A 57,671-nucleotide genomic window follows, 5' to 3' on the forward strand; every position below is an offset into this window, starting at 1 on the left:
AATTCTGCTGGATCTTAAGCATCCCACCCGCGGCGGGCTGTGGCTGTTTGACTGCGGTGAAGGGACGCAGCATCAGCTGCTACACACCGCTTATCACCCCGGCAAGCTGGATAAAATTTTTATCACCCATCTGCATGGCGATCATCTGTTTGGCCTTCCCGGCCTGCTGTGCAGCCGCTCGATGGCCGGTAACGCCAACCCGCTGACGATTTACGGGCCTGCGGGTATTCGTGAATTTGTTGAAACCACGCTGCGCCTGAGCGGGTCGTGGACCGATTATCCGCTGGAGGTGGTTGAGATTAGCGAAGGCCTGGTTTTCGATGACGGCGATTATAAGGTAAGCGTTCAGCCGCTCAATCATCCTGTGGAATGCTATGGCTACCGTGTTGAAGCGCATGACAAACCCGGCGCGCTGGATGCCGCCGCGCTAATGGCCGATGGCGTAAAACCCGGGCCGCTGTTCCAGCGCCTGAAGCACGGCGAGACCGTCACGCTGGAGGACGGGCGCGTCATCAATGGGCAGGATTATCTCGCCGCACCGCAGCCCGGCAAGAAGCTGGCGATCTTTGGCGACACGGCCCCGTGCCGGGCGGCGCTCACGCTTGCCCAGGGCGTGGACGTGATGGTGCATGAAGCGACGCTTGAAACGGCGATGGAAGAGAAAGCCAACGGCCGGGGCCATAGCTCCACGCGTCAGGCGGCGCAGCTAGCCCGTGACGCGGGCGTCGGGAGGCTCATCATCACCCACGTCAGCTCGCGCTACGACGCGCGGGGCTGTGAAAAGCTGCTGGCAGAGTGCCGCGCGCTGTTCCCGGAATGTGAGCTGGCCGAAGATTTCGCTCAGGTCAGCGTTTAGTCCTTCATTTTTCCCTCAGGATGCCGATAACGATTAAAAGGTCAGCATTTCTCTCGAGGGTAGAATGGATAATTTCCAGAAAGATATTGATGACAGGGCGAATCTGACCCTGTCGAACCGTTTTGAACTGTTGCTGTTCCGTCTTGGCACCTCTCTTAACGAAAATAAATCTGAGCTGTTTGGCATTAACGTCTTTAAGCTGCGTGAAATTGTGCCGATGCCGGAGTTCACGAAACCCGCCGGGATGAAATCACCGCTGATGGGAATGGTGAATATCCGCGATCAGGTGATCCCGGTGATTGACCTGGCCGCCGTGGCGGGCTGTAAGCCCACCACCGGGCTGAATATCCTGCTGATCACCGAATATGCACGCAGCGTGCAGGCGTTTGCCGTGGAGTCGGTTGAGAACATCATGCGTCTGGACTGGAAGCAGGTGCACGCGGCGGAAACCGCCGTCAGCGGTCGCTATATCACCAGCATTGCCTGCCTGGATGAGAAAACGGATACCAACGATCTGGCGATGGTGCTGGACGTTGAGCAGATCCTGTATGACATCACCCCGGCCAACCACGATCTGCACGCCACCAATCTGAAGACCACCAAATTCCATATCAAGCCGGGCGCGGTCGCGATTGTGGCGGAAGATTCCAAAGTGGCGCGTTCGATGCTGGAGAAAGGTCTGCAGGCGATGGAGATCCCAGCGCAGCTGCACATCACCGGCAAAGACGCGTGGGAAAAAATTGGCGTGCTGGCCGCACAGGCACAGGCTGAGGGCGTGCCGATCACCGATAAGATCGCGCTGGTGCTGACCGACCTCGAAATGCCGGAGATGGACGGTTTTACGCTGACGCGCAAAATCAAAACCGATCCGGTATTGAAGGATATTCCGGTGGTGATCCACTCTTCCCTTTCCGGCAACGCCAACGAAGACCATATTCGCAAGGTGAAGGCCGACGGGTACGTCGCGAAGTTTGAGCTGAACGAGCTGTCGTCGGTGATTGAGGAAGTGCTGGACCGCTCGATGAAGAAGATTGACGGGCCGTTGATTAGCCGTAAACAGCTGGCTTAGTCGGGTGGCGCTACGCTTACCCGACCTACAAAACCCGTAGGCCCTGCAAGCGTAGCGACGCTGGGCAATAAAAAAACCCGCCGAGGCGGGTTTTTTGTTTTTACATCAGCGGCATCGCGCGCTGCACGATATCAATCAGCGGTTGCGGATAGATACCGAAGATCAGCACCAGCAGCGCGGAGATGAGTACCACGATACCACCAGCGCTGTACTGCCAGTTGCCTGGAGCATCACGATTGAGCTGCTGAGGTGCGCTCAGGTACAGGCTCACGGCCACGCGCAGGTAGTAGTAGAGACCAATCGCGGAGCCGATCACCACGCCCGCGGTCAGCCACCACAGGTGCGCCTGCACACCGACGGCCAGCACGTAGAACTTACCGATAAAGCCGAGCGTCATCGGAATACCGGCCAGAGAGAGCATCATCACGGTCATTACGGCGGACAGGATCGGACGGTGCCAGAACAGACCACGGTAAGAGAACAGTGAATCGGCATCCGGACCACGGTACGGGCTGGACATCAGGCTCACCACGCCGAAGGCGCCGAGGCTGCTGAACAGGTAGCCGGCCAGATAGACGCCCACGGCTTCCATCGACATCTCACCGCTCTGCAGCGCAATCAGCGCCACCATCAGGTAGCCCAGATGAGAGATAGACGAGTAGCCCAGCAGACGCTTGATATTGGTCTGGCTCAGCGCCATCAGGTTACCGAAGATGATGGAGACGAACGCGATGATGCCCAGCACCACGCGAACCGCTTCGCTGTCACCCACCGGCGCGTACAGGAACAGACGCATCACCACCCCGAAGATGGCGATTTTGCTCGCCGTCGCCAGGAAGGTCGACACCGGAGCCGGTGCACCCTGGTAGACGTCTGGCGTCCACAGGTGGAACGGGACCAGCGAGAGCTTGAAGCCAAGGCCAACAATCATCATGCCCAGACCCGCCAGCAGCAGCGGCTCATGCAGCATGCCGTCACCGAGGCTCTTGCCGAGCGCCATAAAGGAGAGGTTACCGGACTGTGCGTACACCAGCGCAATACCAAACAGCAGGAACGAGGACGCCGCCGCAGACAGGATGGTGTACTTGATGCTTGCTTCCAGCGAGCGCTTCTGGCGGAAGGCGTAACCAATCAGACCGAACAGCGGCAGAGAGATCAGCTCAATGCCGAGGAACAGCGCGGCCAGGTGGTTCGCATTCGCCAGCAGAATGCCGCCCAGCGCGGCAATCAGAACCAGCAGGTAAAACTCTTCTTTGTTGTCGTTGTAGCCTTCGAGCCACGGGTACGCAAAGGTACAGGTTGCCAGGCTCGCCAGCAGCACCAGACCGGTATACAGCATGGCGTAACCGTCAACGCGCATCAGCGGGGTGACGTCCATCGCCCCACCCTGGCCAACAAACCAGAGTGAGACTAACGCGGCGTTCAGGCCGATGACCGACAGCGTGGCATTCAGGAAGTGATTGCGTCGCCACGCAATGGAGAGCATCACAACCACCACCGTCAATCCGACGATCAGCAGCGGTAGCAGCGCGATCAGTTGTTGTGGAGTTATTGTCATGGCGAATTACGGCCTTGTAGTAGAAACAGAATTAACAAACCACTGCTGGATATTGCCCATCGCGCTGTGCGAGGTATCCAGAATCGGCTGCGGGAAGAAGCCCAGCAGCACCAGCAGTACGACCAGCAGCAGGATGATGAACAGCTCACGCAGCGACATCCCCGGCAGTTCTTGTGCAGCAATTTCGCTCTTCGCTTTACCGAAGTAAGCGCGGTGCAGCATCGCCAGCGAGTAGACGGAAGCGAACACCAGACCAAAGGTGGAGATCACGGTAATCACCGGTACCACTTTGAAGCTGCCGAACAGAATCATAAATTCGCCGACGAAGTTACCGGTGCCCGGCATCCCCAGAGTCGCCACCGCGAAGAACATGGAGAGCGCTGGCAGCCACTTAATTTTGCTCCACAGACCGCCCATCATACGCATGTCGCGGGTGTGCAGACGTTCGTACAGCTGGCCGCACAGGATGAAGAGACCGGCTGCGGACAGACCGTGCGCAATCATCTGGATCACCGCACCCTGGTACGCCAGCTGGCTGCCGGTGTAGATAGCAATCAGCACGAAGCCCATGTGGGAAACGGAGGTGTAGGCAATCAGACGCTTGATGTCGTACTGGGTGAAGGCCATCCAGGCACCGTAGAAGATACCGATCACACCCAGCCACATGGCAATCGGTGCGAACTCTGCGGAGGCGTTCGGGAACAGCGGCAGTGCAAAGCGCAGCAGACCGTAGGCCGCGGTTTTCAGCAAGATGCCCGCCAGGTCAACAGAACCCGCCGTTGGCGCCTGAGAGTGCGCGTCTGGCAGCCAGCCGTGCAGCGGAACCACCGGCATTTTCACCGCGAAGGCGATGAAGAAGCCCAGCATCAGCAGGTATTCTACGCCGTGCGACATTGGGGTCTTCAGCAGGTCTTCGTAGTTGAAGGTCCAGGTGCCGGTCGCGTTGTGGTGAACAAACACCAGCGCCAGAATGGCAATCAACATCACCAGACCACTCGCCTGGGTATAGATGAAGAACTTGGTTGCCGCCGTGATACGCGTTTTACCGTCGGACGCCTTGTGGCCCCACAGCGCGATCAGGAAGTACATCGGCACCAGCATCATCTCCCAGAAGAAGAAGAACAGGAACATGTCGATGGCAAGGAACACGCCGATCACGCCGCCCAGGATCCACATCAGGTTCAGGTGGAAGAAGCCCTGGTATTTTTCGATTTCTCGCCAGGAGCAAAGTACCGCCAGAACGCCGAGCAGGCCGGTCAGCACCACCATCAGCAGTGAGAGACCGTCAATCGCCAGGTGGATCGTAATGCCGAAACGTGGGATCCACGGCAGGATGAACTCAGACTGCCACTGCGGAATGCCCGCAGACTGGGTCAGTGAGTAACCGCCCTGCAACCACAGTTGCAGGCCAAGCGCGAGCGTCAATCCCATGGTGATCAGCGCGATCCAGCGCGGCATCTTCACGCCAAAGCGTTCAGTCTGCCAGCACAGGAAGCCGCCGATGAAGGGAATTAATATTAGCCAGGGTAGTAACATGGCGATTTACATTCCTTTTTAAGGCCCCCAGCAGGGGCCTGATTTTCAACGAATTCGAATAAAATTCACTTAACGATCAACGCAACACCATCAGCAGCGCCAGCACGACAACCGCACCGATGCTCATGGACGCCACATACCAGCGCAGGTAACCGTTCTCGCTGTACAGCAGGCCTTTGCCTGCAAAGCGGGAAAGGATCGCCGGGATGTTCATCAGGCTGTTCAGCGGGTCGCGCTTCAGCAGCCACGCGATGCCCAGGAACGGCTTAACGAAGATCATGTCGTACAGCCAGTCGAAGCCCCACGCGTTGTACCACCAGGTGCCCAGCAGACGGCCCGGCGCACTGTTGGCCACGGCAGTGACCAGCGTACGTTTGCCCAGCCACAGCCATGCTGCGATCAGGATGCCCGCGATAGCGACCACACCGGAGGTGATTTCAAGCGTCAGAACGCGACCGTGCTCAAGCTCGGTGGTGTCTGGCAGTACGCCCTGCAGCGGAGGCACAATCATCGCGCCAACGAAGGTGGACAGTACCAGCAGCACAATCAGCGGCAGGTGATGGGTAATCCCCTTCCCTGCGTGAGCGTGAATTTGTTCTTTACCGTGGAATACGATGAAAATCATACGGAAGGTATACAGGGAGGTCATGAACGCACCGACCAGACCCGCAACCATCAGATTGATATGACCATTCGCCATGGCACCCGCAAGGATTTCGTCCTTACTGAAGAAGCCCGCGGTGATCAGCGGCAGTGCCGCCAGCGCCGCGCCGCCCACCAGGAAGCAGACATACACCAGCGGGATGGACTTACGCAGTCCGCCCATTTTGAAGATGTTCTGCTCGTGATGGCAGGCCAGAATCACCGAACCGGATGAGAGGAACAGCAGCGCTTTAAAGAACGCGTGCGTCATCAGGTGGAAAATGGCCGCGTCCCAGGCCTGAACGCCCAGCGCGAGGAACATGTAACCAATCTGACTCATGGTGGAGTACGCAAGTACGCGCTTGATGTCGGTCTGCACCAGCGCGGCAAAGCCTGCCAGCACCAGCGTGACCGCACCGACGATACCCACCAGGTGCAGAATTTCCGGAGTCATCAGGAACAGGCCATGGGTACGCGCAATCAGGTACACACCGGCGGTAACCATGGTCGCAGCGTGGATCAGCGCGGAGACAGGGGTTGGACCCGCCATCGCGTCGGCCAGCCATGTCTGCAACGGCAGCTGCGCGGATTTACCCACGGCACCACCCAGCAGCATCAGCGTTGCCCACCACAGCATGTTGTTGCCTGCGGCGAAGTGCGCTGGCGCCAGTTCAACCATTTCGCGGAAGTTCAGCGTGCCCAGTTCGTTGTAAAGAATGAACAGCGCGAAAGCGAGGAAGACGTCACCCACGCGGGTCACGACGAACGCTTTCATGGCCGCTGCGCCATTCTTCGGATCGGTATAGTAGAAACCGATCAGCAGGTAAGAGCACAGGCCCACGCCTTCCCAGCCCAGATACATCAGCAGCAGATTATCAGCCAGCACCAGAACGACCATGCTGGCGATAAACAGGTTGGTGTAGGCGAAGAAGCGGGAGTACCCCTCTTCACCGCGCATATACCAGGAGGCGAACATGTGGATCAGGAAGCCAACGCCGGTGACCACGGAAAGCATGGTCAGCGAGAGGCCATCCAGCACCAGGTTGAAGCCGATGTTGAAATCACCGACCGACATCCAGGTCCACAGCGGCACGCTGAAAGGCTGACGCCCGTTGTTAAAGAAGTCGATACCCGCATACGCTGTCACCAGCGCGGCCAGGCCAACAGAGCCCATGCCGACGGTTGCAGACAGATTCTCAGACCAGCGGCCGCGAGAAAACGCCAGCAGCACGAAGCCAATCAGCGGAAAAATAATGGTTAAGGCAAGCATGTTCATCCACGCAACTCACTTACTGAATCGATGTTCAGATTCTGGCGGCGACGATGGAGCTGCAGCAACAGCGCCAGGCCAATACTCGCTTCGGCAGCCGCAAGGCTGATGGCGAGAATGTACATCACCTGACCATCGGTCTGGCCCCAGTAGCTTCCGGCGACCACGAAGGCCAGCGCGGAGGCGTTAATCATGATTTCCAGCCCGATCAGCATAAACAGCAGATTGCGGCGGATAACCAGACCGGTCAGACCCAGAACGAATAAAATCGCAGCGAGGATCAGTCCATGTGTTAAGGGGATCATGCGCGCTCCTCCGTTTTTCTTTTCGCGCGGTCGTCAGTGCGGTTGCTCAGCACCTCGCCAGCACGCTCTTCGCGGCCAACGTGGAAGGCCACAACCAGACCTGCCAGCAGCAGCATGGAGGCCAGTTCAACCGCCAGAACGTATGGGCCAAAGAGCGTAATACCGACCTCTTTAGCGCCGATCGGCGTGCCGTCGATGCCCTGATCGTTAACACCCAGAATGGCGTACACGATCACCACCAGCATGATGGCCGACAAAATTGCCGGGCCGATCCACACCTGCGGTTTTAACCACTGACGTTCCTGCTCGATTTCAGAGCCGCCCAGGTTCAGCATCATCACGACGAACACGAACAGCACCATGATGGCCCCGGCGTAGACGATGATTTCCAGCGCACCGGCGAAGTGCGCGCCCAGTGCGAAGAACACCCCGGAAATAGCCAGCAGCGAGATGATTAAGTACAGCAGCGCATGCACCGGGTTGGTGTGCGTGATCACTCGCAGCGTAGCCAGGATGGCGATAAGGCCACAGATATAAAAAGCGAATTCCATTGCCCTCTCCTTACGGTAACAGGCTCTTGACGTCGATAGGCTTGGCTTCGTTCTCTGCTTCGCCCTTATCTTTGCCGTCGATTGCCATACCCGCCATCCGGTAGAAGTTATATTCCGGGTATTTGCCCGGACCGGAAATCAGCAGATCCTCTTTCTCGTACACCAGGTCCTGACGCTTGTACTCACCCAGCTCGAAGTCTGGAGTCAGCTGAATCGCCGTGGTTGGGCACGCTTCTTCACACAGACCGCAGAAAATGCAGCGTGAGAAGTTGATGCGGAAGAACTCAGGGTACCAGCGGCCGTCTACCGTCTCGGCTTTCTGCAGAGAGATACAGCCAACCGGACACGCAACCGCACACAGGTTACAGGCAACGCAGCGCTCGGAACCGTCCGGGTCGCGCGTCAGCACGATACGACCACGGTAGCGCGGCGGCAGATATACCGGCTCTTCCGGGTACATCCGGGTTTCGCGTTTGGCAAACGCGTGCAGGCCGATCATCCAGATACTGCGTACCTGGGTCCCGAAGCCTACCAGTAATTCTTTTAAGGTCATGGTCTATTGCCCCTTATGGCTGCTGCCAGAGAATGACAGCGGCCGTTACCAACAAGTTGACGAGCGTCAGCGGCAGGCACACTTTCCAGCCGAAGGACATTACCTGGTCATAACGCGGACGCGGTAACGCTGCGCGAATCAAAATGAACATCATCATGAAGAACGCGGTTTTCAGCGCGAACCAGATGAACGGCGGTAAGAACGGGCCATGCCAGCCACCGAAGAACAGCGTTACCATCAACGCGGAAATGGTGACGATACCGATGTACTCGCCCACGAAGAACAGACCGAATTTCATACCGGAATATTCGATGTGGTAACCGTCGGCCAGTTCCTGTTCGGCTTCTGGCTGGTCAAACGGGTGACGGTGACACACCGCCACGCCCGCGATGGCAAAGGTAATAAACCCAAAGAACTGCGGAATCACGTTCCAGATGTCGGCCTGGTTGTTGACGATGTCGGTCATGTTAAATGAACCGGCCTGCGCCACCACGCCCATCAAGGAGAGACCCAGGAACACTTCGTAGCTCAGCGTCTGCGCAGACGCACGCATCGCACCCAGCAGCGAGTATTTGTTGTTACTGGACCAGCCTGCGAACAGGACCGCGTAAACCGCGAGACCTGCCATCATCAGGAAGAACAGAATGCCGATGTTCAGGTCAGCGACCACCCAGGTCGGGCTGACCGGAACGATAGCAAACGCCAGCAGCAGCGAGGTGAAGGCGATCATCGGTGCCAGAGTAAAGATCACGCGATCCGAGAAGCGCGGGATCCAGTCCTCTTTAAAGAACATCTTGATCATGTCCGCGACCAGCTGGAGTGAACCACCCCAGCCCACGCGGTTCGGTCCGTAACGGTTCTGGAACAGACCGAGCAGACGACGTTCACCAAAGCTCATGAACGCGCCGCAGGTGACCACCACCAGCAGGATAACAATCGCTTTCAGAATGCTCAGCAGGATGTCGATAAGATCCGGCGTTAACCAATTCATGCTTTTGCCTCCTGCAGATTATCAAGACGCGCACCCGCCAGAACCGGCGCGATGCCAGGCATACCCATCGGCAGACCGACCTGCCCTGCTGTCAGGCTTTCAGAAATAATCAGCGGCAGGCTGATGGTCTGGCCGTCATAGCTAAAGGCAATGTTCGCGCCCGCGTTAACGCCAAGCTTCGCAGCGTCCGCCGGGTTGAGCTTGATGTACGGCTGTGGCATGCGGGTCTGGAAGACCGGTGAACGCTGGGACAGCTCGTCGCTACCGAACAGGTGGTAGTACGGGGCAATACGCCAGCTACCGTCCTGCGCCTGGAAACTCGCCGGTACGGTGGTGAAGAAGTCCAGACCGGTTTCGGAGGCTTCAATCAGACGCACGCCCGGATCGCCGTGGCGCAGGGAGCCGCCCACTTCAGCCTGGAACTTGTTCCATGCCTGCGGGGAGTTCCAGCCCGGTGCCCATGCGAACGGGATTTGCGAACGCGGCGCAGACGGCTGGTTGTTCCCTTCCATGGAGAAGGCGAACATGGTGTCTTTATCCTGCGGCTGGCGCGGTTCGTGCACGCTGATATTGGCGCGCATTGCGGTACGGCCGCTGTAACGGTGCGGTTCACGCGCCAGTTTCTGGCCGCGAATGCGGAAGCTTGCTTCAGGCGCGGCATCTTTAATGCCTGCCAGCTGAGGCAGTTTTTCCACCACCGCGTCGATAACGTGGTCGAGCTGCGTCCAGTCGACTTCACGGCTCTGCACGGTGCTGTGCAGGGAGTGCAGCCAGCGCCAGCTTTCCAGCATCACGGTGTTGCTGTCGTAGTAAGACGGGTCATAAACCTGGAAGAAACGCTGCGCGCGGCCTTCGTTGTTGATAACGGTACCGTCGCTTTCTGCGAAGCTTGCCGCAGAGAGCACCAGGTGCGCTTTGTCCATAATCGCGGTGCGCTGATGGTCAATCACCATCACCAGCGGGGCTTTGGAGAGCGCGGCGTCTACGCGAGCGGCAGACGCATGACGATGCAGGTCGTTTTCCAGCACCACCACGGCGTCAGCGGCACCGGATTCCAGTTCGCTTAACGCAGCTTCCAGCGAGCCGCCGCCAATCATGCCCAGACCGATGCTGTTCACCGCACGGGCAATCATGGTCACGCCAACGTCAGCACCGCGGCCTTTCAGAGCTTTAGCCACGTTGGCTGCTGCCTGAATGATCTCTGCGCTACCGGCGTTGGTACCGGAAATAATCAGCGGTTTCTTCGCACCGGCCAGGGCCTGAACAATCACGTCAACCTTGTTTTGCAGGTCGCGATCCAGCTCAACGGCCGGTGAGTTGTTGTCCAGCGCATGGGCAATGGCAAAGCCAAGACGCGCCTGATCTTCAACCGGCGCGCAGTAGGTCCACGCGGCGATATCGTCCAGACGGGTATTGTCGACGTTGGTCACAAACAGAGGATGCTTCGCGCGCTGGCCGATGTTCAGGATTGCCGCAATCTGCCAGTCAGCCACTTTCTGCGCCGCTGCCATTTCACGTGCTTTCCCCTTCACCGCCTGACGAACCGCCAGAGCCGCGCGGGCGCCGGTCTGCGTCAGATCTTCGCCCAGCACCAGAACCGCATCATACGATTCGATTTCGCGCAGCGCAGGGGTATGAATACCGCCTTCGCGCAGCACTTTCAGTACCAGCTGCAGACGTTCCTGCTCGCCCTGAGCGATACCGGTGTAGAAGTTTTCCGCCCCCACCAGCTCACGCAGCGCGAAGTTGCTTTCGATGCTGGCGCGCGGGGAACCGATACCGATCACTTTCTTCGACTGACGCAGAATATCTGCCGCACCCTGCATCGCCTGTTCAGCGTTCAGGGTGATGAAGTCGTCGCCACGGCGCTGAACCGGCTGACGCGGACGGTCTTTCAGGTTCACATAGCCATAGCCGAAACGACCGCGGTCGCACAGGAAGTAGTGGTTAACGGTACCGTTGTAGCGGTTTTCGATACGACGCAGTTCGCCGTAGCGCTCACCCGGGCTGGTGTTACAGCCGAGAGAACATTGCTGGCAGATGCTTGGCGCAAACTGCATGTCCCATTTACGGTTGTAACGCTCGGAGTGGGTTTTATCCGTGAAGACGCCGGTCGGGCAGATTTCTACCAGGTTACCGGAGAATTCGCTTTCCAGTACGCCGTCTTCCGGACGACCGAAGTAGACGTTGTCATGTGCGCCATACACGCCCAGATCCTGACCGTCTGCATAGTCTTTGTAGTAACGCACGCAGCGGTAGCAGGCAATGCAGCGGTTCATTTCGTGAGAGATGAACGGCCCCAGATCCTGATTACGGTGGGTACGCTTGGTAAAGCGATAGCGACGGAAGCTGTGACCGGTCATCACGGTCATATCCTGAAGGTGGCAGTTACCGCCCTCTTCACAGACCGGACAGTCGTGCGGGTGGTTGGTCATCAACCATTCCACAACGCTTTCACGGAACTGTTTCGCTTCTTCGTCATCAATCGAAATAAAGGTGCCTTCGGTGGCTGGCGTCATACAGGACATCACCAGGCGACCACGCGTGTCTTCCGCGTTTTGATATTGCTTCACCGCACACTGGCGGCAAGCACCGACGCTGCCCAGCGCCGGATGCCAGCAAAAGTACGGAATATCAAGGCCAAGAGACAGACAAGCTTCCAGCAGGTTGTCCGCCCCGTTGACTTCGTATTCTTTGCCGTCTACATGAATCGTAGCCATTAGCATGCTTCCAGTTGGCTCGGTCGAAACCGAGCGTTAATCAAAATTCTTGTCGTTACCAGCGCGCTTTAAGCAGGTTCGGCTGAATCCCATTAATCGCATGGGTATTGCTGAACGGCTGCTTGATGCCTGCTTCGAACTCGTCGCGGAAATATTTGATCGCGCTCTGCAGAGGTTCGACGGCACCCGGTGCGTGGGCACAGAAGGTTTTACCCGGGCCTAAGAATCGACACAGTTGCTCAAGCGTTTCGATATCGCCAGGCTGGCCTTCGCCACGTTCGATTGCACGCAGGATCTTCACGCTCCACGGCAGACCATCACGGCACGGTGTACACCAGCCGCAGGACTCACGGGCGAAGAACTCTTCCAGGTTACGCACCAGCGAGACCATGCCGATCTCGTGGTCGACGGCCATCGCCAGCGCCGTACCCAGACGGCTGCCTGCTTTACCAATGCTTTCGAATTCCATCGGCAGGTCAAGGTGGGCTTCGGTCAGAAAGTCTGTCCCTGCCCCACCCGGCTGCCAGGCTTTGAATTTCAGGCCATCGCGCATGCCGCCCGCGTAGTCTTCAAGAATTTCACGTGCGGTGGTACCGAACGGCAGTTCCCAGACGCCAGGATTTTTCACGCGACCGGAGAAGCCCATCAGCTTGGTACCGGCATCTTTGCTTGAGGAGATGCCCTGATACCACTCCACGCCGTTCGCGAGGATAGCCGGAACGTTGCACAGGGTCTCGACGTTGTTGACGCAGGTCGGTTTACCCCACACGCCGGAGCTTGCCGGGAACGGCGGCTTGGAACGCGGGTTCGCACGGCGGCCTTCCAGGGAGTTAATCAGCGCGGTCTCTTCACCGCAGATATAACGCCCGGCACCGGTGTGCACGAACAGTTCGAAGTCAAACCCGGTGCCGAGAATGTTTTTGCCCAGCAGTCCCGCTTCGGTGGCTTCGGCAATCGCGCGACGCAGGTTTTCTGCCGCTTCGATGTACTCACCGCGCAGGAAGATGTAGCCACGGTACGCTTTCAGCGCGAACGCGGAGATCAGCATGCCTTCCACCAGCAGGTGCGGCAGCTGCTCCATCAGCAGGCGGTCTTTATAGGTACCCGGCTCCATTTCATCGGCGTTACACAGCAGGTAACGGATGTTCATGGATTCGTCTTTTGGCATCAGGCTCCACTTCAGACCGGTGGAGAAGCCCGCGCCGCCGCGGCCTTTCAGGCCAGACTCTTTTACCGCGTTAACGATGTCGTCCGGCGCCATGCCGCCAAGGGCTTTACGCGCACCGGCATAGCCGTTTTTGCTCTGATATTCGTCGAGCCATACCGGCTGTTTGTCATCACGCAGACGCCAGGTCAGTGGATGCGTCTCAGCAGTACGAATTACAGTTTTCATTTGTACTGCTCCAGCAGGTCAGGAATCGCTTCCGGCGTCAGATGGCTGTGAGTGTCCTCATCAATCATCATGGTCGGCCCCTTGTCGCAGTTACCCAGGCAGCAGGTTGGCAGCAGAGTAAAGCGCCCATCGAACGTGGTCTGGCCCGGCTTGATATTGAGCTTCTTCTCAATCGCAGCCTGAATGCCCTGATAACCGGTAATGTGGCAGACCACGCTGTCACAGTAGCGGATCACATGGCGGCCTACAGGCTGACGGAAGATCTGGCTGTAGAACGTGGCTACGCCTTCTACGTCACTTGCCGGAATACCCAGCACTTTCGCGATCGCATAGATCGCCCCGTCCGGCACCCAACCACGCTGTTTCTGTACGATTTTCAGCGCTTCAATGGACGCCGCACGCGGGTCTTCGTAGTGGTGCATCTCGTGCTCAATGGCGGCACGTTCTGCTTCACTCAGCTCAAAAGCCTCGGTTTGTGGTTGTTGATTCTCGTGCATAATTAGCGGTCCACATCTGACATAACAAAATCGATACTACCCAGATACACAATCAGGTCGGAGACCAGACTGCCGCGGATGGCGGACGGGATCTGCTGCAGGTGCGCAAAGCTCGGCGTACGCACGCGGGTACGGTAGCTCATGGTGCTGCCGTCACTGGTCAGGTAGTAACTGTTAATACCCTTGGTCGCTTCAATCATCTGGAAGGATTCTTGCGCCGGCATGACCGGACCCCAGGAAACCTGCAGGAAGTGGGTGATCAGGGTTTCGATATGTTGCAGCGTGCGCTCTTTCGGTGGCGGCGTGGTCAGCGGGTGATCCGCCTTGAACGGGCCTTCCGGCATGTTGTTGAGGCACTGCTCAAGGATGCGCAGACTCTGACGCAGCTCTTCCACTTTCAGCATCACGCGGGTGTAGCAGTCGGAAACGCCGCCGCCCACCGGGACTTCAAAGTCGAAGTTCTCGTAGCCAGAGTAAGGACGGGCTTTACGCACGTCGAAATTAATACCGGTCGCACGCAGACCTGCACCTGTTGTCCCCCACTCCAGCGCTTCTTTCGCGCCATAGGCAGCAACGCCCTGGGAACGGCCTTTCAGGATGGTGTTACGCAGCGCGGCTTTCTCGTAAGAGGCCAGACGTTTCGGCATCCAGTCGAGGAATTCACGCAGCAGACGGTCCCAGCCGCGCGGCAGATCGTGTGCCACACCGCCGATACGGAACCAGGCCGGGTGCATACGGAAACCGGTAATGGCTTCTACCAGATCGTAAATTTTCTGACGATCGGTAAAGGCGAAGAAGACCGGGGTCATTGCGCCGACGTCCTGAATGAACGTGGAGATGTACAGCAGGTGGCTGTTGATACGGAACAGTTCTGACAGCATGACGCGAATCACGTTAACGCGATCCGGCACGGTAATGCCTGCCAGTTTCTCAACGGCCAGCACGTATGGCATTTCGTTGACGCAGCCGCCGAGGTACTCGATACGGTCGGTATACGGAATGTAGCTGTGCCAGGACTGACGCTCGCCCATCTTTTCAGCACCACGGTGGTGGTAGCCGATGTCTGGTACGCAGTCGACAATCTCTTCGCCGTCGAGCTGAAGAATAATACGGAAAGCACCGTGCGCAGACGGGTGGTTTGGACCGAGGTTGAGGAACATGAAGTCCTCGTTGTCGGTACCGCGCTTCATGCCCCAGTCTTCCGGTTTGAATGTCAGCGCTTCCATCTCCAGATCCTGCTTGGCTTTGGTCAGCTCAAACGGATCGAATTCGGTAGCACGTGCCGGGTAGTCTTTACGCAGCGGGTGGCCGGTCCAGGTCTGCGGCATCATGATGCGCGTCAGGTGTGGGTGGCCGTCGAAGGTCATCCCGAACATTTCCCATGTCTCACGCTCGTACCAGTTGGCGTTCGGGAAAAGTTTGGTGATCGTCGGCAGATGCATGTCGTTTTCAGACAATGCCACCTTGAGCATGATATCCGTATTACGGTCTATTGAGATCAGGTGGTAGAAAACGGAAAAATCCGCAGCAGGGAGACCCTGGCGGTGCGTTCTGAGACGTTCATCCATGCCGTGTAAGTCAAACAGCATGACGTATGGTTTTGGCAATTTCTTGAGGAAATCGACAACTTCCAGCAATTGTTCACGCTTCACCCAAACAACGGGTACCCCGGTGCGGGTAGCCTGAACAGTAAAGGCATCCGGCCCAAAACGGTTGCGCAGTTCGCCAATGACTGGGTCATCCAGATGATCCCGGGTCTGCCAGGCGGCTTCTTGCGCGGTTAAGTCGGTCATATTGTTCACCATTGCAAATGGTCCGTGGTGACTGTTGAGCCTGGCTTCGCGCTATTTGAGTAGTGATATGCGAAGGTGTTCTCCAGGCCTACAGGCGCAAATTAAATTTCGTCAGGCGTACGCAGATTGGTGACGGCAATACGTTCACCACGTTTACGCTCGCGCTCAGACTGCATGTTCGCGCGATACACACCCTGATCGCCAACGACCCACGACAGTGGGCGACGTTCTTTACCGATGGACTCCTGCAGCAGCATCAGCGCCTGCATGTAGGCTTCCGGACGAGGCGGACAACCCGGGATGTACACATCCACTGGGATAAATTTATCTACGCCCTGTACGACGGAATAGATGTCGTACATACCGCCAGAGTTAGCACATGCGCCCATGGAGATAACCCATTTTGGCTCCAGCATCTGGTCATAAAGACGCTGAATAACAGGTGCCATCTTGGTAAAGCAGGTACCGGCCACCACCATCAGGTCAGCCTGACGTGGGGAAGCACGCAGTACCTCTGCCCCAAAACGCGCAACGTCATGCACCGCAGTGAATGACGTCACCATTTCAACGTAGCAGCAAGAAAGGCCAAAGTTGTAAGGCCAGATGGAGTTCTTACGACCCCAGTTGACCATATCGTGCATGGCATGTTCGAGTTTGCCCATGTACACGCTTTTATTGACTTCTTGCTCCAGGGGGTCGGTTACGATCTCCTGTTTTTGCAGGGGGTAACGGTCATTCTCACCGTTAGGATCTATGCGGGTGAGCGTATAATCCATCTTATTGCCTCGCTGTTACTGCTGACGATTAGAGATACTGTTTTCCGGGTTGATGTGTTCACGACGTGAACGCGCAGGCGTCCAGTCAAGCGCGCCAATACGCACCAGATAAACCAGACCGGCCAGTAGCACTAAAATGAAAATTGCGGCCTCGACAAAGCCCACCCAACCACTTTCGCGAATGGAGGTAGACCATGCGAAGAGGTAAAGCGCTTCCACGTCGAAGATGACGAAGAACATGGCTACCAGGTAAAACTTGGCAGACAGGCGTAAGCGAGCGGTACCTACTGAATCAATACCTGATTCGAAAGGTGTGTTTTTGTGCCTTGCACGGGCGCGACCGCCCAGGAACCAGCCGCCGACTAACATCAGGCAGCACAGGCCAATGGCTACAATAAGAAAGATTGCGAATGCCCAGTGATGAGCGATGACTTCTGTGGATGTTGACATACTCATTGCTTACTCATCAAAAGTGATACCAACGACACTGCTCTTGCTGGCAGATGGGCATCACATCGATTCATGGGGAGGAACAAATAACCTTACACTAACTGTCAGAAATGAGACGTAGACAGCAAAATGATGGGGTTTTTTACTCCTTTCTATAACCTATTGTCAACTTTAACAAAGGTTTCTTCACATTAAATTACATCGAGCGATTCTCATTAACATTTGGTGCCCTTTAACCCTGGTGGGTACATGACTTTTCGTCAAATGTATGTTGTTGAATCGTGTCCGTTTCGGAAGTAAAAAAAATAACCCTCCTATTTTGACAGGATTTGCCAACGATTCCTCCCCCCAAATAGGAGTATTTTCTTGATCTGCGACACGCTTTTGTTAATTCAACCTGGAAAACGGCAACATATTTCCTGTTTTTTTAACATAGGGGGGATATGGATGAAGTTAGAACGGAAAACGGATGAGTTTTAATCAAAAGCATTTAGCTTATTGATAAATAGAGGGTATCCCGGAAATCCACTCGGCATACGCGGGTATTATTGCTAAAAAAAAGCCACTGCATGTGAAAATCACACGAGTGGCTTTTTTTTACACTTACATTTTGTTACCAGAATTTTGAGCTGGCGATCACTCAAAATCCCCTTCAACGATCAGGGAATCATCCCCCCCTTCGGAGGTAACGCGCTCGAACTGCCACGGGTTATGGTAGTTTTCCATCGCCTCGAACACCACCTTTGCCAGCTCGTTATGACTGGACGAATTGTGGCAAAGCAGATATTCCGTATCCGGCAGCGCAGGCAGGCCATCAGATTTTCCCAGAACGCGCAGATCGGGGCTCATCATTTCTACCGGGCGGGCGGTGACACCCAGACCGGCTTTCACGGCGGCACGCACCGCTGGCAGCGTGGACGCCACATACGCCAGACGCCACGGAATATTGGCCTCATTCAGCGCCGTCAGCACCATATCGCGGAACGGGCTCGGGTCATCCAGTAACACCAGCGGCACCGGCTCGCCTTTTTGCAGCACGTATTCGGCCGCGCAATACCAGTGCGTAGGTGATGTACGCAGCGTCAGGCAATCAAACTGCCCGGGACGATGCGTGGTGACCACCAGGTCGACTTTATTCTCATTTAACATCTCAACCATAAAAGCATTACGCTTTACGCTAACGTCCAGCGCAAGCTTCGGATAAACCGAACTGATGCGATTGAGAAGAAACGGCAATATAGTATCCGCCGACTCATCAGATGCACCTAACGTTAGCACGCCCTGAAGGTTGCTAAACATTAATGACATACATGCTTCATCATTAAAGCGAAGAATTTTCCTGGCATAACCCAGAAGCTGAATACCGTGTTCCGTTAAGAGCTTATTACGCCCGTGACGGGCAAATAGCTCTTTACCAACCAGTTGCTCCAGCCGCTGCATTTGCTGGCTGACGGCGGACTGAGTTCGGCAAACGGCGGCAGCAGCTGCTGCAAAAGTGTTGAGATCGGCGACCGCAACAAACGTTCTCAGCAGATCGAGGTCGAGATTCATTATCGGACGATTTGCATTTATCATATCTATTCACTTTCAGGTTGCTCGTGCGGAGCTGCCCGGGTTGAAGCTGTGTGTGTACAGTTAAGCAATTCCCTCTGAAGATTTTCCCTCGCATCCCGGCCCGGCAGACTGCCTGACAGATAGTTATTGTGCTGCTTTATATCAACAGTCAGAAAGCACGTTTCATGACGTTATTTTTATTCTCTTAAACGTTCAGGATATTTAGATGTTCGCAGGTTTATGTAAATTACATTAAAGGTATAACACCTTTTCTGCCATCTGTATCGCAGCGCTGTCAACGTAGCAGGAGATGTGCGACACATTCCAGCCAGAGATAACTCTAACAATAACAATCAATTAATTCAGAAAACCAGTGTCAGATATACAAAAAACGTGCATCTGTCCTCTGCTTTCCTTGAAGACATCTTAACCCAAATCCACTTTATTTATAAGTCTTATTGCAATATTAAGGATTAAAGAAGAATGTTAAGCTTCTAAACTAATTTTATTAAAATTAACTAAAGTTGCATTTTATAGGTTAATAATAAATAAATTTTAATTTAGATTAAGACTATTCATTAATGGCACTTAACATTAATTTCACATGAGTAACTTTTATCCACAGTATGCTATTACAGAAACAGGTATCAAGCATTCAGGTTTTACGAAAAGTCACTCAGGGTGATTGCCACCTCTGTCCAGCTTACCACTTATTTTTAACAGCACATTATACAGTATTTTGGCAAATGGATAGCACGTTTAACCTAACCTCTCGCTAAGCGCGCAACTTTAAGACAGTGAAAAAGCGCACGCGCAGCGAAAAAGATTCATCAATAATTTGCTCCGGGCACAAAATCTTCTCCTGCACACCCTTCAAAACGAAGCGAGGGGGGAGTACATTATTCCGTGCTGACTTCCACGGCAGGGAGCGGCAATAATAGCGAAAAGGTTAAAGGTTCATGTCCCCTATCGAAAAATCCAGCAAGCTAGATAACGTCTGTTATGACATCCGCGGCCCGGTTCTGAAAGAGGCAAAACGCCTTGAAGAAGAAGGCAACAAGGTTCTGAAACTCAACATTGGTAACCCTGCGCCGTTTGGTTTTGAAGCGCCGGATGAAATTCTGGTTGATGTGATCCGCAACCTTCCGACTGCACAAGGCTATTGCGATTCAAAAGGACTTTACTCCGCACGTAAAGCCATTATGCAGCACTACCAGGCACGCGGTATGCGTGATGTTACCGTTGAAGATATCTATATCGGCAACGGCGTCTCCGAACTGATTGTGCAGGCAATGCAGGCCCTGCTGAACAGCGGGGACGAAATGCTGGTACCCGCGCCGGACTATCCGCTGTGGACGGCTGCCGTATCACTGTCCAGCGGTAAAGCGGTGCATTATCTGTGCGACGAATCCTCTGACTGGTTCCCGGACCTGGATGATATACGCGCTAAAATTACGCCCCGCACGCGCGGTATCGTCATTATTAACCCCAACAACCCGACGGGCGCGGTCTACTCAAAAGAGCTGCTGATGGAGATCGTCGAGCTGGCCCGCCAGCACAACCTGATCATCTTTGCAGACGAAATTTACGACAAGATCCTCTACGACGCGGCGCAGCACCATTCCATCGCCGCGCTGGCCCCGGACCTGCTGACCGTCACCTTTAACGGCCTGTCCAAAACCTACCGCGTGGCCGGTTTCCGCCAGGGCTGGATGGTGTTAAACGGTCCTAAAAAACACGCCAAAGGCTATATTGAAGGGCTGGAGATGCTGGCCTCCATGCGTTTATGCGCCAACGTGCCGGCGCAGCACGCGATCCAGACCGCGCTCGGCGGCTATCAGAGCATCAGCGAGTTTATCGTGCCCGGTGGACGCCTGTACGAACAGCGTAACCGCGCGTGGGAGCTGATCAACGATATCCCGGGCGTCTCCTGCGTGAAGCCGAATGGGGCGCTCTATATGTTCCCGAAAATTGACGCAAAGCGCTTCAATATCCACGACGACCAGAAAATGGTGCTCGATTTCCTGCTGCAGGAAAAAGTGCTGCTGGTCCAGGGCACGGCGTTTAACTGGCCGTGGCCGGATCACGTGCGTATCGTGACGCTGCCGCGCGAAGATGACCTGGAAATGGCCATCAGCCGTTTCGGCCGCTTCCTCTCCGGATACCATCAGTAACGTTGCCTTTCTGCCGGGTGGCGCTGCGCTTACCCGGCCTACAAAATCCGCAAATTTGCATCTTGCCTCCCCTCCCCGCACAATGAACGCCTGTCGCAGTGAAGACAAAAGGTAACCTATGAGTCAGAGTCATTTCTTTGCCCACCTCTCCCGCCTGAAACTCATCAACCGCTGGCCGCTGATGCGCAATGTCCGTACGGAAAATGTGTCAGAGCACAGCCTGCAGGTTGCGATGGTCGCTCACGCGCTGGCCGCGATTAAAAATCGCAAATTCAACGGTCAGGTTAATGCGGAACGCATCGCCCTGCTGGCGATGTACCACGATGCGTCAGAAGTGCTCACCGGCGATCTGCCTACGCCGGTGAAATATTTCAACTCGCAGATTGCGCAGGAATATAAGGCCATTGAGAAAATTGCCCAGCAGAAGCTGATTGAGATGGTGCCCGAAGAGCTTCGTGATATTTTCGAGCCGCTTATCAACGAGCATCAGTACACGGAAGATGAAAAGTCGCTGGTTAAACAGGCCGACGCGCTGTGTGCCTATCTGAAGTGTCTCGAAGAGCTGTCCGCAGGGAATAACGAATTCTTGCTGGCGAAAACGCGCCTGGAAAAAACGCTGGAATCCCGCCGCAGCGAAGAGATGGATTACTTTATGCAGGTGTTTGTACCGAGCTTCCATTTATCGCTGGATGAGATCAGCCAGGATTCGCCACTCTGATTTACGCCCAGCGGCGCTGCGCCTGCAGGGCCTGCTGGCTTGTTGGCCGGGTAAGGCGCAGCCGCCACCCGGCAAAATGCTCAGAACGGAAACAGGACCGGTATCAATACCACGCACACCACCATCACCAGCACGGTGAACGGCACGCCCAGCTTCACGAAATCGCTGAATCGATAGTTCCCCGGTCCCAGCACCAGCGTGTTTACCGGTGAAGAGACCGGCGTCATAAACGCCGCGGAAGCGGCCATCGCCACCATCATCGCAAACGGATACGGCGATACGCCCATGGACTTCGCCATCGCCAGGGCGATAGGTGCCATCAGTACCGCCGTCGCGGTGTTCGAGATAAACAGGCCGATGGTGGCGCACATGATAAACAGGCAGACCATCATCATGTATGGCCCATACCCGCCGCCCACGTCCATTAAGCCTTTAACGATCAGATCTACCCCGCCGGTTTTTTGCAGCGCCAGGGCAAAAGGCATCATCCCGACAATGAGAATGATGCTCGGCCAGTGAATGGCCTTATAGGCGCTTTCGGCGTCAATGCAGCGGAATTTTCCCATCAACAGGCAGGCGATGATTGCCGCTACCGGATTGGGGATCTCATCGGTCAGCATCAGCGCCACCATCAATACCAGGCAAAAAATCGCATGGGGCGCCTGGCTGTGCGCGGGCGACGCGTCGCTCTCCTCAACGGGCATGTTGAGCACCACAAAATCACGCCCTTTTTGCCCGAGCTGGCTAATCAGCTTCCAGTTACCGACGACGAGAAAAATATCGCCCAGCAGGATCGGCTCATCCACCACCGCCCCTTCCATCGCCACGCCATCGCGCTTCAGCCCCACGACGTTCAGGCCATAGCGGGTGCGGAACCCCATCTCCCGCACGGTTTTACCCAGCAGTTCCGACTCCGGGATCAGCGACACCTCGGCCATGCCGACATCCAGCGCCTGATCGGAGAAATACTCCCCGCGCAGCACCATCGGTTCCAGCAGCTGTTCGCTGCAGAACTCGCGCAGGTCCACATCCGCGGCGGACATATCAATCAGCAGGACGTCACGCGCGCGGAATTCCGACACCCCGTTGACGTTGACGATCACCCGGCGAAACCGTCGCCAGCGCTCTACGCCGATCACATTCGCGCCATAGCGCTCACGCAGCTTCAGGTCATCCAGCCGCTGCCCCACCATCGGCGAGCCGGGCCGGATCGCCAGACGGCGCGCGCGCCCGGTAAGGCGGTACTCCTTAATCAGATCGCGGAAGGTGCGTCGCTTCCATCCTTCTTTATTTTTGTCCTGTTTTTCACCTTTCAGGGCAAAACGGGTCAGCAGCATGTAGACCACGCCCATGACCAGAATGACCAGCCCAAGCGGGGTGACGCTGAAAAAGCTAAAGCCCTCAAATCCTTCCCGGATCAGTTCGCTGTTGACCACCAGATTCGGCGGCGTGGCCACCAGGGTCATCATGCCGCTGATAAGCCCGGCAAAGCTCAGGGGCATCATCAGGCGCGACGGCGAGCTCTGCATCCGCATGGAAACGCTCAACACCACCGGGATAAAGATGGCGACCACGCCCGTGGAGCTCATAAACGCCCCCAGCCCGGCGACGGTTACCATCAGGTAGATCAGCATTTTGGTTTCGCTGCTGCCCGCCACTTTTACCAGCCACGCCCCCATAATGGTCGCTACGCCGGTGCGCACCAGACCATCCCCGATGATAAACAGGGCGGCAATCAGGATAACGTTGGGATCGCTAAATCCGGAGAAGGCTTCCGGCAGCGTCAGCGTTCCGCTGAGCACAAATGCGACGATAACAAACAGGGCGACGGCGTCCATGCGTACCTTGCCCGTGGCAAAAAGAATGATGGCGATTAAAAGCAGGCTCAGGACCCAAATCAGTTCACCGTTCACAACCTATCCTTGTCAGTGGAAGATGAGGAATTTTGCCATAAAAAAGCCCCAGCAATGTGGGGCCATATCATGGGATTACATTTTTAGCGAGACGGTTACAACTCCGTCAGAGGCTTTTGAAACAGACAGTGCCGTCAGTGAATCCAGCACCAGGTCTGCCTCGTCCAGGCGGGGAGATTCCGCCGGAACGTTAACGGCGATGACGTGGCTTCCTGCGTTCAGCCCGGCCAGTACGCCAGCCGCCGCATCTTCGACCACCACACACTCTGCAGGGTCCAGGCCCAGCAGTTCAGCGCCCAGTAAAAATGCGTCAGGCTCCGGTTTACCCCGCTTCACGCGCTCCGCCGTGATAAACACGTCCGGCGTTGGCAACCCTGCAGCCTTGTGCCGGGCGTGGGCCACCGGCACGGAACCGGAGGTGACGATAGCCCACGGGATCTGCGCCTCGTTCAGATGCTCAAGCAGTTCGCGCGCGCCCGGTAACGCGGTGATGCCGTCCGTATCGGTGGCTTCAATGTGTTCCAGGTACTTGAACTCCGCCTGAATGTCCTCCTCAGAGCGTCCGGCCAGGAAGTGCCGTAGCGAGGTAATGGCCTGTTTGCCATGGATAAAATTCAGCACGTCCTGATGGTCGATGCCATGTCTGTCAGCCCAATGGCACCAGGAACGTTCCACAACCGGCAGCGAGTCCACCAGCGTACCGTCCAGATCAAACAGAAAACCTCTACACTGCACACGCACCTCCGTCAGGCATTAATGATTTGTTGAATTTCGTTGCTGCTTAAATGGTACTGACGCGGGCAGGCGTGCCACGCGCTCAGCATACGCTGATATTTATCCCACATCGGGGTCTGCGCGTTGAAGCCGTGGGTGCCCGCGTCAAAGTGGGTATAACGCCCTTCCGTATTCACCATAAAGCGAACATAGCTGAGATAACGCGCTTCCGTTGCGGCATCAAAGCCTAAGAAGGTCACGCGGCGCTCGTCAATGGACTGCTGATCTTTGAGATTCGTCCAGGACACATGCAGGGCGTGATACATCTCCATAATGTCGATCACGATGCGACAGGTTTCTTCTTTCAGCTCGCCAAACTCGCGGTCCAGTTCGCGCATTTGTAGACCAAAGCCGCGTTCGACGATGGTTTGCAGGCGGCTGTAGCGCGCAGCGTTATCGGGATCAAGCATAGTCATCATCTTGTACTGGTTAGACAAAATCAGACGTTGGGCATGGGTCATTTCCATCTTTCGACTCCTGTAGCGCATTGCACTTAAAAAAAAGACACGGTAACTGATTGTTACTGTGCCCTCTTTTCTTGGTCGTTTCGATGATCAATCACAAGTCATCGAGGAATGTTTTATCCAGTTGCTTAAATGCACGCTTTAACGTGTCCGCCAGCGCCTGGTAATCCGGCTTGCCTTCCACCGGGGCGAGCGCCTGCCCGGCCTCTTCCAGTTTACCGCGCACTTCATAAAACCAGTGTAAAATAGAAGGGGGAAGTGGCGTGATGGACCGTTTACCTAACCACCACAGGCCCTGCATTGGCAGGCTTAATGCGAAGAGCGCCGTGGCAACGGCAGGACCAAGCTGTCCACCCAACGCAATCTGCCAGCACAGCGTAAAGATAGCGACAGGCGGCATAAAGCGAATCGCATAGCGCGTGGCGCGGATGGTGCGATTCTCAATAAACATCGGCGCAAGGCGCTTTTCCATCGGCCACGTCTTTGCGTAATGCTGTCCCCGACGAAACAGGCTAAAGAAATTAACGGACGGGTTCTCTGGTGTCGACATGGCTGTACCTCAACTTCACATATAAAAATTAAAATTTTCGTGCAAAACCACAACAAGCTATGACAACGTTCAAAATATTTTGTCATCACTACCCCGTATCGGGTATCCTGTGCCAGCCTGATAGGGCCTTAGACGAGAATCATTAGCTCGTCAAATTATTGCATATTATGCCATTGGCTGAAAATTGTGCAAAATGGCATAAAATCATAGTTATTTCTTCCATCATGCCACAATGTTCGTTTGGCATGATGTTAATCATAAATGTCCGGGTCATCATGCGTTACGCTGTTAGACTCACTGACGTTTTTTTAGCCACGTATCAATAATAGGTACTTCCATGTCGAGTAAGTTAGTACTGGTTCTGAACTGCGGTAGCTCCTCACTGAAATTCGCCATCATCGATGCGCTCAACGGTGACGAATACCTCTCTGGTTTGGCCGAATGTTTCCATCTGCCTGAAGCACGTATCAAGTGGAAGATGGACGGCAGCAAACAAGAAGCGGCTTTAGGTGCAGGCGCCGCTCACAGTGAAGCGCTGAACTTTATCGTTAACACTATTCTGGCACAAAAACCAGAACTGTCTACTCAGCTGACTGCGATTGGTCACCGTATCGTCCACGGCGGCGAAAAATACACCAGCTCCGTGGTGATCGACGACTCTGTGATCCAGGGCATCAAAGACTCTGCCTCTTTCGCACCGCTGCACAACCCGGCTCACCTGATCGGTATCGCTGAAGCGCTGAAATCCTTCCCGAATCTGAAAGACAAAAACGTGGCCGTATTCGACACCGCGTTCCATCAGACCATGCCGGAAGAGTCTTACCTCTATGCCCTGCCATACAGCCTGTACAAAGAGCACGGCGTACGTCGTTACGGCGCGCACGGCACCAGCCACTTCTATGTGACTCAGGAAGCGGCAAAAGTGCTGAACAAGCCGGTTGAAGAACTGAACATCATCACCTGCCACCTAGGCAACGGTGGTTCTGTTTCTGCTATCCGCAACGGTAAATGTGTTGATACGTCCATGGGTCTGACCCCGCTGGAAGGTCTGGTGATGGGTACCCGTTCCGGTGACATCGACCCGGCGATCATCTTCCACCTGCACGACACCCTGGGCATGAGCGTTGACCAGATCAACAAAATGCTGACCAAAGAGTCTGGCCTGCTGGGTCTGACCGAAGTCACCAGCGACTGCCGTTACGTTGAAGACAACTACGCAGAGAAAGAAGACGCTAAACGTGCAATGGACGTTTACTGCCACCGTCTGGCGAAATACATCGGCTCTTACACTGCGCTGATGGAAGGCCGTCTGGACGCGGTTATCTTCACCGGTGGTATCGGTGAGAACGCGGCAATGGTTCGTGAACTGTCCCTGGGCAAACTGGGCGTTCTGGGCTTCGAGGTTGATCACGAGCGTAACCTGGCTGCCCGCTTCGGCAAGTCTGGCTTCATCAACAAAGAAGGCACCCGCCCTGCTCTCGTTATCCCAACTAACGAAGAACTGGTCATCGCGCAAGACGCGCACCGCCTGACTGCCTGATTCCACACCGCCAGCAATGCTGGCGGTGCTGTTTTGTAACCCGCCCGATTTGGGCGGTAACGAAAGAGGATAAACCGTGTCCCGTACTATTATGCTGATCCCTACCGGAACCAGCGTCGGCCTGACCAGCGTCAGCCTTGGCGTGATCCGTGCTATGGAACGCAAAGGCGTTCGTCTGAGCGTCTTTAAGCCAATCGCCCAGCCACGTGCCGGTGGCGATGCGCCAGACCAGACCACCACCATCGTTCGCAAGAACTCCAATCTGCCAGCGGCTGAACCGCTGAAGATGAGCCACGTTGAGTCTCTGCTCTCCAGCAACCAGAAAGACGTGCTGATGGAAGAGATCATCGCCAACTACCATGCTAACGCGCAAGACGCGGAAGTGGTGCTGGTTGAAGGTCTGGTTCCAACCCGCAAACACCAGTTTGCCCAGTCTCTGAACTTCGAAATCGCGAAAACCCTGAACGCAGAGATCGTTTTCGTGATGTCTCAGGGCACTGACACCCCGGAACAGCTGAACGAGCGTATCGAACTGACGCGCAGCAGCTTCGGCGGCGCGAAAAATACCAATATCACCGGCGTGATCGTCAACAAGCTGAACGCGCCAGTGGATGAGCAGGGCCGTACTCGCCCTGACCTGTCCGAGATCTTCGACGACTCGTCCAAAGCGAAAGTCATCAAAGTTGACCCGGCTAAGCTGCAGGAATCCAGCCCGCTTCCGGTTCTGGGCGCGGTGCCATGGAGCTTCGATCTGATTGCCACCCGTGCAATCGACATGGCGCGTCACCTGAACGCGACCGTGATTAACGAAGGCGACATTAACACCCGTCGCGTGAAGTCCGTGACCTTCTGTGCGCGTAGCATTCCGCACATGCTGGAACACTTCCGCGCAGGTTCCCTGCTGGTGACCTCCGCAGACCGTCCTGACGTGCTGGTTGCAGCCTGCCTGGCCGCAATGAACGGCGTGGAAATCGGTGCGATCCTGCTGACCGGTGCCTACGAGATGGACCCACGCGTCAGCAAGCTGTGCGAACGCGCGTTCGCTACCGGCCTGCCGGTCTTCATGGTGAACACCAACACCTGGCAGACCTCCCTGAGCCTGCAGAGCTTCAACCTGGAAGTGCCGGTTGATGACCACGAGCGTATCGAGAAAGTTCAGGAATACGTTGCGGGTTACATCAACGCAGACTGGATCGAATCCCTGACCGCGACCTCCGAGCGCAGCCGCCGTCTGTCTCCGCCAGCATTCCGTTACCAGCTGACCGAGCTGGCGCGTAAAGCGGGCAAACGCGTTGTTCTGCCAGAAGGCGACGAACCACGTACCGTTAAAGCGGCGGCTATCTGTGCAGAGCGCGGCATCGCGACCTGTGTGCTGCTGGGTAACCCGGATGAGATCAACCGCGTAGCGGCCTCTCAGGGCGTTGAGCTGGGCGCAGGCATCGAAATCGTTGACCCGGAAGTGGTTCGCGAAAGCTACGTTGCCCGTCTGGTTGAGCTGCGTAAGAGCAAGGGCATGACCGAAGCCGTTGCGCGTGAGCAGCTGGAAGACAACGTGGTGCTGGGCACGCTGATGCTGGAGCAGGACGAAGTTGACGGTCTGGTTTCCGGTGCGGTTCACACCACGGCGAACACCATCCGTCCACCGCTGCAGCTGATCAAAACCGCGCCAGGCAGCTCTCTGGTGTCTTCCGTGTTCTTCATGCTGCTGCCTGAACAGGTTTACGTTTACGGCGACTGCGCGATCAACCCGGATCCAACCGCAGAGCAGCTGGCTGAGATCGCTATCCAGTCCGCAGACTCCGCGACCGCTTTCGGTATCGAGCCACGCGTGGCGATGCTCTCCTACTCCACCGGCACATCTGGTGCAGGTAGCGACGTAGAGAAAGTGCGTGAAGCGACCCGTATTGCGCAGGAAAAACGTCCTGATCTGATGATCGACGGCCCGCTGCAGTACGATGCCGCAGTCATGGCTGACGTTGCAAAATCCAAAGCGCCGAACTCGCCGGTTGCAGGTCGCGCTACCGTGTTCATCTTCCCGGATCTGAACACCGGTAACACCACCTACAAAGCGGTACAGCGTTCTGCCGACCTGATCTCCATCGGGCCAATGCTGCAGGGCATGCGCAAACCTGTGAACGACCTGTCTCGTGGCGCACTGGTAGACGATATCGTTTACACCATCGCGCTGACAGCGATCCAGTCTTCGCAGCAGCAGTAATGTATTGCCGGATGGCGCTTCGCTTATCCGGCCTACAAAACCGTAGGCCCGGTAAGCGCTAGCGCCACCGGGCAACAAAAAGGCGACCACTTAACCGGTCGCCTTTTTTATTTACAGCAGTTCGCGCGCCGCCGATACAATGTCATGTGCCGTCAGGCCATACTCTTTCTGCAGGAAATCCTGCGTTCCCACCTGGCCGTAACGCTCCTTGACCCCGACCCGCCGCATCGGCACCGGACAGGTTTCCACCAGCACTTCCGCTACCGCCGACCCCAGCCCGTTGTGAATGCTGTGGTTTTCACAGGTCACGATGCGCCCGGTTTTCTCGGCGTAGTTTTTCACCAGCATCCGGTCGATGGGCTTCAGGGTAAACATGTCGATGACCGCCGCGCTGACGCCCTCCTGCTCAAGCTGCCGCGCCGCCTCAAGGGCTTCTCCAACCATGATGCCGTTGGCAATCAGCGTAATATCGCTCCCCTCGCGCAGCACGTTACCTTTTCCAATGGTGAAGGTGGAGCCCGGCGCATACACGCTCGGCGCCTGCTTACGAATGGTCCGCACCCAGTAGAAGCCGTCGAGATCGATAAGCTGGCGCAGCACGTCCTCAAACATCACCGCGTCGGTCACCTCCAGCACCACCGAATGCGCCAGCCCGCGCACAATGCCCATATCCTCAAACGACATGTGCGTTCCGCCGTTGTGGCAGGCCGTCACGCCCGCGTCTGAGGCAATCACCTTCACGTTGTTGCGCTGATAGTCGAGGGACATAAACAGCTGGTCAAAGCAGCGGCGGCTGGCAAAGGCGGTGAAGGTGTGAACGAACGGCTTGCGGCCGGTAAGCGACAGCCCGGCTGCCGTGCCGATGACGTTGGCTTCCATAATGCCGCAGTTAATCACGTGCTGCGGATAGTCGCGCGCCACGCCGTCCATCGCCATCGAGCTCATCAGGTCGGCTTCAAGCGCAATGATGTCGCTTCCGGCCTCAATTTGCTTTGCCACGAAGCCCGCGTAAACTTTACGCATCTCAACGGCGTCTTTCTGTCCTGCCGGTGCAACCTTAATCATGTGAAGCCTCCAGTTGGCGAATCGTCTCGTTGAGGGCCGCTTTGCTCTCCGCGGTCAATCGCAGGTGATGCGAGTTGCTGAGCTGCTCCAGGTACGGCACACCCTGCCCCTTAATGCTATCGAGGATGACGACTAACGGACGCGCATCGGCAGCCGGGACCCGCGACGTCACCGCCAGCAGCGCCGGAATGTCGTCCCCCTTCACCGTCACCACGTCAAAGCCAAAGGCGCGGAATTTGCCCTCGAGGTCGAACGCGCAGATGATCTCGTCCAGCTCGCCGTCGAGCTGCTGTTTATTCCAGTCGACAAATACCGTCAGGTTGTTCAGGCGATGATGGGCAATAAACTGGAACGCTTCCCAGCACTGCCCCTCGTTCAGCTCGCCGTCGCCGACGATGCAGAAGACCCGATTCGGCCGCCCTGCCAGCCTGTGCGACAGCGCCATGCCGCCGGCGATGGAAATCCCCTGTCCCAGCGAACCGGTGGTAGCATCTACGCCGCGCGTTTTCAGGCGGTCCGGGTGGCTGGGCAGGCGCGTACCGTTCTGGTTAAGCGTGCTCAGCTCTTCTATCGGGAAGTAGCCCTTGATCGCCAGGGTGCTGTAGAGCGCCGGGCCCGCATGGCCTTTTGACAGCACAAAGTAGTCTCGCTCCGGCCAGTCCGGGTCCGCCGGGTCGATTTTCATCACCGCGCCGTACAGCACGGCCAGGGTTTCAACCACCGACATGCTGCCCCCGTAGTGGCCAAAGCCCAGCTGCGTCAGGGATTTCAGCGTCTCCAGGCGGATCTGACGCGCGAGTTCAGTTATCTCTTTCTCATTCATGATTTGGCTCCGGTGTTTTCCTGCGCGTTACCGCCTGCAGGTTTGTTTTTCGCGAAGACGTTGTACGCCACCAGCAGCGCGAACAGCGCCACGACCAGCCCGGTGATGGCCAGCGGCGACAGGAAGCGCGCCAGGTTGCCGAGCACAATCCCAACCGCGCCGAAGTCGGCGTCAGAGAAGGTGGTGTTGGCAAAGCCAATGGCGCCCAGTACCGGCAGCAGCAGGACCGGCAGGAAGGTAATCAGCAGGCCGTTGGCAAAGGCGCCAATCATCGCCCCACGACGTCCGCCGGTGGCGTTACCGAACACGCCCGCGGTTGCGCCGGTGAAGAAGTGCGGCACCACGCCCGGGAGGATCAGCACCCAGCTAAACTGACCGCAGATGAACAACCCCACAATCCCGCCGAGGAAGCTGAACAGGAAGCCAATCAGCACCGCGTTAGGTGCATAGGGATACACCACCGGGCAGTCCAGCGCAGGACGCGCGTTCGGCACCAGTTTTTCCGAGAAGCCGGTAAAAGCCGGGACGATTTCCGCCAGAATCAGGCGTACGCCCTGAAGGATGATGAATACGCCCGCCGCGAAGGTGATAGCCATGATGATGGCGTACACGAGGTAGTTCTGACCGGCGCTGAAGGTGGCCTCGACGTACTCGCGCCCGGCGCTCACCGCCAGGATCAGGTAGATAATCATCATGGTCAGGGAGATGGAGATTGAGCTGTCGCGCAGGAAGCTCAGGTTCTTCGGCAGGTTCATCTCTTCGGTTGAGCGGGAGCCTTTGCCAACCTTGCTGCCAATCCAACCGGACAGCACGTAGCCCAGCGTGCCGAAGTGGCCGAAGGCAATCTCATCGTTGCCGGTAATGCGCTTCATGTAGCGCTGCGCAATCGCCGGGAAGAAAGCCATGATCAGGCCGAGGATTAGCGACCCGGTAAAGACCAGCCCTACGCCTTCAAAGCCCGCCACCGTCAGGATCACGCCAATCATGCACGCCATATAAAACGTGTGGTGCCCGGTCAGGAAGATGTACTTCAGGCGGGTAAAGCGTGCGACGATAATATTCGCCACCATCCCGAAGGCCATAATCAGCGCGGTCGCTGCACCGTATTTTTCGAGCGCAATGGACACAATGGCTTCATTGTTTGGAATAATGCCCTGAATAGTAAAAGCGTGTTCAAACATGCCGCCTAACGGATTTAACGATCCGACCAGCACGGTGGCACCGCCGCCCAGTACAATAAAGCCCAGAATAGTTTTAATGGTCCCTTTCACCACGTCTGAAAACGCTTTTTTTTGCGCAACCAGACCGATTAACGCAATTAAACCCACCAGCACCGAAGGGACTTTTAAAATATCAACAACGAAATTCAGCGTTTCAAGGATAAACATATCCACCTCGCCTTATCAGGGTTATTGTCTTTCGAACCAGGCGCGCAGCTGCGCTTCAAGTTCGTTGATGTCGATGATGTTGTTGATCACCACCAGCTGGCTCTCCGGCACGCTGGCGCTGGCCGCAATGTCTTTTGCCATCACGAACAGATCGGCCGCGCCCGGCGTCGCCGAGGAGAGATCGGAGTGTTCAACCTCAGCCTCAATCTCCAGCTTTTTGAGCACCTTTTTAATATTCATTTCGACCATAAAACTGCTGCCCAGGCCGGAACCGCAAATAGCCATGATTTTCATTGTTGTCCCCTTATTTTGAGTAGAGTACGCCCCATCACGCTGACGCGTAATGTAGTGAAAAACCGGATTACAGAATTAAATCAGAAGCGGTTAATAATTGTTTTAATTTCCTCCAGGGTATTCGCCTGATGCAGTTTCTCCATCTCCTCGTCGCTGGAAAATAATTCTGCGAGTGCGGATATCATTTCGATATGGCTATGTTTGTCAGGTGCCGCGAGCATGATAATCACATCGACAGGGTCAAACTCACCGGCACCAAACGAGACGCCCTGTTTTAGTTTTAATAACGACAACCCCAGTCCTTTGGCGCCTTCCTCCGGCCGCGCATGCGGCATCGCCAGCCCTGGTGCCAGCACATAATAAGGTCCTAACGTGTGGTGCTGCTTGATGATGGCCGTGACGTAGTCAGGCTCAATCACCTGCAAATCCAGCAGCGGCTTCGCGCACAGCTTCAGCGCCTGCGGCCAGTCTTCCACGCTCTCCTGCAGCGTGATGGTTGTATCATATATCCATTTTTTGAGCACTTTTCACTCCCGCCACACGTTTAAGATGAGCAAACTTTATTCAACGCATCGCGGATTGACTGCGATCGCGATCACAAAGATAGCGCTACCAATCGTTAACATGCAGAAATGTGATAGCGCTATCAAATTGCAATCACGTTGCTAAATCACAGCAAAAAAAGGGATTTAAGGCGTATACTGCCTGTCACGTGAAACGAAGGAAAAAAAGAACGCGTCTGGTCAGCAGGAAGGTGTATGTCTCTAACCCGAAAACGGCGCAGTACTGGTAAAGTGACACTCGCCGATGTCGCACAGCTTGCCGGTGTGGGCACGATGACCGTGTCCCGTGCGCTTCGCACGCCCGAACAGGTTTCCGATAAACTACGAGAAAAAATAGAAGCCGCGGTACAAGAGTTAGGCTATATGCCCAATCTTGCAGCCAGTGCCCTTGCCTCGGCCTCGTCATGGACAATAGCCATGGTGGTGCCCAACCTCTCCGAAGCCGGCTGCTCGGAGATGTTCGCCGGGCTACAGCAGGTGCTGCAGCCTGCCGGATATCAGATCATGCTGGCAGAATCCCAGCATCGTCTTGAGCAGGAGGAGAAGTTGCTGGAGACGCTGCTGGCGTCAAATATCGCCGCAGCGATTTTGCTCAGCGTTGAACATACCGACACCGTTCGCCACTGGCTGAAAAACGCCTCGATTCCGGTGATGGAGATGGGCGCCATGCGCGCCGATCCGATTGATATGAACATCGGGATTGATAACGTGGCGGCCATGTTTGAGCTCACGGAGATGGTGATTAAGCGCGGCTATCAAAACATTGGCCTGCTGTGCGCCAACCAGGAGCAGTGGATTTTCCAGCAGCATCTGCAGGGCTGGTATAAAGCCATGCTTCGCCACCATATGTCGCCTAACCGGGTCATTAACGCGGCGATGCCGCCGAGCTTCTCGACCGGCGCGGCGCAGCTGCCCGAATTCCTGCTGGCGTGGCCTGAGCTGGATGCGCTAGTGTGCGTCTCTGACGAGCTGGCCTGCGGCGCGCTGTACGAGTGCCAGCGCAGGCGAATCAAAGTGCCGGACGATCTGGCAGTGGTAGGGTTTGGCGATAGCGACGTGAGCCGCGTCTGTCAGCCGCCGCTGACGACCATGGCGGTGCCGCATCGTAAGATTGGCATCGAAGCCGGGAAAGCGCTACTGGATCGCCTGAATGGCGGAGACTGGCGCGATCAAAAGCCCATCGCGTCCAGCCTGTGTCTGAGAGAAAGCTGCTGACGATTACTCAGCCTCTTCCTCTTTTTCTGATTTGGTCGATTCGTTTTTGGCGTTGCGGGTCATCCACAGCGCCAGCGCTTTTAACGAATCCGGCGTGAACTCGTCGCAGCGCGCGGTGATCTCTTCCGGCGTCATCCAGCTGACTTCACTCACTTCTTCTTCCTGCAGGGCGAACGGGCCGTGGGAGACGCAGCTAAACAGCCCGCCCCAGACGCGGCAGTTCTCGTCTTCGAAATAGAACTGACCGTGCTCGGCAAACGGCACGCCGGCGATGCCTAACTCCTCTTCCGCTTCACGACGCGCAGAATCCAGCAGCACTTCATCCGCCTGGACGACGCCGCCTGCAGTGGCATCCAGCATACCCGGGAGAAAATCTTTGGTGTCCGTGCGGCGCTGAACCAGAATTTTACCCATACCGTCATGCACAACGATATATGTCGCACGGTGACGCAGGCGCTCCGCACGCATTTGCTCGCGGCTGGCCTGCGCGATCACTTCATTCTCTTCGTTGACAATGTCAACCCACTCTGTACTTGCCAAATGACTCTGCTCCACCATCGGGAAACCTTCTTTTCTAAGCGCTCTTTCGGCGCGTTTGCAGTTGAGGTGTAACTTACGGATTAATCGCTACCTGCGCAATAACTTGCTGATCATTAAGTGCGATAACGCTCAGGGTATTTCCCTCCAGCATGCCGTAGCTCGCAGGATACCCGCCTTTTGGGATACTGACCGAGCCCGGATTAAAGTGATAAATCTCACCGCGTTTTTCCGCAACCGGAATATGAGTATGACCGTAAACCAGGACATCGCCAGCCGCGAGGGCCGGGAGATTATCCGGGCCGAAAAGATGCCCGTGGGTCAGGAACAGACGGTGTTGTTCGAGCAGCACCTGCTGCCACGGCGCGGTAATGGGAAAATGCAGCAGCATCTGGTCCACTTCGCTGTCACAGTTGCCGCGAACGGCGATGATGCGCGAGGCATACGGGTTGAGTTTTTCCGCGACCTGCGCAGGGTCATAGCCTTCCGGCAGCGCGTTGCGTGGGCCGTGATTCAACACGTCACCCAGAATAATCAGCCACTGCGCACCGCTTTTCTCAAACAGAGAAAGGACACGCTCGGTCGCGGGCAGCGATCCATGGATATCCGACGCAAACATCAGTTTCATCAGTCACTCCTCGGGAAAACAAACTGCCCCCATCATACCTGAAGCGTCAGGGCTTATCAGCCCGCGCGCTTAGCCGAGAGTGCCACATAGCGCTGTACGGAGGCACGCTGCCACTGGAATGCGGCATAATCCACCAGCAGCTGCGGCACCTCATCACCGTTGAGGATCAGGCGGTTTAGCATCAACGCCAGATCGGCATCCGCAATGCACCACTCGCCGAACAGGTTTGGGTTGCCATGGGCGAGCAGTAAGGAGGCGGTTTCAATCAGCTTCTGCGCGCTTTCCTGGCCTTCTGCGCTGAGAGCGGGCTTTTTCACCCCGGCAAACACGACGTCCGTCGAGCGTTCCACGCGAATCGGCACCAGATCGCTGCGCAGCCACGCCTGGATCTGCCGCGCCCGGGCGCGCTTTTGCAGATCGTGAGGATAGATACGCTCCCACTCCGGGGGGGCGAACCGATCTTCCAGGTATTCATCGATCGCCGACGATTCGCTCAGGGCAAATCCGTCAATCTCCAGCACCGGCACGCGACGGGTCAGGTCGTAACCCTGCCACTGCGGCTTGAGATGTTCACCGCCGTCGAGATCAACGGTCTTCAGGGTAAAAGCGAGTCCTTTTTCGGCCAGCGCAACGTAAACGCTCATGACATAGGGAGAAAAGAAGTTCGCATCGGACCACAACGTGATGACGGGCTGGTTCATAACATCCTCATAGGCTGATCGGTTTTTACTCAACATATAATCTCTTTGCCTCGCTGTCACTTGATGAAAACTCACGATTTACAACAACCACCTATACTCATTTGTCATGGCACCACTATTCGCATGGACAGGAGTTGAGAATGATCGACCTTTATTATGCCCCTACCCCAAACGGCCATAAGATCACCCTCTTTCTTGAAGAAGCCGAGCTGGATTACAGGATCATTCGCGTGGATATCAGCAAAGGCGAGCAGTTCAGCCCTCTCTTTCTGGCTATCTCGCCGAATAATAAAATCCCGGCCATCATTGATAACCAGCCGGCGGACGGGGGCAGACCGTTGAGCCTGTTTGAATCCGGTGAAATTTTGCTCTACCTGGCGGAGAAAACCGGCACGCTGCTGAGCGGCGAACTGCGCGAGCGCCACCATACGCTGCAATGGCTTTTCTGGCAGGCAAGCGGGCTGGGCCCCATGCTGGGACAAAATCATCATTTTACCGCTTACGCCCCGCAACCCATTCCTTACGCGATAGAACGCTATCAGGTTGAGACGCAGCGGCTCTATGACGTTCTGAACCGTCGGCTGGAGAAAACGCCGTGGCTCGGGGGCGATCATTACAGTATTGCCGACATCGCCTGCTGGCCGTGGGTGAATACGCATGAAAAACACCGAATTGACCTGGCCGCTTACCCGGCGGTGAACAACTGGTTTGAGCGCATCCGGACCCGCCCGGCGACCGAGCGAGCGATGCAAAAAATCCAGCAAATTTAACCCGGTATGAGGCTGGGTGCCTGTGAGGCTCTCATGTATTATGGGCAGGAAATACTGACACGGAGAAGACCTGCAATGTCACAGCCAGACGCCATTATTCGTATAAAAAATTTACGCCTGCGTACCTTCATCGGTATCAAAGAGGAAGAGATCGCCAACCGTCAGGATATTGTTATTAACGTGGTGATTCACTACCCCGCAGACAAAGCGCGCGCCAGCGAAGACATCAATGACGCGCTGAACTACCGCACAATCACCAAGAACATTATCCAGTTTGTGGAGAATAACCGTTTCTCTCTGCTGGAAAAATTAACTCAGGATGTGCTCGATATCGCACGCGAACATCACTGGGTCACTTATGCTGAAGTTGAGATCGATAAACTTCACGCCCTGCGTTACGCCGACTCCGTCTCTATGACGTTAAGCTGGAAACGCCAGGCGTAAACCTGGAGGTTGTATGAAGATTTTGCTGACCGGCGGTACTGGCCTGATTGGTCGTCACCTCATTGCGCGTCTGCAGGCCTTGCACCACGACATCACCGTGGTCACGCGCAGCCCGGAAAAAGCGCGTCAGGTGCTGGGGGCAGGTGTTGATATCTGGAAAAATCTGGCCGAGCAGCAAAATCTGGACGGTTTCGACGCCGTTATTAACCTCGCGGGAGAACCCATCGCCGATAAGCGCTGGACGGAAGAGCAAAAACAGCTGTTATGCAGCAGCCGGTGGAACATTACCGAAAAGCTGGTCGAGCTGATCCGCAACAGCCATACGCCGCCTTCCGTGCTGATTTCGGGTTCCGCAGTAGGCTATTACGGCGATCTTGGCGAGGTGGTGGTGACCGAGGAAGAGCCTCCCCATAACGAGTTTACCCATAAGCTCTGCGCCCAGTGGGAGCGTATCGCCTGCGCGGCGCAGAGCGATCGGACCCGCGTCTGCCTGCTGCGGACCGGTGTCGTCCTCGCGCCGAAAGGCGGCATTCTGGCGAAGATGCTCCCGCCATTCCGACTCGGCCTTGGCGGCCCGATCGGTAATGGCCGTCAGTATATGGCGTGGATCCATATCGACGATATGGTCAACGGGATTCTCTGGCTGCTGGATAACGATCTGCGCGGGCCGTTTAACATGGTTGCGCCGTATCCGGTGCGAAATGAACAGTTTGCCCACGCGCTGGGACATGCCCTGCACCGCCCGGCGATATTGCGCGTGCCTGCGACGGCGATTCGGCTGCTGATGGGTGAAGCGTCTGTTCTGGTACTGGGCGGACAGAGAGCGCTGCCAAAACGGCTGGAAGCGGCCGGGTTTGCGTTCCGCTGGTATGAATTAGAAGAGGCACTGGGGGATGTGGTGCGGTGAATATGGTACAGTGACAGGCCATGTTCCGAAGAAATGGCGTAACAATGGCAACCATCACCACTCCCCGGCTTTACCTCACCCCTTTTGAACCCACTGACTGGGCCTTCTTCCGCTCGCTGCGTGAAGATCGCCGCATCATGCGCTATATGGCCGCCATCGCCCCGGAAAAAGAGACCCGACGCGTGTTTGCCGCGCGACTCGCTGCTGCTCATGTGTTTGTCATTCGCGCCCGGGATGATGATGCGCCGCTGGGCGATATCGGCCTGCAGATTAGCGCTGAGAATCGTGAAGAGGCCGACATCGGCTATACGGTTGTGCCTGCCGCGCAGGGGAAAGGTATCGCCAGCGAAGCGCTGCGCGCGGTGTGTGATTACGCCTTTAACCAGACCGGCGTGAAGGCGATTAATGCGTACGTACTGGCGGACAACGGCGGGTCAGTGCGGGTGCTGGAGAAAGCGGGATTTGTGCGCACTCAGGTACTGGAAAAAGCGTATGAGATTGATGGCGTGCGCTATGACGACTGGGTGTACCGGCTGGAGTATAGTGCGGCCTGAATGCCGGGCGGCACTGCGTTTGCCCGGCCTACGGTTTTGTAGGCCCGGTAAGCGAAGCGCCACCGGGCGATTGGGCTGCACTGCGGTCTGATGCCCTCTTACTTCAGAGAGCCTTTAAGGAACTGCTGCAAACGCGGGCTTTGCGGGTTTGCCAGCACCTCGTCCGGGTGGCCCTGCTCTTCAATTTTCCCCTGATGCAGGAAAATCACGTGGTTCGAGACGTTACGGGCGAAGCCCATCTCGTGCGTCACCACCACCATCGTTTTGCCCTCTTCGGCCAGCTTCTGCATGATGCGCAGCACTTCGCCAACGAGTTCAGGGTCCAGCGCGGAGGTCGGTTCGTCGAACAGCAGCACCTCGGGCTCCATCGCCAGCGCGCGGGCGATAGAGACACGCTGCTGCTGACCGCCGGAGAGATGCACCGGGTATTTCATCTGCTGGCGTTCGTCAATGCCCACTTTCGCCAGGTATTTCACCGCGCGCTCGCGGGCTTCATGCTTGCTCAGGCCCAGCACCTGAACCGGTGCTTCCATCACGTTCTCCAGCACCGTCATGTGGCTCCAGAGGTTAAAGTGCTGGAATACCATCGTCAGGCGCGTACGCAGCAGGCGCAGCTGGTTCTTGTCTGCCACCTTCAGCTGACCGTCTTTGTCACGCACCAGGTTGATATTCTGCCCGCTCACCACAATTGAGCCTTCACTCGGCTTTTCGAGGAAGTTGATGCAGCGCAGGAAGGTACTTTTTCCCGAGCCGGATGAGCCGATGATACTGATCACGTCGCCCGCATTCGCCTGCAGCGACACCCCTTTCAGCACTTCATGTTCGCCGTAGCGTTTGTGCAAATCAATTACGTTTAATTTGTTCTCAGCCATCATCTTTCTCAGTGCGTCGAAGAAGGTTTTATATGCTGCAACCAGCGTTTTTCAGCCTTACGGAACAGGCTAATCAGAACATAAGAGATAATTAAATAGAGCACCGCCGCAATGCCAAACGCGGTAAACGGCTGATAGGTTGCGGAGTTAATATCGCGCGCTATTTTGAGCAGGTCCGGCACCGTCGCGGTAAAGGCGAGCGCAGTCGAGTGCAGCATCAAAATCACTTCGTTACTGTAGGCCGGTAACGCGATACGCAGGGCCGATGGCAGAATGATGCAGCGGTAGAGTTTCACCGACGAGAAGCCGTAGGCCCGGGCTGCTTCAATTTCACCGTAAGGAACAGAACGAATCGCCCCCGCGAAAATCTCCGTGGTGTAGGCGCAGGTGTTAAGCGTCAACGCCAGCACCGTACAGTTCAGACCGCTGCGGAAGAACGCATTCAGCATCTCAGTGCCTTTTACGATCTCAAGCGTATACATTCCCGAGTAGAACACCAGCAGCTGCACGTACAGCGGCGTACCGCGAAAGACGTAGGTGAACAGCCAGATCGGGAACTGGATAAATTTATTGTTCGAGACGCGGCCAATGGCGAGAAACACCGCCAGAATACCGCCCATTACCACGGAGGAGATCAGCAGCCAGAGCGTAATCGCCACGCCGGTAAAGCGGTAGCCATCTGTCCACAGCAGCGATTTCCAGTATTCCTGAATAATCTCAATCACAGGTCAGCCCTCTTCACACCCACGGAGTAGCGACGCTCCAGCAGAAGCAGCACACCATTGGAGACGGTCGTAAAGACCAGATAAATCACGCCACAGACCACCGCAAAATAGAACGGCTCCCAGGTGCTCTTACCCGCCAGCTGAGTCGCTTTCACGACGTCTTCCAGACCGAGCAGCGAGACCAGCGCTGTTGCTTTGAGGATAACCTGCCAGTTGTTCCCGATGCCCGGCAGCGCGTAGCGCATCATGGCCGGGAACATAATCCGACGAAACGTTTGTGATGAGGTAAAACCAAATGCGGTTGCCGCCTCAATGTGACCTTTCGGCACGGCCATGTAAGCACCGCGGAAGGTTTCAGTGAAGTAGGCGCCGTAGATAAAACCGAGGGTAATAATACCGGCCACCATCGGGTCGATATCAATTTGTCCCATGCCCATCGCGTCTGTTATGCCGTTAAGCGCAATCTGCAGACCGTAAAAAATCAGCAGCATCAGCACCAGATCGGGAACGCCGCGAATGAGCGTGGTGTAGCCTTCAAAGATTAGCGCCAGGGGTTTGTTAGCTGAAAGCTTCGCCCCTGCGCCTGCCAGACCTATCAGCACCGCCAGCACCACGGAGCTGATAGCCAGCTCAAGGGTGACAAGCGCGCCCTGTAAAATAACGCCAGAAAATCCGTACAGCATACCGCGAGCCCTGTCGTATCGTGAGTGGTGGAACCGTGTCTTTTCCCCTCCCGCCGTGGGAGGGGCCGCACGTTATATGACGGGGCGATTAGCCGCCGTAAACATTAAAATCAAAGTACTTTTTCGCCAGCTTGTCGTAGGTGCCGTCTGCGCGCATTTCAGCGAACGCCTTGTTCAGCGCCTCACGCAGTTCGTTGTCTTCTTTGCGCAGGCCCATACCGGTGCCCACACCAAACAACTTCACATCCTTAATGGACGGGCCGCCAAACTTGTAATCTTTACCTACCGGCGTTTTCAGGAAGCCTTCGCTAGCCGCGACTTCATCCTGGAATGCGGCATCAATACGGCCTGCCGTCAGGTCAGCGTAGATATTTTCCTGGCCCTGATAGGAGACAATTTCAATCCCCTTCGGTGCCCAGTGCTCGTTGCCGTAGGTTTCCTGAGTGGTGCCCTGCAGCACGCCCACGCGTTTGCCCTTCAGCGACTCCAGCGTTGGCTGAATATCAGACGATTTCGCCACCACCAGACGTGAATCGGCCGCGTAGAGTTTGTCGGTGAAGGCAATCTCCTGCTGGCGTTTTTCAGTGATGGAGAGGGAGGACATGATTACGTCGATTTTTTTCGCTTTCAGGGACGGGATCAGCGCATCCAGCGGGTTCTCAACGTAGGTACACTGTGCTTTGATGCGTTTGCACAGCTCATTGGCCAGATCGATGTCAAAACCGACCAGTTCACCCTTTGAATTCTTCGATTCGAACGGCGCATAGGTAGGATCGGTACCAATTCGAATTTTCTGCGGAATAGCTGCGAATGCCGCGGTGGCGCTGGAAAAGGCCAGTACCAGTGATAATGACAACACGAGTTTTTTCATATTTGTCCTCAACAAACTGTCTTCATACGGGATTTTTACGACGACGGGGTGGTGCTAATGTGCCATTAATCCCCTCAGTCAGGCAAAGATTAATGCCTTTCCAGCGGGAATTTTTGCATTATTAATGCGTAAGTATGCACACAGCGATCCAATACAGTGCATCAAATGCACCGTATTGGGTCAACCGCTCCCGTAACGCACCTTTCCGGTGCGTCACCGCCAGGTGTTATTCACCGTATACGTTGAAGTCGAAGTATTTCTTCGCCAGTTTGTCGTACGTACCGTCTTTACGCAGCTCTGCAAAGGCTTTGTCGAAGGCGGCTTTCAGCTCGGTATCATCCTTACGCAGGCCAATCCCGGTGCCATCGCCAAAGTACTTTTTGTCTTTCACCGACGGGCCTGCAAACGTGTAGTCTTTACCCGCAGGCTGCTTCAGGAAGCCTTCGCTCGCGGCGACTTCATCCTGGAATGCCGCATCCAGACGGCCTGCCGCCAGGTCAGAGTAAATCAGATCCTGGTTCTGGTAAGCCACCACGTCTACGCCCTTCTCACGCCAGTTAGCATTGGCATAGCCTTCCTGAGTCGAACCCTGAAGCACGCCGACATGCTTGCCTTTCAGCGAGTCGATGGTGGGCTTAATCGGGGAACCTTTAGGCGCAATCAGGCGAGAATCCGCGGCGTAGAGCTTGTCAGAGAAGGCAATCTCCTGCTGGCGTTTTTCAGTGATGGAAAGAGAAGAGATAATGGCGTCGATTTTCTTGGCTTTCAGCGACGGGATTAACGCGTCAAAGTCGCTGCCCACCCATGTGCATTTCACCGCAATGCGTTTGCACATTTCATTACCCAGATCGATATCAAACCCCACGAAATCGCCTTTCGCATCCTTGGAAGAGAATGGCGCGTAGGTTGCGTCTGTACCGATACGAACCGTCTGTGGAAGCGCTGCGTAGCTACCTGCTGCCGCACTTAACCCCACCAGCAAAGACAGAGCCAGAACCGTCTTCTTCATACATTTACCCTCAAGTACCGTGATTTTATTATGTATTGTGTTGTGTGTTGTGTTGCAGGCTTCATCTTGCAGGTCTTATGCCACATTGCCGTCTGGTTAAAACTTCGACGTTAAATATGTTAATAAAACGTTGCGATACTGCCTTAATGGTGAAAGATAGCAGGTCTGCCGAACGAACCGGAGAGAGAAAAAGGGAAAAAACGAATTAAATGTCGAGGATATGATCGCCGTTGCATAATTGCCCTGAAACAGGGCAACGTGTCTTTTCATGCACCGGCTATGTGCACAGATTCAGGCACCCTGCCAGCGGGTGAAGAGATCCTCGGGCAGGTCGATGTCGAACTGATCGAGTACGCGGTTAACGGTCTGGTTGATAATGTCGTCCAGCGTTTGCGGACGATGGTAGAACGCGGGCACCGGCGGCATGATCACAGCCCCCAGCTCAGCAGCCTGCGTCATTAAGCGCAGATGGCCCAGGTGCAGCGGCGTTTCCCGCACGCACAGCACCAGAGGACGCCGCTCCTTCAGCACCACATCCGCCGCACGCGTCACCAGGGTGTCGGTATAGCTGTTCACAATGCCGGAGAGCGTTTTGATTGAACAGGGCAGGATCACCATGCCGGCGGTTTTAAACGAGCCTGAGGAGATGCTGGCGGCGATATCACGGGCATCGTGAACGACATCCGCAAGCGCCTGAACATCGCGCAGGGAGAGATCGGTTTCCAGAGAGAGGGTCTGCCGCGCCGCCTGGCTCATCACCAGATGGGTTTCGACGTTCGCCACGTTACGCAGAACCTGTAGCAAACGTACGCCGTAAATCGCACCGCTGGCACCGCTGAGCCCAACTATGAGTCGTTTCATGATTTTCGCCCTTACTGATTTCAGGGCAGACTGTGCAGGATTTTGCGGGGAGTTGCAAGTGAGGGCATACGCCCTCACCTGCCGGAACATCAACCTTCGTTGTGCATCTCTAAGCTTTCGAGATCGTTTTGCAGCTGAACGGCTTTGGCATCGTCGTTGCGCAGCGAATCAAGATAGTCTAGGTACTGCTGGTCAACGTCTTTGGTCACGTAAATGCCGTTGAACACGGAGCATTCAAACTGCTGAATTTCCGGATTCTCGGCACGCACCGCGTCGATGAGATCGTTCAGATCCTGGAAAATCAGGCCGTCAGCGCCGATGATCTGGCGAATTTCATCCACTTCACGGCCATGAGCGATCAGCTCGTTGGCGGTTGGCATATCAATACCGTACACGTTCGGGAAGCGAATCTCCGGCGCAGCAGAGGCCAGGTAGACTTTCTTCGCACCCGCTTCGCGTGCCATCTCGATAATCTGCTCAGAGGTGGTACCGCGAACGATGGAGTCATCCACCAGCAGAACATTCTTGTCGCGGAATTCCGCGCGGTTAGCGTTCAGCTTGCGGCGCACGGACTTACGGCGCAGATGTTGCCCCGGCATGATGAAGGTGCGGCCAACGTAGCGGTTCTTCACGAAGCCCTGACGGTATGGCTTATCCAGAATGCGGGCGATCTCCAGCGCGATATCGCAGGAGGTTTCCGGGATAGGAATCACCACGTCGATGTCCAGATCGTCCCACTCGCGGGCAATCTTCTCGCCGAGCTTCGTGCCCATATTGACGCGCGCGCTGTAGACGGAAATCTTGTCGATGAAGGAGTCCGGACGGGCAAAGTAAACGTATTCAAACAGGCACGGGTTGCTGACCGGGTTGTCGGCACACTGGCGGGTAAACAGCTGGCCCTTCTCGGTGATATACACCGCTTCGCCCGGCGCCACGTCGCGCAGGAATTCGAAGCCCAGGGTATCCAGCGCCACGCTTTCAGAGGCAACCATATATTCGGTACGGCCATCGCCGAGGTCGCGCTTGCCGAGCACCAGCGGACGAATGCCGTTTGGATCGCGGAAGGCCACCATGCCGTGACCGATGATCATCGCCACGCAGGCGTACGCGCCGCGGATCTGACGGTTTGTCGCGGCAATCGCGGCAAAAATGTTGTCCGCTTCCAGCGGATAGTGACGGAAGTTATCCAGCTCGCTGGCGAACACGTTGAGCAGGATTTCAGAATCAGAGGTGGTGTTAATGTGGCGACGTTTCTCTTCGAACAGCTTTTTACGCAGCTCATGCGCGTTGGTCAGGTTGCCGTTATGGGCAAGGGTGATGCCATACGGTGAGTTGACGTAGAAAGGCTGTGCCTCAGAGGCGCTGGAACTGCCAGCGGTAGGATAACGAACGTGACCGATCCCCATATTACCTTGCAGACGCTGCATATGGCGGGCTTCAAACACATCGTTTACCAGGCCATTCGCCTTGCGTAAACGGAAGCAGTTGTTTGCATCAATGGTGATGATACCCGCAGCATCCTGCCCACGGTGCTGAAGCACCGTTAACGCGTCATAAATCGACTGGTTTACCGGCATGAAACCGGCGATACCGACAATACCGCACATTCGTCTTTTCCTCGTTAAGCCACATCTCAGGGTTTATGCCCTGGGCAAAAAACTCGACGAGCTTTGCAGATAGTCAAAGAACCATCTGATGATGAAGCTGAACTCTGGAATGAGCTGCGATTTCTGCCAGTCTTCACTTTTGGAGAACCCGGTAAAGGTATCCAGGAAGAACAGGATCGCGGCCACAATCAGCACGCCTCGCAACGCCCCGAAACAGATCCCGAGTACCCTGTCCGTTCCTGACAGACCGGTTTTCTCGACCAGCTGACCTATCACGTAATTGACGATAGCGCCAACAATCAGCGTCGCGATAAACAGCACCGCGATGGCGATTCCATTTCGGACCAGTTCATCTTCAAAGCCCGTGAACCAGACAGACAGGTAAGTGTAGTAATGACTGGCGACAAAGAAAGCACAACCCCAGGTCACCAGCGATAACGCTTCACGAACAAAGCCACGGATCAGGCTAACCAGACAGGAAAAACCAATCACCGCAATGATGGCGTAATCAATCCAGACCATATGTGTCCCACGATTAAACGCCCTGTCATCCAGTTCGGGGCGAATTCTAACAGAAAAAGAAAACGTTTGCGTAGGGATTTCCTTCCCGCGCGTAAATAAAAAAGGCGCTGAAAAAATGTTCAACGCCGTGGCTTGTCGCCTCTCTCTTACAGGAGCAGGTCGTACTTAGTTCGCGCTGTAGCCCATCACCACACCGCTCAGGCCGGAGATCTGCTTCAGCTCACCCAGCGACCCTTTCAGTTTGTCTTTAGACGCTTCTGGCCCCACGAGGATACGGGTAATTTTACCCTGCACCGGCGTGGAAGGTGAAGTGTAAACACGATATCCCGCACTGCGCAGTTTACCCACCACCTCATTCACCTTGTCCGCATTTTTCAGCGCACCGAGCTGCACCACGTAAGCTTTGCCCGTTGGGGCAGCAGCGTCCTGCTGCGTCGGTTTTGTTGGCGGAGGCGTCTCTGACGCTGCGGCGAGCTGTTCTGCCGCTTTATCACGCTGCGGTTTCGGCTGCGGCTTCTCAACCGGCTTCGGTTTTTCAACCGGTTTAGGCTGCTCGACCGGCACAGGATCGATATCGCTGTTGCTCGTGGCCGCCAGGCGAGACGGATCGAGCGACGGTGCGGCGGCATCGCCCGCGCGCACCTCTTCCGCCGCCCCTTCCGGAGGCTGAGCAGGCAGCGCCTGCGTCGCCGCGGGTAGCATATCCGGCTCATCGCGGTCGCCCGGTTTCGGCACCAGCGGAATCGCGGCAAACTCATCCTGATAATGCTTTTTCTGCCCGTCGAGCAGCCCGGGAAGAATAATCACCCCGAGCGCGACCAGCACAATGGTTCCTGTTAAACGGTTCTGAAACTTACTCGCCACCGGTTCTCCCCGCGTCCATCACTTCCATGACATGTGCCACCGTGTGGAATGAACCACACACCAGCACGGTATCTTCTGGTTTAGCCTCCGCCATCGCGGCATGCCAGGCCTGCGCCACGCTACTGTAGATTGCGCCTTTGCCGAGATGTTCCATCAGCTGCTCAGCCGTCGCGCCGCGTGGCCCCTCCAGAGGAGCACAATACCAGCTATCGACCACACTCTCCATGCAGGCCAGCGTCCCGCCGATATCTTTATCATGAAGCATACCGATAACCGCCAGCACGCGCCCGGTTTTTGGTAACGATTTGAGACGTCCCGCGAGATACGCCGCCGCGTGGGGGTTGTGCGCCACGTCCAGAATCAGGCGCGGTGACTCGCTCACAATCTGGAAACGTCCTGGCAGAATCGCGTTTTGTATACCCTCGCGGATCGCCTGTTCGCTGACCACGAGGCCGCTGGCGCGCAGTGCCGCCAGCGCGGTTGCCGCATTTGGCTGCGGGACCTGCGGCAGCGGCAGGTTATCCAGCGCCCCCTGCGCGTCGCTAAAGCGCCAGCCGTTGTCCTGAACCTCATAGTGCCAGTCAACGCCGCGGCGCAGCAGCTGTGCGCCCTTTTCGTTCGCCACGTCAGCAATGGTGTGCGGCATATCCGGCTCGCCCACCACGGCAGGTTTATTTGCCCGGAAAATACCGGCCTTCTCGCGGCCAATGCTTTCACGATCGGGCCCCAGCCAGTCGATATGATCCAGCGCGATGCTGGTCACTACCGCCACGTCTGCATCGACGATATTGGTCGCATCAAGACGTCCGCCAAGGCCAACCTCAAGGATCACCACGTCCAGCTGGGCCTGTTTGAACAGCCACAGGGCCGACAGAGTGCCGTATTCAAAATAGGTTAATGAGGTCTCTCCGCGCGCGGCTTCAATTTCCGCGAACGATGCCGTATGCGCCGACTCCGGCAGCTCGCTGTTCTGCACACGAACCCGCTCGGTGTAGCGTACCAGATGTGGCGAGCTGTACACGCCGACCCTATAGCCCGCCGCCATCAGGACGGATTCCAGCGTGCGGCAGGTGGTACCTTTGCCGTTGGTGCCTGCGACGGTGAACACGAAAGGCGCCGGTTTCAGCACATCAAGACGCGCGGCAACCTGGCTTACGCGCTCAAGCCCCATATCGATGGTTTTACTGTGCAGGTTTTCCAGATAAGAAAGCCACGCGGCCAGGGGCGACGTGGCTTGGGGAATGCTTTTATTTTCCATAATGCCCGGTTGTCATTAACAGATTAGAAAGCAAAAGGGCAGCGCCAACCGGCCCTGCCCTTTTCAGTTATCAGGCCTCGGGTTCCTGATCCGGTACCACCACGCCTTCACGCGGCTCATCCGGGTTCGGCGCTGGCAGATTCATCAGCTTCGCCAGGATGCGCGCCAGCTTCAGGCGCATTTCCGGACGGCGGACGATCATGTCGATGGCGCCTTTCTCAATGAGGAACTCACTGCGCTGGAATCCCGGCGGCAGTTTTTCACGAACGGTCTGCTCGATAACGCGAGGACCCGCAAAGCCGATCAGCGCTTTTGGCTCAGCGACGTTCAGGTCGCCCAGCATCGCGAAGCTCGCGGAGACGCCGCCCATGGTTGGGTCGGTCAGCACGGAGATGTACGGCAGACCGCGCTCCTGCATCTTCGCCAGCGCTGCAGAGGTTTTAGCCATCTGCATCAGGGACATCAGCGCTTCCTGCATACGTGCTCCACCGGAGGCAGAGAAGCAGATCAGCGGACAGTTGTCTTCCAGCGCCTGCTCAACGGCACGCACGAAGCGCGCACCGACCACGGAGCCCATTGAGCCGCCCATAAAGGAGAACTCAAACGCAGCGGCAACAACCGGCATCCCATGCAGGGTGCCTTTCATGACGACCAGCGCGTCTTTCTCGCCGGTCTCTTTCTGTGCGGAGGCCAGACGATCTTTATATTTTTTGGAGTCGCGGAACTTCAGCACGTCTTTTGGCTCAAGCTCGCTGCCCAGTTCTACCAGAGAACCTTCGTCCAGCAGGCTATGCAGGCGGTTGCGCGCCGACATACGCATATGGTGGTCACACTTCGGACACACCTCAAGGTTGCGCTCCAGCTCTGCGCGATACAGAACCTGGCCGCAGCTATCACACTTCGTCCATACCCCTTCAGGAATGCTCGCTTTACGCGTTGGGGTAATGTTGCTTTTAATTCGTTCAATCCAGCTCATTGATAACCTTTCTGCCTGAACCTGGTCGTATGCCAGTTTTGCTATAAGAGGCGAATAATGCCATTTTTGCCTCCAACAGACCATGAATGTTGCACATTAAAACATAACAGCCCGAAACTTTGGATAAAAAAGTGGTCGAACCGCCAGTGTGCATTTACTTCGCTTGCTTTGCCGCCGCACGTTTATGACGAATGATTTCGATAACGCCCGGCAGTACGGAAAGCACAATAATCGCTACAATCAGTAACTTAAGATTTTCCTGAACCACAGGGAGATCGCCAAACAGGTAGCCCGCATAGGTAAACAGCAGTACCCAAAGCAGCGCCCCCACGACGTTATACATGGCAAAATGACGATAGGACATATGTCCCATTCCCGCCACAAACGGTGCAAATGTGCGCACAATAGGCACAAAGCGCGCAAGGATAATGGTTTTTCCGCCATGGCGTTCATAAAACGCATGAGTTTTATCTAAATAACTGCGACGGAAAATTTTTGAATCGGGATTGCTGAACAGCCGCTCACCGAATACGCGTCCAATCGTGTAGTTGACCGCATCACCGACGATGGCGGCAATCACCATCAGCACCACCATAAGATGCACATTCAAATCGTTGGTGGGCAGCGCCGATAACGCCCCGGCAACAAACAGCAGTGAATCGCCCGGCAGAAACGGCGTGACAACCAGCCCGGTTTCACAAAACAGAATGAGGAACAGAATGGCATAAACCCAGACGCCATACTGCGCGACCAGCTCTGCCAAGTGAACATCAATATGCAGGATGAAATCAATCAAAAAACGAATTACGTCCATATTGTCTAAGCCTTAATTGCACCTTTGTTTAGTCCGCTAAAAACAGCGGCCCCATTGGCGGTTTCGGCAGGTCAAACCGATCCGGATAGTCTACCGAGACCAGATACAGCCCTTCCGCTTTCGCCGTGGCTGCCGCAAGCGTTCTGTCCTTCGCTGCCAGCAGGTCTGCAATCCAGCTCTCCGGCTGGTGTCCGGCACCCACTTCCATCAGGCTGCCCACAATATTCCGCACCATATGATGTACAAAGGCATTGGCTTTGATATCCACCACCACATACGCGCCAAAACGGCTGACGTTAATGTGCATGACATTACGCCACGGCGTGCGGGACTGACACTGCACCGCACGAAACGAGGTAAAGTCATTTTCACCAATCAGACACTGCGCCGCGCGATGCATGCGTTCCGCATCGAGCGGTTCATAAAAATGCGTCACGCCCTGGCTTAACACCGCCGGACGCAGACGCTGGTTGTAGATGACATAACGGTAACGACGCGCGGTGGCGCTGAAACGCGCATGAAAATCATCCGGCACAGCTTTCACCCAACGCACCGCAATGTCACCAGGCAAATTCGCATTTACACCCAGCGTCCAGGCGGCATCCTTACGCACGGCAGTGGTCTCAAAGTGCACCACCTGCCCCGTGCCGTGAACGCCCGCGTCCGTACGGCCTGCGCACAGGACGTTAATCGGCTCGTTTGCCACCTGAGAGAGCGCTTTCTCCAGTTTCTCCTGGACGCTGCGCACCTCATTCTGACGCTGCCAGCCATAATATTTACTGCCATCGTACTCAATACCGAGGGCAATTTTATGAACCGGCTTTTGTTCCACGTCTGACATCAGTACAGGTACTCCTGCACCAGTTTTTCAGCGATCTTGACCGCCATCAGCGCGCCGCCGAAACGAACGTTGTCGGCAACGGACCAGAACTGAACCTGCTCCGGCATACCGTAGTCGTTACGCACGCAGCCAACGGAAAGATGCGCGCTACCGGTGGCGTCGCCTACCTGCGTCGGGAACTCGCTCTCTTCAGAGAGGACGATGTCTTCCCCGCGGCCAAACGCATCGCGCGCCTCTTCTGCCGCCAGGGGACGCAGCGCTTCAAAGCCGACCATCTGCGCGTGACCGTAGAAGACCGGGGACTGCACGACGCTTGCGGAGATCATCAGGCCATCGTCCTGCAGAATTTTACGCACCTCATCAACGATACGACGCTCTTCGCGCACGGAACCCTCGCGGTCCGGCAGCAGCGGCAGCATGTTGAACGCCAGCTGGCGGCCAAAGAAATCATCTTCGTCAATCGGGATGCCGTTCAGCAGCTTCGCGCTCTGCCCGGCCAGCGCGTCAACGGCCTTTTTGCCGTTTGCGGACGCGGACAGCAGGCTGGTGACGGTAATGCGCGACAGGCCGCCGTCGTCGATCAGCGGTTTCAGGGCGGTCAGCAGCTGGCTGGTCAGGCTGTTCGGCACCGCAATGACGTTACGGTTGCGGTAGTCAGCCAGTACAAACGGGTTCACGTCCGGCACCACCAGCGGCACATCCGGCTCCATGGAGAACAGACCGCTCAGATCGATGACCAGACAGCCTGCGTTGGTCGCCTCTTCAACGTACGCCGCAGTGGCTTCAGCGCCCGCGGCGAAAAACGCCAGCTGCGCCTGCGTCCAGTCGAACGCCGCCGCATCCTGAACCATGACGGATTTATTGTTAAAACGCAGATGCTCACCCGCGCTATCCGTTCGCGCCAGCGCATAGATATCGCCCACCGGGAACTGACGCTCAGCAAGCGTTTCGAGCAGGGCTTCGCCCACGGCACCCGTGGCACCTAAAATGGCAATGTTCCAGCCTTCAGACATGGTGGTTTACTCCAGAAATAAAAAAGCGTCCCTGTCGGAGTATCCGACAGGGAGCATTAAGAAGACATTAATGCGCCGGGTGATGAACGGCGTTAAACCCCAGCTTGTGCAGCAGCGTCGCCGCCGACGCGTCGTCGCACATCACATAGAGGGAAGACCACTCGCGGCGCTCAACGTAGTTCTTGCGCAGCTTATCAAACTCACCCGGGATCCCCGCCACTTTACGCAGCAGCGCATCATCGCGGCGCACATCATACACCAAATGCACCAGCCTTTTCAGCGTTGCCTGATCGAGCGGGCCGTGAAGGGTAATGCGGCCAAATTCAGGCGCGGGGAGTAAGGTATCCAGCGCCACCTGCTGCGGATGGCCGATAAAGGCGCTGTAGGCTTCGAAGACCTGCGTCGTACCGCGGGCTTTCCCTTCGAGGGTATAACCAGCGATATGCGCCGTGCCCACATCAACCTTATTTAGCAGCTCAACGTTGAGGTCCGGCTCCGGCTCCCAGACGTCCAGCACCACGCTGAGGTCTTGTCCTTCGTTCAGACACGTCAGCAGCGCGGCGTTATCGACTACCGGACCACGGCAGGCATTTATCAGAATAGTGCCAGCCTTCAGACGGCGAATTAACGCCTCATCGGCCAGATGCAGAGACTTATACGGCCCCTCTTTAAACAGCGGCGTGTGGAACGTCAGCACGTCGCACTGTTCAACCAGCTCGTCCAGCGAACGGAAATCCCCGTCATCGCCGTTGTCTTTGCGCGGCGGATCGCACAGCAACGTGCGGATCCCTAACGCTTCCAGGCGCTTTTGCAGGCGTCCGCCGACGTTACCCACGCCGACAATCCCCACGGTGCGGTCTTTCAGCGCAAACCCGTCGCGCTCGGCCAGCATCAGCAGCGAGGAGAAAACGTATTCCACGACGGCAATCGCGTTACAGCCCGGCGCGGCGGAGAAACCGATTCCGGCCTGCTTCAGCCATTTATCATCCACATGATCGGTCCCTGCCGTTGCGGTCCCAACGAACTTAATCGCCTTACCGGCGAGCAACGCCTCATTTACTTTGGTCACCGAGCGCACCATCAGGGCGTCGGCATCGTCCAGTTCGTTGACCGGGATCGGGCGACCAGGAACAGCCTTAACGTTACCCAGGCGGCTAAACAGCTCACGGGCGTAAGGCATATTTTCATCAACGAGGATTTTCACGTCTGAGTACCTGTTTGAGAGGAAGAAAACCTGCCAAGTGTGCCATAATCTGGCCGCCAGGCATATACGTCTGCCAGGTTTACGCTGAGTTTTGACTTTAAGGATTTTTGACGATGCAGCCCATTTCAGGTACGCCGCCACGCCCTCCGGGTGAAGGCCCCGTCACGCCAAACGTTGCCGGTGAACAACCGCTATCCACGCAACAGCGCACCGTGCTGGAGCGACTGATCACGCGCCTGATTGCGCTGACTTCGCAGCAAAACGCGGAAGTCTGGGCCGGGGTGAAGCATGATTTAGGCGTGAGGAACGACGCACCGCTGCAGTCGCGCCATTTCCCCGCTGCCGAGCAAAATCTGAACCAGCGTATTACGACCGCGCAGCAGAACCACACCACGCGCCAGATTGTTTCTCAGCTGACGGAGCTGCTGGGCCAGGGAAATAACCGCCAGGCGGTGAGTGATTTTATTCGCCAGCAGTATGGTCAGACCGCGCTGGGCCAGCTTACGCCCGACCAGCTCAAAACCGTGCTGACGCTGCTGCAGAACAATGAGCTGTCGATTCCGCAGCCGCAGGTGCGCCCGGCGACCGAGCGTCCGCTACTGCCCGCCGAGCACAATACGCTCAGGCAGATGGTGACAAAGCTGGCCGCGGCCACCGGCGAGCCGACGAAGCTTATCTGGCAATCCATGCTGGAACTGTCGGGCGTGAAGGCAGGCGAGCTGATCCCGGCCAAACAGTTTACCCATCTGGTGACCTGGCTCCAGGCACGCCAGACGCTCAGCACCCAGAGCGCCCCTACCCTGCATACTGTGCAGGCTGCGCTGAAACAGCCGCTTGAGCCGCACGAGTTCGAGGTGATTCGGGATTATGCCCAGCAGAACTGGCAGGCCACGCCGCAAACGGTACTGACTACCGCGCAGGTGCTGGATCTGCTCAACCAGATCTTCGTTCGCCGCGCCGAGCGCGAAGGCGGTGTACCGGAGGTGAGAAATATTCAGCCGATCTACAGCCCGCTGTTTGCGCCGGTCGTGGAGACCTTCAGAACACTTTCTGCGCGTCCGGGATTGATGTTTATTGCATTACTGATTGCGCTGGCGATTTTCTGGCTGGTTGCCTGATATTTTGCCCGGTGGCGCTGCGCTTACCGGGCCTACAACGGCTTGAACCGTAGGCCGGGTAAGGCGCAGCCGCCACCCGGCAACAACGACTCACGTTCTGCGAAACGCCACCAGCGTCACCACGATCCCCACCACCGCGGAAACCGCACCGGCCAGGAAGACGGACGGATAGCCAAACGAGGTGGCTAACAGCCCGGCCAGCGGCCCGGTTACCCCGTATGAGATATCCTGAAACGCCGCATAGCCGCCGAGCGCCGTCCCGCGCACCTGCGGAGCCACGCGCTTCACCACTTCTACACCGAGTGCCGGGAAAATCAGAGAACAGCCGCAGCCGGTCAGCGCCGCACCAAGCAGCGCAACGGATGCCACGGGTGCATTCCACAACAGCAGAAGACCGATGGTTTCAATGACCAGCGACGCCACCGCCACCTTCACGCCGCCGAAGCGATCCGGCATCCAGCCAAAAAGCACGCGCATCAGCACAAACGCGCCGCCAAACGCGGTAAGCGTAAAACCGGCCATTGCCCAGCCGCGGCTCATAAAATAGAGTGAGACGAACGTCCCAATCACCGCAAAACCCACGCCCTGCAGCGCCAGGCCCAGGCCCGGCTGCCAGATTTGGCCGACCACGCTCCACAGGGAAGGACGCTCGCCTTTGTGCGCGGGCACCTTACGCACCGAGCCGTTAAACGCCCATGCCACCAGCGGCAGCGCCATGGTGGTGGCAGCCAGCGCCGCAAAACCGAACTGGCTGTTGATCAGCAGACCAAGCGGTGCCCCGGCGGCCAGCGCGCCGTAGATGGCCATGCCGTTCCAGGACATCACCTTGCCGGAACGTGCTGGCCCCACCAGCCCCATTCCCCAGGTCAGGGTGCCGGTCAGCAGCTGGCTTTCACCAAAGCCGAGAATTAAACGGCCCAGCACCAGCAGCGCAAATTTATACGCGGCATCGACCGGCAATAGAGCCGCCAGCAGCCATGCGCCGCCCGCCAGCCCGCAGGCAAACATCCCCTGCAGCGCCGAGCGTTTGGCACCGTGCTGGTCCGCCAGACGTCCGGCGTAGCCGCGGGTTAATACCGTGGCTAAAAACTGAATGCCCACGGCAATGCCGACCATGGTGTTGCCATAGCCCAGCTCCTGATGAACGAAGAGCGGGATCACCGGCAGCGGCAGGCCAACGGTCATATAGGTCAGGAATACCGCAAAAGCGATATGGAACAGCGAGACGTTCGCTGAAGGGGTTGTTTCTGTTTGAGTTACTGCAGTCATGCTTTACTCCGAAATGAAGAGTAAGGCGGGGAAATGCCACGCCCCCTCTACCTGATTATCAGGATTAAGGTGCGTTGGTTGACGTTAAACGCTTACGCATTATCGTGAGGATAATGTTGAGTGGTGAAGTTTGCCTGTGAGATCAGCCGCTTGTCAATGCATAAAAAAGGGAGCCTTATGGCTCCCCTTTCGAATCAAACATAAAATTTATGCTTTCAGCTTACGCATGACCAGCGTGGCGTTGGTGCCGCCGAAACCGAAGCTATTGGACATGACGGTGGTCAGCGTCGCGTCCGTTGGTTTGGTCACGATGTTCAGGCCAGCAGCCTGCTCGTCCATCTCTTCGATGTTGATGCTTGGCGCGATAAAGCCGTTTTCCAGCATCAGCAGAGAGTAGATCGCTTCCTGTACGCCCGCCGCACCCAGAGAGTGACCGGTCATGGCTTTGGTCGCGGAGATTGCCGGGCTGTTGTCGCCGAAGACTTCACGGATCGCACCCAGCTCTTTCACGTCGCCTACCGGCGTAGAAGTACCGTGAGAGTTCAGGTAGTCGATTGGGGTGTCAACGCCGTGCATCGCCATCTTCATGCAGCGCACCGCACCTTCGCCGGATGGCGCAACCATGTCGGCGCCGTCGGACGTTGCGCCGTAGCCCACGATCTCAGCATAGATGTGCGCGCCACGTGCCAGAGCGTGCTCCAGCTCTTCAACCACAACCATACCGCCGCCGCCTGCGATAACGAAACCGTCACGGTGCGCATCGTAGGTACGGGAAGCTTTGTCCGGGGTCTCATTGTACTTGGTGGACAGTGCGCCCATCGCGTCGAATTCACAGGCCATTTCCCAGCCCAGCTCTTCGCCGCCGCCAGCAAATACGATGTCCTGCTTACCCAGCTGGATCTGCTCAACAGCGTTACCGATACAGTGTGCGGAGGTCGCACACGCGGAGCTGATGGAGTAGTTCACACCGTGGATTTTGAACGGGGTCGCCAGGCACGCGGAAACCGCAGAACCCATGGCTTTCGTGACCACGTACGGACCTACCGCTTTCAGACCACGCGGGCTACGCATGGCGTCAGCACCGAATACCTGCGCTTTAGATGAGCCGCCAGAACCGGCGATCAGACCCACGCGCGGGTTGTTCTGATAAACCTCTTCGCTCAGGCCGGAATCTTTGATCGCTTCCTGCATGGAGAGATAAGCATAAATAGAGGCATCGTTCATGAAACGAACCACTTTGCGGTCGATCAAACCGGTGGTGTCCAGTTTGACGTTACCCCATACGTGGCTACGCATACCTGAATCTTTAAACTCTTCAGAGAAAGTGATCCCGGAGCGTCCTTCACGCAGAGATGCCAGGACTTCCTGCTGGTTATTACCGATGCTGGAAACAATGCCCAGGCCAGTAATCACTGCACGTTTCATTCAATACCTCTGTAAGTCGCACTATAGTAAGTTTCGAGTCGCACAATAGCGTACACTTGTACGCCGAACAAGTCCGATCAGACATTTTCTGCGGAAATTTGCACCGATGGACTCACATCGTTAAGATCGTGCCACTGCCTGTCAGACGAGTAACTTACGTGAAACAAAACGCTATACAACCCGCCAACCTCGAATTCAACGCTGAGGGTACACCTGTTTCCCGAGATTTTGATGACGTCTATTTTTCTAATGATAACGGACTCGAAGAAACTCGCTATGTTTTCCTCGACGGAAACCAGCTCAGCACCCGCTTCCCGGCGCACCCGCGGAGCCTGTTTGTGGTCGCGGAAAGTGGATTCGGAACCGGTCTGAATTTTTTAACCCTCTGGCAGGCGTTTAATCAGTTCCACGCTGCTCACCCTGAGGCTACGCTACAAAGATTACATTTCATCAGTTTCGAAAAATTCCCGCTCACCGCGCACGATCTGCGGCTTGCCCACCAGCGCTGGCCGGAGCTTGCGCCCTGGGCAGAACAGCTTCAGGCGCAGTGGCCGCCCCACATCGGCGGCTGTCACCGTCTGATTCTGGACGGTGGACGCGTCACGCTGGACTTATGGCTCGGCGACATCAACGACCTGACCGACAGGCTCGATGATTCGATGAATCAGAAGGTCGACGCGTGGTTTCTGGACGGTTTTGCCCCTGCCAAAAACCCGGACATGTGGAGCCAGCATCTGTTTAACGCGATGGCGCGGCTGGCGCGCCCTGGGGCTACCCTTGCCACCTTCACCTCGGCGGGCTTTGTCCGCCGTGGGCTGCAGGAGGCGGGCTTTACCATGCAGAAGACCAAAGGCTTTGGCCGCAAGCGCGACATGCTGGTCGGCAGGATGGAGCAGACGCTGGACATCCCCGCTCAGACGCCCTGGTTTGCGCGCCGCGCCAGCGCATCGCGCGACGTAGCGATCGTTGGCGGCGGGATCGCCAG

The 57,671-nt window shown here is 56.4% G+C and carries 56 protein-coding genes (2 of these 56 running past the window's edge); 13 read left to right on the forward strand and 43 right to left on the reverse strand.

From position 1 onward, the window contains the following. Both rbn and C6A40_RS07705 read left to right on the forward strand, forming a co-directional pair. Positions 1-856, forward strand: the 3' portion of a protein-coding gene (gene rbn, locus C6A40_RS07700; RefSeq protein ID WP_045334299.1) for a ribonuclease BN. It extends 62 nt beyond the left edge of the window; 856 of the gene's 918 nt are visible here — the last part of the coding sequence; its start codon lies off the left edge, out of view; its stop codon occupies positions 854-856. Between the two features lie 64 nt (positions 857-920). After that, positions 921-1,925, forward strand: a complete 1,005-nt coding sequence (locus C6A40_RS07705) for a chemotaxis protein (RefSeq protein WP_023312530.1) — start codon at positions 921-923, stop codon at positions 1,923-1,925. 100 nt (positions 1,926-2,025) lie between these two features. Here the strand turns inward: C6A40_RS07705 and nuoN are convergent, their stop codons facing one another. The 14 genes from nuoN to lrhA form a co-directional block, all read right to left on the reverse strand. Continuing rightward, complete coding sequence (gene nuoN / locus C6A40_RS07710; protein WP_008500215.1) at positions 2,026-3,483, reverse strand: NADH-quinone oxidoreductase subunit NuoN; 1,458 nt, start codon at positions 3,481-3,483, stop codon at positions 2,026-2,028. A gap of 6 nt (positions 3,484-3,489) precedes the next feature. After that, positions 3,490-5,019: an NADH-quinone oxidoreductase subunit M gene (nuoM, locus tag C6A40_RS07715; protein WP_008500214.1), complete on the reverse strand. Its 1,530-nt coding sequence runs from the start codon at positions 5,017-5,019 to the stop codon at positions 3,490-3,492. Positions 5,020-5,095: 76 nt separating this feature from the next. Continuing rightward, the gene (gene nuoL / locus C6A40_RS07720; protein WP_023325763.1) at positions 5,096-6,937 is read right to left on the reverse strand and encodes an NADH-quinone oxidoreductase subunit L; all 1,842 of its coding nucleotides are present in this window, start codon (positions 6,935-6,937) and stop codon (positions 5,096-5,098) included. Next, positions 6,934-7,236 (reverse strand): NADH-quinone oxidoreductase subunit NuoK, encoded by a 303-nt coding sequence (nuoK, locus tag C6A40_RS07725; RefSeq protein ID WP_003861496.1) that lies wholly within the window; start codon positions 7,234-7,236, stop codon positions 6,934-6,936. The genes nuoL and nuoK overlap by 4 nt, the downstream gene beginning before the upstream one ends. Beyond that, on the reverse strand, positions 7,233-7,787 hold the full coding sequence (gene nuoJ / locus C6A40_RS07730; RefSeq protein ID WP_008500212.1) for an NADH-quinone oxidoreductase subunit J: 555 nt from the start codon (positions 7,785-7,787) through the stop codon (positions 7,233-7,235). The genes nuoK and nuoJ overlap by 4 nt, the downstream gene beginning before the upstream one ends. A 10-nt stretch (positions 7,788-7,797) precedes the next feature. After that, on the reverse strand, positions 7,798-8,340 hold the full coding sequence (gene nuoI, locus C6A40_RS07735) for an NADH-quinone oxidoreductase subunit NuoI (protein ID WP_003861491.1): 543 nt from the start codon (positions 8,338-8,340) through the stop codon (positions 7,798-7,800). Positions 8,341-8,353: 13 nt separating this feature from the next. Further along, positions 8,354-9,331: an NADH-quinone oxidoreductase subunit NuoH gene (gene nuoH / locus C6A40_RS07740; RefSeq protein ID WP_045334295.1), complete on the reverse strand. Its 978-nt coding sequence runs from the start codon at positions 9,329-9,331 to the stop codon at positions 8,354-8,356. Next, positions 9,328-12,051, reverse strand: a complete 2,724-nt coding sequence (gene nuoG / locus C6A40_RS07745; protein WP_021241554.1) for an NADH-quinone oxidoreductase subunit NuoG — start codon at positions 12,049-12,051, stop codon at positions 9,328-9,330. Before nuoG ends, nuoH begins: the two co-directional genes overlap by 4 nt. A 55-nt stretch (positions 12,052-12,106) precedes the next feature. Further along, complete coding sequence (gene nuoF / locus C6A40_RS07750; protein WP_008500209.1) at positions 12,107-13,444, reverse strand: NADH-quinone oxidoreductase subunit NuoF; 1,338 nt, start codon at positions 13,442-13,444, stop codon at positions 12,107-12,109. Continuing rightward, positions 13,441-13,941 (reverse strand): NADH-quinone oxidoreductase subunit NuoE, encoded by a 501-nt coding sequence (gene nuoE, locus C6A40_RS07755; RefSeq protein ID WP_008500208.1) that lies wholly within the window; start codon positions 13,939-13,941, stop codon positions 13,441-13,443. The genes nuoF and nuoE overlap by 4 nt, the downstream gene beginning before the upstream one ends. A gap of 2 nt (positions 13,942-13,943) precedes the next feature. After that, positions 13,944-15,746 carry an NADH-quinone oxidoreductase subunit C/D gene (nuoC, locus tag C6A40_RS07760; protein WP_021241556.1) on the reverse strand — a complete coding sequence of 601 codons (1,803 nt, stop codon included), beginning with the start codon at positions 15,744-15,746 and terminating at the stop codon, positions 13,944-13,946. Between the two features lie 89 nt (positions 15,747-15,835). Then, on the reverse strand, positions 15,836-16,510 hold the full coding sequence (nuoB, locus tag C6A40_RS07765) for an NADH-quinone oxidoreductase subunit NuoB (RefSeq protein WP_003861482.1): 675 nt from the start codon (positions 16,508-16,510) through the stop codon (positions 15,836-15,838). Positions 16,511-16,525: 15 nt separating this feature from the next. Next, on the reverse strand, positions 16,526-16,966 hold the full coding sequence (gene nuoA, locus C6A40_RS07770) for an NADH-quinone oxidoreductase subunit NuoA (protein ID WP_006176516.1): 441 nt from the start codon (positions 16,964-16,966) through the stop codon (positions 16,526-16,528). A 630-nt stretch (positions 16,967-17,596) separates the two neighbouring features. Then, entirely contained in the window at positions 17,597-18,535 is a 939-nt protein-coding gene (lrhA, locus tag C6A40_RS07775; RefSeq protein ID WP_021241557.1) for a transcriptional regulator LrhA, read from the reverse strand. A gap of 938 nt (positions 18,536-19,473) precedes the next feature. Here lrhA and alaA point away from each other — a divergent pair. Further along, the gene (gene alaA / locus C6A40_RS07780; RefSeq protein WP_008500204.1) at positions 19,474-20,688 is read left to right on the forward strand and encodes an alanine transaminase AlaA; all 1,215 of its coding nucleotides are present in this window, start codon (positions 19,474-19,476) and stop codon (positions 20,686-20,688) included. Between the two features lie 118 nt (positions 20,689-20,806). Continuing rightward, positions 20,807-21,406 carry a 5'-deoxynucleotidase gene (yfbR, locus tag C6A40_RS07785; RefSeq protein ID WP_032663158.1) on the forward strand — a complete coding sequence of 200 codons (600 nt, stop codon included), beginning with the start codon at positions 20,807-20,809 and terminating at the stop codon, positions 21,404-21,406. Between the two features lie 80 nt (positions 21,407-21,486). Here yfbR and C6A40_RS07790 read toward each other — a convergent pair whose 3' ends face one another. The 4 genes from C6A40_RS07790 to yfbV all read right to left on the reverse strand — a co-directional run bounded on the left by C6A40_RS07790 (position 21,487) and on the right by yfbV (position 25,107). Continuing rightward, on the reverse strand, positions 21,487-23,319 hold the full coding sequence (locus C6A40_RS07790) for an SLC13 family permease (protein WP_045334292.1): 1,833 nt from the start codon (positions 23,317-23,319) through the stop codon (positions 21,487-21,489). Between the two features lie 75 nt (positions 23,320-23,394). Further along, positions 23,395-24,054, reverse strand: a complete 660-nt coding sequence (locus C6A40_RS07795) for a sugar phosphatase (protein WP_021241560.1) — start codon at positions 24,052-24,054, stop codon at positions 23,395-23,397. Between the two features lie 11 nt (positions 24,055-24,065). Continuing rightward, positions 24,066-24,560: a YfbU family protein gene (locus tag C6A40_RS07800; RefSeq protein ID WP_008502874.1), complete on the reverse strand. Its 495-nt coding sequence runs from the start codon at positions 24,558-24,560 to the stop codon at positions 24,066-24,068. Between the two features lie 91 nt (positions 24,561-24,651). After that, a complete protein-coding gene (yfbV, locus tag C6A40_RS07805; protein WP_008502875.1) occupies positions 24,652-25,107 on the reverse strand; it encodes a terminus macrodomain insulation protein YfbV in 456 nt (151 codons plus the stop codon). Between the two features lie 337 nt (positions 25,108-25,444). Between yfbV and ackA the strand changes: the two genes are divergently transcribed. Together ackA and pta are read left to right on the forward strand one after the other, a co-directional pair. Then, positions 25,445-26,647 carry an acetate kinase gene (gene ackA / locus C6A40_RS07810; RefSeq protein ID WP_114191255.1) on the forward strand — a complete coding sequence of 401 codons (1,203 nt, stop codon included), beginning with the start codon at positions 25,445-25,447 and terminating at the stop codon, positions 26,645-26,647. Between the two features lie 76 nt (positions 26,648-26,723). Beyond that, positions 26,724-28,865: a phosphate acetyltransferase gene (gene pta, locus C6A40_RS07815; protein ID WP_008502877.1), complete on the forward strand. Its 2,142-nt coding sequence runs from the start codon at positions 26,724-26,726 to the stop codon at positions 28,863-28,865. A 111-nt stretch (positions 28,866-28,976) separates the two neighbouring features. On the opposite strand, the gene C6A40_RS07820 is transcribed toward pta, so the two are convergent. From C6A40_RS07820 to C6A40_RS07840, 5 genes are all read right to left on the reverse strand, one after another. Beyond that, on the reverse strand, positions 28,977-29,930 hold the full coding sequence (locus tag C6A40_RS07820; RefSeq protein WP_045334287.1) for a transketolase family protein: 954 nt from the start codon (positions 29,928-29,930) through the stop codon (positions 28,977-28,979). After that, positions 29,923-30,753, reverse strand: a complete 831-nt coding sequence (locus tag C6A40_RS07825) for a transketolase (RefSeq protein WP_032663153.1) — start codon at positions 30,751-30,753, stop codon at positions 29,923-29,925. Before C6A40_RS07825 ends, C6A40_RS07820 begins: the two co-directional genes overlap by 8 nt. Beyond that, positions 30,750-32,141: a PTS ascorbate transporter subunit IIC gene (locus C6A40_RS07830; protein ID WP_023344592.1), complete on the reverse strand. Its 1,392-nt coding sequence runs from the start codon at positions 32,139-32,141 to the stop codon at positions 30,750-30,752. Before C6A40_RS07830 ends, C6A40_RS07825 begins: the two co-directional genes overlap by 4 nt. A gap of 21 nt (positions 32,142-32,162) precedes the next feature. Continuing rightward, positions 32,163-32,435 carry a PTS sugar transporter subunit IIB gene (locus tag C6A40_RS07835; protein WP_003861447.1) on the reverse strand — a complete coding sequence of 91 codons (273 nt, stop codon included), beginning with the start codon at positions 32,433-32,435 and terminating at the stop codon, positions 32,163-32,165. An 80-nt stretch (positions 32,436-32,515) separates the two neighbouring features. Then, positions 32,516-32,959, reverse strand: a complete 444-nt coding sequence (locus tag C6A40_RS07840) for a PTS sugar transporter subunit IIA (protein ID WP_032675243.1) — start codon at positions 32,957-32,959, stop codon at positions 32,516-32,518. A 234-nt stretch (positions 32,960-33,193) separates the two neighbouring features. Between C6A40_RS07840 and C6A40_RS07845 the strand changes: the two genes are divergently transcribed. Continuing rightward, on the forward strand, positions 33,194-34,213 hold the full coding sequence (locus C6A40_RS07845) for a LacI family DNA-binding transcriptional regulator (RefSeq protein ID WP_045334284.1): 1,020 nt from the start codon (positions 33,194-33,196) through the stop codon (positions 34,211-34,213). Positions 34,214-34,216: 3 nt separating this feature from the next. Here C6A40_RS07845 and yfcD read toward each other — a convergent pair whose 3' ends face one another. From yfcD to yfcF, 3 genes are read right to left on the reverse strand one after another with little or no spacing between them, the layout of a single operon-like run. Beyond that, positions 34,217-34,771, reverse strand: a complete 555-nt coding sequence (gene yfcD, locus C6A40_RS07850; RefSeq protein ID WP_008502582.1) for an NUDIX hydrolase YfcD — start codon at positions 34,769-34,771, stop codon at positions 34,217-34,219. 55 nt (positions 34,772-34,826) lie between these two features. Then, positions 34,827-35,378 carry a phosphodiesterase gene (yfcE, locus tag C6A40_RS07855; RefSeq protein WP_045334282.1) on the reverse strand — a complete coding sequence of 184 codons (552 nt, stop codon included), beginning with the start codon at positions 35,376-35,378 and terminating at the stop codon, positions 34,827-34,829. Between the two features lie 56 nt (positions 35,379-35,434). Continuing rightward, positions 35,435-36,079 (reverse strand): glutathione transferase, encoded by a 645-nt coding sequence (yfcF, locus tag C6A40_RS07860; protein ID WP_008502584.1) that lies wholly within the window; start codon positions 36,077-36,079, stop codon positions 35,435-35,437. 140 nt (positions 36,080-36,219) lie between these two features. On the opposite strand from yfcF, the gene yfcG reads away from it, so the two are divergent. From yfcG to C6A40_RS07880, 4 genes are all read left to right on the forward strand, one after another. Further along, a complete protein-coding gene (yfcG, locus tag C6A40_RS07865) occupies positions 36,220-36,849 on the forward strand; it encodes a GSH-dependent disulfide bond oxidoreductase (RefSeq protein WP_032675245.1) in 630 nt (209 codons plus the stop codon). Positions 36,850-36,924: 75 nt separating this feature from the next. Next, the gene (folX, locus tag C6A40_RS07870; RefSeq protein ID WP_008502586.1) at positions 36,925-37,293 is read left to right on the forward strand and encodes a dihydroneopterin triphosphate 2'-epimerase; all 369 of its coding nucleotides are present in this window, start codon (positions 36,925-36,927) and stop codon (positions 37,291-37,293) included. 13 nt (positions 37,294-37,306) lie between these two features. Next, positions 37,307-38,200 (forward strand): TIGR01777 family oxidoreductase, encoded by an 894-nt coding sequence (locus C6A40_RS07875; protein ID WP_008502587.1) that lies wholly within the window; start codon positions 37,307-37,309, stop codon positions 38,198-38,200. Between the two features lie 44 nt (positions 38,201-38,244). Further along, the gene (locus tag C6A40_RS07880) at positions 38,245-38,754 is read left to right on the forward strand and encodes a GNAT family N-acetyltransferase (RefSeq protein ID WP_045334281.1); all 510 of its coding nucleotides are present in this window, start codon (positions 38,245-38,247) and stop codon (positions 38,752-38,754) included. A 98-nt stretch (positions 38,755-38,852) separates the two neighbouring features. Here C6A40_RS07880 and hisP read toward each other — a convergent pair whose 3' ends face one another. The 15 genes from hisP to pdxB all read right to left on the reverse strand — a co-directional run bounded on the left by hisP (position 38,853) and on the right by pdxB (position 52,874). Beyond that, positions 38,853-39,626, reverse strand: coding sequence for a histidine ABC transporter ATP-binding protein HisP (gene hisP, locus C6A40_RS07885; RefSeq protein WP_014832781.1), 774 nt, complete (start codon positions 39,624-39,626; stop codon positions 38,853-38,855). Positions 39,627-39,634: 8 nt separating this feature from the next. Then, entirely contained in the window at positions 39,635-40,351 is a 717-nt protein-coding gene (locus C6A40_RS07890) for an ABC transporter permease (protein WP_008502590.1), read from the reverse strand. Further along, positions 40,348-41,034, reverse strand: a complete 687-nt coding sequence (locus C6A40_RS07895; protein ID WP_008502591.1) for a histidine ABC transporter permease HisQ — start codon at positions 41,032-41,034, stop codon at positions 40,348-40,350. The genes C6A40_RS07890 and C6A40_RS07895 overlap by 4 nt, the downstream gene beginning before the upstream one ends. 88 nt (positions 41,035-41,122) lie before the next feature. Continuing rightward, entirely contained in the window at positions 41,123-41,905 is a 783-nt protein-coding gene (gene hisJ / locus C6A40_RS07900; protein ID WP_008502592.1) for a histidine ABC transporter substrate-binding protein HisJ, read from the reverse strand. A gap of 226 nt (positions 41,906-42,131) precedes the next feature. Further along, on the reverse strand, positions 42,132-42,914 hold the full coding sequence (gene argT / locus C6A40_RS07905; RefSeq protein ID WP_045334278.1) for a lysine/arginine/ornithine ABC transporter substrate-binding protein ArgT: 783 nt from the start codon (positions 42,912-42,914) through the stop codon (positions 42,132-42,134). A gap of 291 nt (positions 42,915-43,205) precedes the next feature. Beyond that, the gene (locus C6A40_RS07910; RefSeq protein WP_032663144.1) at positions 43,206-43,775 is read right to left on the reverse strand and encodes a UbiX family flavin prenyltransferase; all 570 of its coding nucleotides are present in this window, start codon (positions 43,773-43,775) and stop codon (positions 43,206-43,208) included. Between the two features lie 89 nt (positions 43,776-43,864). Continuing rightward, positions 43,865-45,382, reverse strand: a complete 1,518-nt coding sequence (purF, locus tag C6A40_RS07915) for an amidophosphoribosyltransferase (RefSeq protein WP_021241570.1) — start codon at positions 45,380-45,382, stop codon at positions 43,865-43,867. 33 nt (positions 45,383-45,415) lie between these two features. Continuing rightward, positions 45,416-45,904 carry a colicin V production protein gene (cvpA, locus tag C6A40_RS07920; RefSeq protein WP_000262116.1) on the reverse strand — a complete coding sequence of 163 codons (489 nt, stop codon included), beginning with the start codon at positions 45,902-45,904 and terminating at the stop codon, positions 45,416-45,418. A 165-nt stretch (positions 45,905-46,069) separates the two neighbouring features. Next, positions 46,070-46,768, reverse strand: a complete 699-nt coding sequence (gene dedD, locus C6A40_RS07925; protein ID WP_045334272.1) for a cell division protein DedD — start codon at positions 46,766-46,768, stop codon at positions 46,070-46,072. Beyond that, positions 46,758-48,026 carry a bifunctional tetrahydrofolate synthase/dihydrofolate synthase gene (gene folC, locus C6A40_RS07930; protein WP_045334270.1) on the reverse strand — a complete coding sequence of 423 codons (1,269 nt, stop codon included), beginning with the start codon at positions 48,024-48,026 and terminating at the stop codon, positions 46,758-46,760. The genes dedD and folC overlap by 11 nt, the downstream gene beginning before the upstream one ends. Before the next feature lie 70 nt (positions 48,027-48,096). Continuing rightward, complete coding sequence (accD, locus tag C6A40_RS07935) at positions 48,097-49,002, reverse strand: acetyl-CoA carboxylase, carboxyltransferase subunit beta (protein WP_008502598.1); 906 nt, start codon at positions 49,000-49,002, stop codon at positions 48,097-48,099. Between the two features lie 154 nt (positions 49,003-49,156). Then, a complete protein-coding gene (locus C6A40_RS07940; protein WP_008502599.1) occupies positions 49,157-49,816 on the reverse strand; it encodes a DedA family protein in 660 nt (219 codons plus the stop codon). 28 nt (positions 49,817-49,844) lie between these two features. Continuing rightward, positions 49,845-50,657, reverse strand: coding sequence for a tRNA pseudouridine(38-40) synthase TruA (gene truA, locus C6A40_RS07945; RefSeq protein ID WP_008502600.1), 813 nt, complete (start codon positions 50,655-50,657; stop codon positions 49,845-49,847). Then, complete coding sequence (locus C6A40_RS07950) at positions 50,657-51,670, reverse strand: aspartate-semialdehyde dehydrogenase (RefSeq protein WP_023325776.1); 1,014 nt, start codon at positions 51,668-51,670, stop codon at positions 50,657-50,659. Before C6A40_RS07950 ends, truA begins: the two co-directional genes overlap by 1 nt. 67 nt (positions 51,671-51,737) lie before the next feature. After that, positions 51,738-52,874, reverse strand: coding sequence for a 4-phosphoerythronate dehydrogenase PdxB (gene pdxB / locus C6A40_RS07955; RefSeq protein ID WP_023294134.1), 1,137 nt, complete (start codon positions 52,872-52,874; stop codon positions 51,738-51,740). A 113-nt stretch (positions 52,875-52,987) separates the two neighbouring features. Here pdxB and flk point away from each other — a divergent pair, with 113 nt between their 5' ends. After that, positions 52,988-53,992, forward strand: coding sequence for a flagella biosynthesis regulator Flk (gene flk, locus C6A40_RS07960; protein WP_045334268.1), 1,005 nt, complete (start codon positions 52,988-52,990; stop codon positions 53,990-53,992). 90 nt (positions 53,993-54,082) lie between these two features. Here the strand turns inward: flk and C6A40_RS07965 are convergent, their stop codons facing one another. Together C6A40_RS07965 and fabB are read right to left on the reverse strand one after the other, a co-directional pair. Then, positions 54,083-55,261, reverse strand: coding sequence for an MFS transporter (locus C6A40_RS07965; protein WP_114191256.1), 1,179 nt, complete (start codon positions 55,259-55,261; stop codon positions 54,083-54,085). 207 nt (positions 55,262-55,468) lie between these two features. Beyond that, entirely contained in the window at positions 55,469-56,686 is a 1,218-nt protein-coding gene (fabB, locus tag C6A40_RS07970) for a beta-ketoacyl-ACP synthase I (protein WP_008502605.1), read from the reverse strand. Positions 56,687-56,844: 158 nt separating this feature from the next. Here fabB and mnmC point away from each other — a divergent pair, with 158 nt between their 5' ends. Continuing rightward, positions 56,845-57,671 carry the beginning of a bifunctional tRNA (5-methylaminomethyl-2-thiouridine)(34)-methyltransferase MnmD/FAD-dependent 5-carboxymethylaminomethyl-2-thiouridine(34) oxidoreductase MnmC gene (gene mnmC / locus C6A40_RS07975; protein ID WP_045334265.1) on the forward strand. It continues 1,171 nt past the right edge of the window, so the window shows 827 of its 1,998 coding nt (coding positions 1-827); the start codon lies at positions 56,845-56,847; its stop codon lies off the right edge, out of view.

This window comes from Enterobacter sp. GER_MD16_1505_Eko_090 (assembly GCF_003331015.1).
GTDB lineage: Bacteria > Pseudomonadota > Gammaproteobacteria > Enterobacterales > Enterobacteriaceae > Enterobacter > Enterobacter roggenkampii.

Excerpts from the sequence above, each read along its gene's own strand:
- nuoM (WP_008500214.1), bottom strand. The coding sequence starts at position 5,019 with ATGTTACTACCCTGGCTAATATTAATTCCCTTCATCGGCGGCTTCCTG.
- nuoI (WP_003861491.1), bottom strand. The coding sequence starts at position 8,340 with ATGACCTTAAAAGAATTACTGGTAGGCTTCGGGACCCAGGTACGCAGT.
- C6A40_RS07940 (WP_008502599.1), bottom strand. The coding sequence starts at position 49,816 with ATGGACGTAATTCGTTTTTTGATTGATTTCATCCTGCATATTGATGTT.
- lrhA (WP_021241557.1), bottom strand. The coding sequence starts at position 18,535 with ATGATAAATGCAAATCGTCCGATAATGAATCTCGACCTCGATCTGCTG.
- nuoA (WP_006176516.1), bottom strand. The coding sequence starts at position 16,966 with ATGAGTATGTCAACATCCACAGAAGTCATCGCTCATCACTGGGCATTC.
- yfcE (WP_045334282.1), bottom strand. The coding sequence starts at position 35,378 with ATGAAACTGATGTTTGCGTCGGATATCCATGGATCGCTGCCCGCGACC.
- alaA (WP_008500204.1), top strand. The coding sequence starts at position 19,474 with ATGTCCCCTATCGAAAAATCCAGCAAGCTAGATAACGTCTGTTATGAC.
- truA (WP_008502600.1), bottom strand. The coding sequence starts at position 50,657 with ATGTCAGACGTGGAACAAAAGCCGGTTCATAAAATTGCCCTCGGTATT.
- nuoJ (WP_008500212.1), bottom strand. The coding sequence starts at position 7,787 with ATGGAATTCGCTTTTTATATCTGTGGCCTTATCGCCATCCTGGCTACG.
- C6A40_RS07835 (WP_003861447.1), bottom strand. The coding sequence starts at position 32,435 with ATGAAAATCATGGCTATTTGCGGTTCCGGCCTGGGCAGCAGTTTTATG.
- C6A40_RS07820 (WP_045334287.1), bottom strand. The coding sequence starts at position 29,930 with ATGATTAAGGTTGCACCGGCAGGACAGAAAGACGCCGTTGAGATGCGT.
- yfcD (WP_008502582.1), bottom strand. The coding sequence starts at position 34,771 with ATGGTGGAGCAGAGTCATTTGGCAAGTACAGAGTGGGTTGACATTGTC.
- yfbV (WP_008502875.1), bottom strand. The coding sequence starts at position 25,107 with ATGTCGACACCAGAGAACCCGTCCGTTAATTTCTTTAGCCTGTTTCGT.
- hisP (WP_014832781.1), bottom strand. The coding sequence starts at position 39,626 with ATGGCTGAGAACAAATTAAACGTAATTGATTTGCACAAACGCTACGGC.
- folX (WP_008502586.1), top strand. The coding sequence starts at position 36,925 with ATGTCACAGCCAGACGCCATTATTCGTATAAAAAATTTACGCCTGCGT.
- C6A40_RS07965 (WP_114191256.1), bottom strand. The coding sequence starts at position 55,261 with ATGACTGCAGTAACTCAAACAGAAACAACCCCTTCAGCGAACGTCTCG.
- nuoB (WP_003861482.1), bottom strand. The coding sequence starts at position 16,510 with ATGGATTATACGCTCACCCGCATAGATCCTAACGGTGAGAATGACCGT.
- nuoK (WP_003861496.1), bottom strand. The coding sequence starts at position 7,236 with ATGATCCCCTTAACACATGGACTGATCCTCGCTGCGATTTTATTCGTT.
- argT (WP_045334278.1), bottom strand. The coding sequence starts at position 42,914 with ATGAAGAAGACGGTTCTGGCTCTGTCTTTGCTGGTGGGGTTAAGTGCG.
- nuoH (WP_045334295.1), bottom strand. The coding sequence starts at position 9,331 with ATGAATTGGTTAACGCCGGATCTTATCGACATCCTGCTGAGCATTCTG.
- nuoE (WP_008500208.1), bottom strand. The coding sequence starts at position 13,941 with ATGCACGAGAATCAACAACCACAAACCGAGGCTTTTGAGCTGAGTGAA.
- cvpA (WP_000262116.1), bottom strand. The coding sequence starts at position 45,904 with ATGGTCTGGATTGATTACGCCATCATTGCGGTGATTGGTTTTTCCTGT.
- accD (WP_008502598.1), bottom strand. The coding sequence starts at position 49,002 with ATGAGCTGGATTGAACGAATTAAAAGCAACATTACCCCAACGCGTAAA.
- C6A40_RS07950 (WP_023325776.1), bottom strand. The coding sequence starts at position 51,670 with ATGTCTGAAGGCTGGAACATTGCCATTTTAGGTGCCACGGGTGCCGTG.
- C6A40_RS07705 (WP_023312530.1), top strand. The coding sequence starts at position 921 with ATGGATAATTTCCAGAAAGATATTGATGACAGGGCGAATCTGACCCTG.
- nuoL (WP_023325763.1), bottom strand. The coding sequence starts at position 6,937 with ATGAACATGCTTGCCTTAACCATTATTTTTCCGCTGATTGGCTTCGTG.
- nuoG (WP_021241554.1), bottom strand. The coding sequence starts at position 12,051 with ATGGCTACGATTCATGTAGACGGCAAAGAATACGAAGTCAACGGGGCG.
- nuoC (WP_021241556.1), bottom strand. The coding sequence starts at position 15,746 with ATGGTGAACAATATGACCGACTTAACCGCGCAAGAAGCCGCCTGGCAG.
- C6A40_RS07880 (WP_045334281.1), top strand. The coding sequence starts at position 38,245 with ATGGCAACCATCACCACTCCCCGGCTTTACCTCACCCCTTTTGAACCC.
- flk (WP_045334268.1), top strand. The coding sequence starts at position 52,988 with ATGCAGCCCATTTCAGGTACGCCGCCACGCCCTCCGGGTGAAGGCCCC.
- folC (WP_045334270.1), bottom strand. The coding sequence starts at position 48,026 with ATGGAAAATAAAAGCATTCCCCAAGCCACGTCGCCCCTGGCCGCGTGG.
- purF (WP_021241570.1), bottom strand. The coding sequence starts at position 45,382 with ATGTGCGGTATTGTCGGTATCGCCGGTTTCATGCCGGTAAACCAGTCG.
- nuoF (WP_008500209.1), bottom strand. The coding sequence starts at position 13,444 with ATGAAAACTGTAATTCGTACTGCTGAGACGCATCCACTGACCTGGCGT.
- C6A40_RS07910 (WP_032663144.1), bottom strand. The coding sequence starts at position 43,775 with ATGAAACGACTCATAGTTGGGCTCAGCGGTGCCAGCGGTGCGATTTAC.
- C6A40_RS07830 (WP_023344592.1), bottom strand. The coding sequence starts at position 32,141 with ATGTTTATCCTTGAAACGCTGAATTTCGTTGTTGATATTTTAAAAGTC.
- C6A40_RS07845 (WP_045334284.1), top strand. The coding sequence starts at position 33,194 with ATGTCTCTAACCCGAAAACGGCGCAGTACTGGTAAAGTGACACTCGCC.
- C6A40_RS07800 (WP_008502874.1), bottom strand. The coding sequence starts at position 24,560 with ATGGAAATGACCCATGCCCAACGTCTGATTTTGTCTAACCAGTACAAG.
- nuoN (WP_008500215.1), bottom strand. The coding sequence starts at position 3,483 with ATGACAATAACTCCACAACAACTGATCGCGCTGCTACCGCTGCTGATC.
- yfbR (WP_032663158.1), top strand. The coding sequence starts at position 20,807 with ATGAGTCAGAGTCATTTCTTTGCCCACCTCTCCCGCCTGAAACTCATC.
- C6A40_RS07895 (WP_008502591.1), bottom strand. The coding sequence starts at position 41,034 with ATGCTGTACGGATTTTCTGGCGTTATTTTACAGGGCGCGCTTGTCACC.
- C6A40_RS07825 (WP_032663153.1), bottom strand. The coding sequence starts at position 30,753 with ATGAATGAGAAAGAGATAACTGAACTCGCGCGTCAGATCCGCCTGGAG.
- C6A40_RS07875 (WP_008502587.1), top strand. The coding sequence starts at position 37,307 with ATGAAGATTTTGCTGACCGGCGGTACTGGCCTGATTGGTCGTCACCTC.
- hisJ (WP_008502592.1), bottom strand. The coding sequence starts at position 41,905 with ATGAAAAAACTCGTGTTGTCATTATCACTGGTACTGGCCTTTTCCAGC.
- fabB (WP_008502605.1), bottom strand. The coding sequence starts at position 56,686 with ATGAAACGTGCAGTGATTACTGGCCTGGGCATTGTTTCCAGCATCGGT.
- yfcG (WP_032675245.1), top strand. The coding sequence starts at position 36,220 with ATGATCGACCTTTATTATGCCCCTACCCCAAACGGCCATAAGATCACC.
- ackA (WP_114191255.1), top strand. The coding sequence starts at position 25,445 with ATGTCGAGTAAGTTAGTACTGGTTCTGAACTGCGGTAGCTCCTCACTG.
- yfcF (WP_008502584.1), bottom strand. The coding sequence starts at position 36,079 with ATGAACCAGCCCGTCATCACGTTGTGGTCCGATGCGAACTTCTTTTCT.